The sequence below is a fragment of the Paenibacillus sp. J22R232 genome (genome assembly GCF_056269165.1).
In genome coordinates this window covers 115,343-171,824 of sequence record NZ_JBWDNK010000013.1, presented here as the reverse complement: position 1 = coordinate 171,824, position 56,482 = coordinate 115,343, and the positions used below count along the sequence as shown (strand labels likewise).

Here is a 56,482-nt window from a genome sequence, read left to right as displayed (position 1 = left end):
CGGGTCATTCGCCTTGACAACGTCCCACATTTCCGCCGGAATTGCTTCCCATACGTTCGGCGCATACTCCGGCAGCAATTCCGTCAGGTCTGCAATGGCTCCGTTTTTGGCTAGGCTGTCTTCAATGCCTTGCTGGGGAGTGAACATGTCTGGCATTTCATTGGCCGCGATCTTTAAGTTCAGCTGATTCAGGTAGTTGGTGCCTCCGTTCCATTCCACATAGGGATGGATGACGCCGACACCGAGCTTTTCCTTGTAGAATTCATACAAGGGGCTGCCCTTGGTTATGGGTTTGTAGCCGATATTGGTTCCCCAAACTTCGATATCGACCACACCATCTACGCTATCTGTTTGGTTCTGGTTTGTGTTTTTGGATTGGTTTGCATTCTCGCTGCAGCCCGTTAAGGCTGTGGCCGCTAAAATGACAGCCGCTAGTAGCAGCGCCGTTTTTTTTGGAATCATATGATTTCCTCCGTGTAGTCATGTTGTTTTACAATATACATTTATTTGAATTGCAAGCATTAACCTTTTACAGAACCGATCATCGCCCCTTTGACGAAATACTTCTGCAAGAAAGGGTATACCATAATAATCGGGACGATGGCAAAAATAACTGTCGCGGCTCTTAAGGTCCGCTCATTGTAATTCTGATCGATCATGGAGGTCACACCGGCTAAGATGACGTTATCGTCCGTAATAAACTGCCGAATTTTAATTTGCAGCGGGAACCAATCCGGATTCTGCAAGAAAAAGAGCGGATGCTGGAACTGATTCCACAACACCACGCCGTAAAACAAAGCCAATGTCGCAAGTACGGCCTTGGAGAGCGGCAGCACCATCTGAAACAGCATCCGGAAATATCCGCAGCCTTCAAGGAAGGCGGCCTCTTCCAACTCTTTGGAAAATTGCTTGAAAAACGTTCTCATGATGATTAGGTTAAATGGATTCAGTATATGCGGTATGATCAGCACCAATGGATTGTCATAAAGTCCTATAGCACGTACCGTCAGAAAGTAAGGAACTATAGGCGCTTTGAATATCATGGCAACCACAACGCCAATCATGATTACCGATCCCCACCGGAATTCCGGCTTCGATAGCGGATACGCAAGCAGCGCGGTCATTAAAAGAGCCAATGCCGTTCCGATCAACGTAGTAACCAAGGTCAGGAAAAACGATTTCCACAAATCGGGACGATCAATGATATACCCCCAAGAATCTAAAGTAAACTGCTTGGGCCATAAGGTAACCAGATTCATATCCACGGCGCTCTTTGAACTGAAAGAGGTTGCGATTACGGATAGGAGCGGTACCAAAGCTATTATGGAGAACAAGATAAGAACAACTGTTATGCCAAATACGAATATTTTCTCTCTTCTCGCTTCAAACATGTCTACCAAAGCCCCCCATCCGAAACTTTCTTCGACATTCTATTAAAGATATATACCATGACAAGTCCGATAATTGACTGGAACAAACCAACGGCCGTAGCGAAACTGTACTGTGCTTGCTGAATGCCTGTCCGGAATACATACGTATCTAATATATCTCCTACGCTATAGGTCATAGGGGTAATTAAATTGTAGACCTGATCGAAACCGAGATCCAGGAAGTTACCGATTTCAAGAAGGAACAAGACTAGAACAGTTGGCAACAGAAGCGGGAAAGTAATGTGCCGCATCTGCCTGAACTTGGATGCTCCGTCCATCATCGCTGACTCATACAACTGAGGGTCGATTGCACTGATGGCGGCAATATATACCACGGTTCCCCAACCGGCATCGCGCCAGATGGAGGATAAGACGTAAATCGGCCTAAAGTACCCGCTTTCTTGCATCGCCAGCAGCCGCTCGTTACCCAACCATCCCAAGACGATGTTAAAAAGTCCGTTTAAGGAAAAAAAGTCAAATACGATACCGGAAACGATTACCCAAGACAAAAAGTGCGGGATATACAATGCGGTCTGAATCCCTTTCTTGAGCGCCGTTTTTCGGATTTCATTAATCATCAGCGCGAGCAGCACGGGCACCGGAAACACCAAGGCCAACTTGAGAAACCCAAGCATCAGCGTGTTCCCGAACACACGGGCAAAGTCGGGATGCTGCATCAATGTCTCGAAGTGCTTCAATCCTACCCATGGGCTATCGAGAATCCCTTTAAATACTGAATAGTCTTTGAAGGCGATTACGGCTCCGGCCAGCGGAATGTATTTAAATACAATGAGGAACGCGATCCCCGGAATGGCCATTACATAAAGCGGCCAGTAAACCTTCAATCGAAGGTTTGCAAATGCTTTCAAATTTATCCCCCCACTATCTAGTTGTTGTATTCGCTTACAGTGATACTATACAACCAAGGATAGTGTCGCTCAATTAGGCATTTTTAAGGATAAACAAGGTCATTTTTAAGTAAAACAAAACCACTCCCTCATGGAGTGGTCTGATAAAATTATTCATTAGGCAAGTTCTTCCGGTATTCCCTTGGTTTGCAGCCAACTAGCTTCTCAAACACGCGCGCAAAGTGCTGGGTATCAGAATAACCTACCCTTTGGCAAATTTCATATACCTTTAAATCTGACTTCTCAAGAAGCTCTTTCGCTTTACCCATGCGAATCTGCGTCAAAAAACTCACATAGGTCTCTCCCGTCTTTTGCTTAAAAAACTGGCTTAAATAATAGGGACTGATAAAAAAACGTGCGGACAAATCCGTAAGAGTAATCGGTTCGCTGAAGTGTGCTTTCACGTATTCTTTTACCTCTGCAATAATGTCCTTTTTTTGGGGAATATTGTGCTCCAGCTTGAACTGAATGATTCTTCTTATGACCTCAGTCATCCATTCCTCCAGAAACTCCATCGTTCGGAACTTGGACATTCCCTCCAGCGATAGAATATGGCGGCCTAAGAAATCATTGTGCTGAAGCTGTTGAAATGACATCTTTCGAATGCTCGCTAACAGGATGTTCAGGCACTGTAGCTGGATGTCTGCGGGATTCATGCTGGACTCGGCTTCCATCATCCGGAAAATTTCGCGTATGATGCCTAAGCACTCCTTTTCGTTCACATTGTCGAGCGCAGTTTCCAGCTTAGCGATCATCTCGCCCGAAACCGGTTGACTCCGTCCAGATTGATTGGAGATCTCAGGATACTCGATGATAGCGTTCGCTCCCTTGACCACTTTATAACTTAATGCATATCGGGCTTCCTCAAAGGATTGACTGATTCCAGCAGCCCTTTTCTGCACCGTTCCGATGCCGACGGTCATGGTCCATTCCGCTAGTAGATATACTTCTTCCTTTAACCGATGCATCGAACGAACCAAATCCGCGTATCCGATGGGGCTTCCTTGTGAAACCACCATCGCAATTTGAGTGGCTGAGTATCGGAACCGATGTACCGCTCGAAATTGGCCAAGTGTCTGATCGATTACGGCATACACCTGCTGAAGGCCTGACTCCTTCAATGCATCATTATTGCTATCGAATTCCAATATGATGCAAGCAAACCATGATCCCTCGGTCTGGAATTGAGCAATCTCAAGCGATTCCTCCATCAGTTCAATATTATCGCTACCGAAATCAAGAATATCCCTAAGGGCACGCTCTTGCATTCGGCTATGGATATTCTGTTTCAAGTCGTCTACTTCCCGCGACTTCGCTTTTTCGTCTCGAATCGCCTTCATGGCTTGGTACACGCATGCCTGAAGCTCATCTTCTTCTACCGGTTTATTGATATAGGACAGGACCCCTAGATTCAAGCCTCTACGAGCATACTCAAATTCAGTATATCCGCTTAAGAGAATGAATTTCGTCTGGCTGCCTTTCTCTTTTAACCTACTAATCATCTCGAGTCCGTCAGCTTGTGGCATTCGAATATCCGTAATTACAATATCCGGTTTCAATTTGTGAATGAGTTTAGCGCCTTCCAAGCCATTGTACGCTGCGCCTACAACCGTGCATTCCGGAATATATCGGTTTATGATGAATTTGATCCCTTCCACAATAACTTTTTCGTCATCCACTAGAACGATTTTCAATTCATTGCCTCCCTTTTTTCTAATACAGTCCTATCGCTTAGGAATTAATAGTTCGACCGTAGTGCCATGCCCTAATCTACTTTGTATCGACAAATAGTACCTGTCTCCATATTGGATTTTGATTCGTTCGGCGATGTTTTTAAGACCGATTCCGTTACTCTCAGTTGAATCCGTTTGTTCGAGCTTATATTTATCCGTTTCTGCGTCCTCCAGCAACGCACGCAATTCCTCTTGCTTCTGCAACGAAAAGCCTCCTCCGTCATCGGTCACACGGATAAGAATATCTCCTTTTTCCGTCCAAATGCCCTCCAATTCGATATTCAAGGGATGGCCATAATCTTTAAAGCCATGGTTGATGCTATTTTCTACAATTGGCTGGAAAATAAGCGGTATGATGCTGCAATGCAACATTTCTTCTGGAATTCTGGTATGGAGTCTAAACATGTCTTCAAACCGGATGTTTTGAAGCTTTAAATAGTTGATGGTATATTCCAATTCATGATTTATCGAATGATGTTTGCCTTCTTTATTTAAGGCTAACCGGAACATACGCGACAATATCTTAATCATGTCGGCCGTTTCCTCGTCACCCTTTACCAACGTCTTCATTCGGATCGATTCCAACGTGTTATACAACATGTGCGGGTTGATTTGATTCTGCAGCGCGATAAATTTGGCTTGCCGCTGTTTGATTTCCGCAATGTAGACGTCTTTAATTAATGTGCGAATTGTAATGATCATTTTATTGTAGCTATGCACCAAGCTTCCGATTTCATCATTGGCCTGTTTTCTCTCAATCGGTAAATATTGCCCTGCCTCCGCCTGTTTCATGCTTCTGCGCAGAGATTTAATCGGCCTCGTAATCGTATAGCTCAAGCCTACCGAGATCAGGGTTATAACCACACAACTCATCACGATAACCGTCACCGTCACACCTTTGATTTGGTTGATTTTGTGCAGCAGCTTCGAACGGGGAATCTCGGTTTTCACGAACAAATTACCTTGCGCAGTGCTTCCCGATAATATAATTTTGCCCTTGCTGCTATCGTCCGCCCTATACTGATCTCCCGATTCAAGGACATGCTGCCAAGATAATCGGCCGCTTGCCGCATCGGAATGGTAGACGATTTCTCCTTTGTTATTGCTAATGATTACGCTAATGCCGTATTTGTCGCGAGCCAGAACGAATTCATGATCAAGCCGAAGCAATGCGAACGGATCTAGATCCATGAGCAGAATGCCTGCATATGCCCCGTCGTAATTGAATAACACTCTTCCTACCGTTACCATGGCACCTGCTGCTTTATCTTCGTAATAAGAGCGATCATGCAGCCCAGTTATGAAAAACGTATCATCAGAGCTCCGGATCTGCTTGTACCAATCGCGAGATAATAAGATTTGCTCATTTACTCTGCTTGCCGTGGTCGAATATTGATACACGCTGTTTTCGCGACTGATGAGCATGGCGGAGCCGATCTCCGGTTTAAGCAGCGCCACCCTCATTAATAGCCGCTGTACTGCGACTTTTTGAATGATCAACTCGTCTATGGGCATATTCCCCTCTTCTCCAATGCTATTGATCAAATCGTTGTCTACTAGAACCGACTTTGTAACGGTGTCGTATTCCTGTATGAATTCGCTCAATGTTGTCCTGATTTGCGAAGTATACAATGAGGCAAACTCCTCAGAGGAATCCTCAAGCCCTTCAGCCGATTCATGAAATATGATTGCGCTTACAAATAGTAAGGGAACAACGCAAGCGAGCAAATACCCCATTAATAATTTATATTGGAACCTCATGTTTTTAATCGACGATACTGCTTTTTGCAACCAGCTTTTACGCTCCATATACATGCCCTTCCATCTTGAATATTTGTCCTTGTACTCGGTTACACGAAAGTATACTTTAAGATATTTTAGTTTTCTACGGGGGATTTAAAGTTTTTACATAGTCATTTTAATGAATATATTTAAACATTGTACCATCTCAAATGTCTTCAAGACCATTGGGACAGCCTACCAACCTAAACCAAACTGAATTTACTCAGTCCATTTATCACCTTGTCTAGCCAAGCGTTCTTCTGCAACTAGATCGAAATAGAAAGGAACACAGCCCCCTCACCCTTAACAACCACTCCCCGTGCAGTGACAGGCTCCAACCAAACGTTTGCAAATTTGTCTTGACATGGTCTTTCGTTGGCGATATATTGTGCATATACAACATACACAATTCGGAGGTGGATGAATCGATATGCTGGCGTTGGATTTAAAAAAGGTAAATAAAAAATACGAGCACTTTCAATTAAAAGATGTATCTTTTCAACTGGAAAAAGGTTTTATTATGGGGTTTATCGGAGCGAATGGAGCAGGTAAAACAACCACCATTAAAGCCATTTTGAACCTAGTCCGTATGGATAGCGGCGAAATCAGTATATTGGGCAAAAACATGGCCGAGCACGAACTCGAATTGAAACAAGATATTGGCTCCGCATTTGGCGACATCAATTTTTATACCCGCAGCACAATCAAAACGTTAACGAATGTGATCAAAACGTTTTATCGCAATTGGGATGATGACACGTATTACAAATATATGAAAAAATTCAAATTGATCGAAGATAAAAAAATAGCCGAGTTATCGACCGGGATGAAGGTCAAATACAGCTTGACCCTTGCTTTGTCACATGGCGCAAAGCTTCTTATTCTGGATGAACCAACGAGCGGTCTTGATCCGGCCGCCCGTGACAATCTGCTCGATATATTCCAAGAGCTGGTGCAAAACGGCGAAATTAGCATCCTTTTTTCAACCCATATCACTTCCGACTTGGAGAAATGCGCCGATTATATTACCTACATCCATAACGGGCAAATTATCAACAGTGCCGAAAAAGAGGAATTTGTTAATGCGTATCGCCTATTGAATGGTAAAAAAGAGCAGTTGGACTTGATTAAGGACCGGTTGATTTCCTATAAAATCAATTCTTTCGGCTTTACGGGCCTCATTCATACCAGAGACTTTGATCCTTCTTTAACGATCAAATCATCCATTCCCAACCTTGAGGAGATTATGATTTATTTCTCGAGAAAGGAGGATCAGGATGTATAACTTATTGATCAAAGAATTAAAGCTAGGCATAAGTCCCTTCTTTTATGTATTGCCCTTTTTGACAGGCGCGTTAATGTTGATTCCGGGATGGCTTTATTTCCTTGTTACCCTATACTTTTGTTTTCTTACAATACCGAATTTGTTCGGAGGATACAAAAGCCAGAACGATTTAATGTTTACGAGCATGCTGCCTGTCAAGAAAACTGATATGGTAAAAGCAAAGATATCCTTTATTGTCATTCTGGAATTGTTGCATATCGTTACCGCCGTTATATATGGGCTGATTAGCATTCGTTTATATCCAAATATGACCTACTATTTCTTTGCGCCATCCTTTGGTTTCTGGGGATTATCGTTCGTCATGCTGGCGATTTTCAATATCATCTTTATCCCTATCTATTACAAGACGGCTTATAAATACGGCGCAGCATCGGTTGCGTCTATCACAGCCGCTATCCTGTTTGCCGGGGGCGCAGAGTGGCTTGGCATACAGAACTCGTTCGTTAATGATCTGTTCAAGGGAGCCGGTGCTGAAAGTTTGCCCATACAAATGGCTCTCTTGCTCTCTGGTATTGCAATCTTTGCAATATTTACGATAATCGCTTATTATATTGCCAACAAACGATTTGAGAAAGTGGAAATGTAATGAACATTGCAATTTCGAATACCTCCGAGAAGCCCATTTATCAACAGCTATTCGAACAAATCAGCGCTCAAATCCTCAAGGGCGAGCTGGAAAACGGGTATAGCTTGCCGCCTATCCGACTAGCAGCCACGGAGCTTCGTGTAAGTATCATTACCGTCAAAAAAGCCTGGGAAGAGCTCGAACGATGCGGTTTAATTTATACGGTTACCGGCAAAGGCTGTTTTGTCACCGATCTCTCATCCGATGAAATGCTTCAAAAACGCAATGAAATGATTCTGAAGCAGATGGTGATTGACGCTTCCTATTACAAATCCTTTGGGCTTGGGATAGAAGAGGTTTTCGAGCTTCTGAAGAAAATTTATTGATGGGGTATGAATGTGTATCCCGCTCGGTTTTCACGTTAAACATACAAAGTCTTATATTTTGACAAAAAATCGCCGCTGCGCAATGTGGAGGCCAGTGAAGAAAGAAAGATCTTCACCGGCCTCCGTTATGCGGTGGCGTTTTTTTGTATGGAGCCGAGAGGAATATTCCCCGCACAAGCTCGTCTTTCCACTCAAACGCTATTAGGCAAATTACGGATCTCATTCTTTTGTTGCTCTCGTCCGTACAAACCAGCCATCGAGGCGGCAATTGCCATAAAGATTGCGCTGGATGCCACTCCGAATTGCAAGCCGTACCTTGCGACCACCACGCCTCCAACGATGGGGCCGATAATCTGTCCGCAGGCAAAAAAAGCAGTGGCTGCGCTAAGACATGCCGCATACGCGTGGTGAGGGACATGGCGACGCAATAGTACAGTCGTCATTAGCGGCGGGGTAATAAAGGAAACCAGCCCAATCGTGGCGGCTCCGAGCACGGTAAATAACATATTATCGGTGGTTACCCCGCTCACGCCGACCGTCCCCAAAGTTAACCCCGTCGCAAGCGTATAGCCGCTCGGCCATCGGTCTATGGCTCTGCCTCCAATCCAACCGTTAAACAAACCCGCAAATCCGATTCCGGACCATATCAACCCGGCATAGAGGGACGGAATGCCATTGCTCACCAGATAGGGAATCAAATACGTGAAATAGATAATGTATCCTGAGCCGAAGAAGAAATAAGAAGCGATTAGGAACAAGAGCCGATTCGGGTTCAAGAGAAGACGATATACATTCTCGCTTTCTTTGTCCCGTGGCTTCGATTCGGTCCGCGAGGGTAATCTTTCGACTCCCCTTTTTCTGGTGGCATACTCGAAACCGAACGCGGCAATTACCCCGAATACGCCCATGGCCACCCAAGCATACCGCCACCCCTGCAAGTGTGAAGAATCTATGGTAAAGGGGGCAAATAAACCCGTCACTAGAATGCCAGCAGATCCGCCCATCCATATGAGACCGGATGCCATTCCTCGTTCCGCCGGTCGAACGGCATCCATTGCAATGGACAAGACTAATACGGTGGCAAAGGCCGATAACAATCCAATAGCGAACCGCCAAAACCCAAGTTGGGCAAAATGATCGCTGAATGCCGAGCCGATCAAAGTCAATCCGAGCAATAAGCACGTCATTCGGTTAATGATAGGTTTACGGTCTGGAAACCGCGCAATCAGAGGAGAAAGACATAATGTCCCGGCCAAATAACCGATAAAGTTGACCGTGCCCAGCATACCCAACTGCGCGTAGCTCCCCCCGATCACCCTCTGGATTCCCGGCAAAAACATGCCGTAGGAGAGCCGGGAGAAACCGAGTATGACGACAAACAAAAACGATGCCCACAGAGTAATCCAATTAAATGCGGGTTTTGTACCCATTTCCCCCATCTTCCCCCCATTTATATAGCTGACTAGGCAAGCGTTCTATTTATATAGCTCACCTGCCCTTTACGCGATACTCTGTTGAACCTGGGCCATAGCATTGCCTTATGGATGCGCGCTATACGGGATATATGTCTTCTCGGCCTCTATCCTTCTTGCAATATAATCTCCGCTTCGAATCCCAGCTGTTCGCACATCTTGTGAATGCGCCGCATGTCCCGTGTGCTGACAACCCAATCGCAGCCCAGGGCCGCTGCCTCGTTAGCCGCCCATTGCAGGATATAAACCAAGGCATCCGCATGGGTTTCCTTTGTAGCAAAGTCCTCCAGCACCAACGCGCCGCCGCGGACCGAAGCACACACGTATGCCCAGTTCTGGTCGGCAAAGCTGCGGGCGAATAAGCGCGTTTCGCTATCCGTCTGGGCCAACATGGAAAGCATTTGCAGCCATTTGCTATAGGCTCCTGACCCTGCAGGGGTTTTCGGATTCCCCCATTCAAGTGAATCGGCGGCCAGCTTCCGCAATTCATCATCCCCTGCTACGCGCTTCCACTGCTCGCTATGGAAATAATGGCGAAGAGCCGGTTTGAAGCGGACTTGCCAGCTGCGTTCGCCTACCCGGATACCATCAGCTTGAAGCAGTTCGGATACGGGAACTACGGCAAGACCTTTGGCGTGCGTATGTTGCACGAGCGATTTAATGGCCTGCGACGTCTCTTTGGCAATTTCATTGGCATGGAACATAAGAATCGACCCATTAACCAGCTTTGGCAACACCCGCTCCACAAGCTGCGCGCTTGGCGGGCCCGACCAATCGATGGTATCCTCCCCCTCGACGAGCAAATAGCTCCACTCCCGAAGCCATTCCAAATTCTCCTCCCGATAAGAAGCGTAAGGAAAACGCATGAAGGTCGGTGACGGCCTTCCCGTCGCTTCCTGATAAGCGAGCTCAGCCAGCTTCAGCTCTTCAAAGAATACGGATTTGGTCACATCCGCCATTCTCCGGTGATGGTAGGTATGCGTTGTGAGTTCATGCCCCCTGGCTAGCATTTCTCTTGCTTTGGCCGGGTACCGATCAAACCACTCGCCAGTTAAAAAAAACGTCCCGCACGCGCCTCCCTGCTCCAAGGCATCCAGCCATGCGTCAATAGGAATACGCATCGGACCGTCATCGAACGTAAAGGCACAGTGAGAAACCGCTGCATTGCCGTGAGTAATGACCAGGTTTGTCATTGTTAATCCTCCTTCTGTGGTATCCTTCCAGCATGATACCGTTATCCCTATTGTAAAATCACATAATTGTTTTGTAAAATTGAATAATATGAACAAATGGTTTAAATAACTTAAACAAAGGTGATGACTATGGATCTTCGAGCTTTAAAAACCTTCGAGGCTTGCGTGCGTCTTGGACATTTTCTGAAAGCCGCCGAGGAACTCCAATATGCACCTTCTACGGTAACCCTCCAGATTCAGCGTCTCGAAGCTGATCTTGGCGTTTCTTTATTCGTACGCGACGGAAAACGCATGATCGTAACCGAAGCCGGCCGCTGGCTCTGCCAGGAAGCCTCTACTTTACTGAAGTCAATTGATGCTATGAGGCAGACCGTCTCGGATATTGCCGAGGGAGATAACGGCTCGGTTCGTTTTGCCGCTATCGAGCCCATCGCAAGCCAGCAGCTAGCGACCATCATAGCTGACTTTTGCAAGGCTCGACCGAAAGTGGAATTAACCATGGAAGTAGGCGGCAGCAGATCGATTGCGGAGAGGGTTCGGGCCGGTCAACTGGATTTCGGCGTGTGCTCGGCGCCGCCTACGAAGCTCATGCTGGAGTTTGAGCCGCTGATTGAAGAAAGATTAGGGGTCATGCTGCACATGAATCACTTATTAGCCGGTAGGGATAGCATCACGGCGAACGACCTCGCGGGGCTAACCGTTCTAGTCAAAGAACCGACTTGTATCTATCGGGAGCTTTGGGAAACGGCGATTTATCCAACGGAGCGAAACCTGTTCTCTTATAGGGAGGTTGGAAGTTTCTTTGTCATACAACAAATGGTTAAGGCAGAGTTCGGCATCGGGATTGTTCCCATTTACAGCGGGTTGGAACAGGAAGGCTCCTTGGTCATAAGGCCTATAGCCGATTTGAATCCTGTCGTCACGATTGGCATCGCCTATCCAAACAAAAACTCCCTAGGCAAAGCAGCATTATTTTTAATGAATGAAATCAGGAGCATTCGCGAACCCAATACTACGCTGCCAAGCGCATGAATTCCATGCCACCATCAAAGCAAGTTAAGAGATACAATCGTAAAGTCTATCAAAATTGTTCATGACAAGTACGCACTGCCATTGCAATCGCGCTTCAATGCCTAACCAAACAAAGCCAAATAAAAAGGATGCCAGCCTTGGCTAACCGCCGCTGACATCCTTACTAATTAAGACTCTACGATCCGCTTGCTGCAATTCTGCTGACTGATCTTCTTAATTCTCATCCAGCTCCAAAATACGGAGTAGAATTGTAATGACTTCCGCTCTGGTTGCCACTGCATGGAAGTCAAACTTGCCGCCTTCCTTGCCCTGCATAAACCCTTCTGCAGCTACTGCGCCAATCGCGCCTTTTGCCCACTCTGGCAATTTATCGTTGTCAGTGAAGATTGCTGCATTGTCCTTTTGGTCTTCCAGCTTCAAAGCACGAGCAATCATAACCGCAAGCTCAGCGCGTGTCAAACCGCTATTTGGACGCAGCGTCCCATCCGAATAGCCGCTTAAAACGCCCGCTGCTACTGCCTGCTCAAGCGCTTCTTTTGACCATGAAGCAATGTTAGCTTCATCTTTGAAGGCATGCTGCTTTTCAGCGCCTTCCACAGTCAAAGCGCGGGTTAACATCACTGCAAATTCCGCACGGGTTACTGCCGCATTTGGCTTGAAGCTTTGATCCTTATAGCCTACCACAAAGCCTTTTGCCACTGCCTTACGAATCGCGGCTTCTGCCCAGTGTCCGGCAATATCCTTCAATTCAATCTGGTTCTCTTCATTTCCGCCGGTGCTACCCCCGTTATTTCCGCCAGCGTTACCTCCATTGTTGCCACCATTGTTACCACCGTTGTTACCGCCGTTGTTGCCAGGCGTTGTATCAACTACTGTAATCGTCAGCACCTGCGGCTGGCCTGCGCTGAACTCAAACGTTAGCTGCGCAGTGCCTTTTTGTAATTTCGCCAAGTAAGCCGTCGTAATCGTGACCTGATCGCTAATCACAATATAGTCGGTTCCGGCCTGTAGCAGTGCACTGCCGTTCTTAATGGCTGCCAGTGTATTCCCTTTAAGCTCCAGCTTTATTGCAGCTGCTTGCTGCTTGCTCGGGTTCAAATCAAATTCAGCAGCAGTTGGGGTGATTTCGCTATTCTGATCGGTATCTTTGATTTGGTTAAGAAGATCCGTCTTAGCTTCGCCGTCTGCCATAATAATGACAAAGTTGCGAGCCATAGCGATATCGGCAGCTGATCCAGACGCGAGAGCCTTTGATACGGCAGCCCTTGCCGAAGCTTCAACCCGTTCATTGTATTCGCCTGCGTTTAACAAGTATAAACCTGTAAATAGCTCTGAGTTCTTTAATTGTCCGCTTTCAACTTCAAATGTGGCCCTAGTGCTGTCTGATTCACGCGAGCCGTCAGATTCGTTGAGCATGATCGAAACTCCGATTCTTCCGTCCGCTAGTTCCGATGCAGGATTATTATAAACCGTATTAAACGGAATCTTTAAATCGTAAATCGTCGTTTTCGTATCTTCATCTCTCGTAATCTTTGCCACGATATCGGTTGTCGGGGCAATCGGGGCATTGACGCCTGTAGGACGGGTCCAAGGGAATACGATTACTTGGTTGTCATTGGTGAGCGTGAATCCCAATTCATTCCGCATAGTACTGTTGGTTGCAGGGTTGCGTAAATCAATGCCTAACTGCAAATTGTCCTCCCTCCATATATTTCCCCCGGTCTGGCTATTGAAGTGCACATCGTCCGCAACGACAATGTACGCGTATAAATGGCCGTCGTCCCATGCGAAATGCGAGCCTACGCTGAGATCTTGCGGACCATCCCACGTACCCGAAGTTACATAATCTTTTGTGTCCATAACAAATGCCGGGGTTGCGGCACTTTTTGCCGGATTTTCAGCACCTGCAGAACTTACCTTTTCAGCGTAAGCCTCATCGAATTTCGACGTATAGGTGTAGGCTTTTCCGTCTTCGAGCTGAATCTCGAATGTAACCAGACCTGCGACATAATACGGTAGATCAACGGTTACGGATTCGCCCGCCGCAAGCGCGTTAAATGCAATGGGAGTAAAATCTTCAGCATAGGCAGCCGGTGAAACCATTTTCAATGTCCCGGGTGCAGAGGCTCTTCCTCCGACATTATACTTCACGTCGAATTGTTGTTTATCTCCGTTTTTGGTTAGGTTAAATACAAACGGTTCAGCAATTAAATCCGAGCCGTAAATGCCGTACGGATTGCTTGCTGGGGTGCTGTTCCTCAACCCGGATGCGTAATAATTGTTGCTAAGCTCTATCGATGTGCCTCCCTCGCGCAGCATGGCATACACATTATTATTCTGCCCGTTCTTGGACGGCTGGAAGTAAGAAGTGTATACATGCGCCTTACCGCCGTGGACATCTATACCCGGATTGTTGCCAGGTAGTTGAGTGAAGTTCGCTTGCTGTAAACGAACGTTACCGTTATTTACGATCGCTCCCGCTACGCTCGGACTTCCCCAGAACGCGCTGTTGTACAGAACAAGTTCGGAATCTGGATGGATTTTTGCAGTATTAGCTGCCTCGCCCATTCTGACATACGCTCTGTTCGGCTCCGTCACGATGTTTGTATTAACCAATTCCGAGTTGATCGCGATTATTTTGGTATGTTCGTCCGCGTCTTCCACATAGAGAGCATACGTGGTTCCGTCCGAACCGTGACCAATCATCGTCATTTTTCCAGGATATGCGAATTCGCCGTTCCCCAAATCTCTTTTCAGGAAGTGTATGCCGTATACCGAACCGAAAACGAAATTGTTGAAAATCGTCTGGTCTTCCACATCAGCGAATTTGAGCGCACTCATGTACCTTTGCACGAATCCGTACAAATCGCCGGTAGGCGCTGAATAGCCTTGACCTCCCGGAAGTCTCAAAGCGTAATGCGGATTGAATTGCATATTTCTGATAAATCCGCCTTCCGCGCCTCCTCCGACCCAAATGCCTGCTCTGAGGAGCGTGCCGCCTAAATAATCTACATAGTGGCCATCGGTTTTATACGAAGCCAAGTCTATTCCTTTATCCCCTATCGGGATGGTTAAATTGATTGCATATACGCCTGCGCCTTGCCCCTGTACCAAAAACGGCGTTTTTAGCGTTTGGTCGGGATTGTCGAGGTTGACGCTGGTTATATTCGATTGCGTAATGTTAAGCCCTCTGACACCTGCATTGGCCTTAAGCTGTATGAGAGAAGCTCCGTTTTCTCCCTGAGCCCCGCCGGTGTAAGCTGTAAATATCGCCGTACCTCCGCCTTGCGTATGATGCTGCACGTCCCATGTTCCTCTTAGTTCAGCGCCTTCGGGAACGATGACGGGACTATTCAATCTGTATCTTCCACCCGGTAAATAGATCGTACCGCCGCCGTGATTAGCTTTAATATAATCGAGTGCTTCCTGCAATTTGGCAGCTATATCCACAGTTGGTGCGTTGCCTGTCAACGAGCGCGGGAAGTCAAGTCTAAGCACTGCGCTTGATGTCGGTCTCGGGTGTACGTCAATATCTGTTTTTACGTCTTTCGGAATAGGCTCAAATAGATAGTCAACGTCATTCACGATTTGTACCGTGGTGTCATTACCGCCACCCTTAACATCAAGCTCGAGGCTATCGATATGAGCGTCAAGGTTTGCGCTCTCGATGTTAAGATTGTATCCGGAATTCACCGATTTAAATGTTCCGAAGTTTGTTCCAAGATTTACATGGTTGTCAGCCTGTTTGAAGTTGCTCTGACTGACTAATGCGTTGCCTCGGCTTAGGAAGTTCAGTGCAACATTGTCATATTCGTCGAACGTACAATCCTCGAATGATATCACTCCGCCTCTAGCGTTGCTTACAATCGGGCCTTTGAAGTCAACTCCGTTGAATTGAACGGATGTGTCGAAACGTTCGTTGAAATATACTGCAGTGTCGCCTCCGAATTCCGAGTTCGAGATAAGCAGGCCGAAACCGTTAACGTTGTCAATATATATACCCGTTTGACTGTCTTCGATTTTCAATCCGTAGAACTGCGCGTTCGGGGCTTCGTCGCCGCCTGGTTCTCTTCCGATCCACATCCCCGTCTTATACCCGGAAATATGCAATCCGGATACATATTCCCAGTCCGAACGGTGCATCATGAATCCGGTAGCGTTCGCTCTTGTATACGCTCTCGTGTCCGAAAGCGAAGGTGCGCCGTCAAGTCCGGAATTCGCCCAGTATTTTGGGTTAATATCAACGTTTTCGATACGGCCGATGTCTGTACAGGTGTGAACCACGATGCCCTTGTAGAGTGCCGTCATATTGCTGTTCACAACATAATGCATCTCGCTCGGCAGGGAAATGAATCCTCCCCAAGCGTTTACCAGAGTAACGTTGTCAAGCGTCACGCTGTTTCCGGTTCTCTGATAGAACGTCCACGGATACGGAATTCCTTTTATGTCCTCGAATTCCCCTGTCTTCTGACCATCTTCGTTTCTCTTTTCAACAGTGGTTGTAGCATTAATATCTTGATTCGGATACCACACCGAAAGGTTCGTTACGCCTGTGCCTTGTTCCATGTCTATGAATCTATCGGACACGTTAGCTACTTTTTTGCCGCCTGTCTGATTTTCTCTCTCGTCAGAGTCAACATATGTGTCATAATTGGCGGAATTATGTCCGGCATAGACGGCTAGAATGGTTCCGTCGATTTTACCATCGTAATCATCCGCATCCGGGTTATCCCATTCGCCGCGTAGCTGTACGCCTGCCCGCAAATTTAAAACTTGTTTATATTCGTAGTTTGTACTGCCAGTCGTGCTTTGAACGCTTATTGTGCCGGTAGTTTCCGAATAGAACGCATAGGTTCCCGCCGGAATGTATACGACGCCGCCGCCGTCATTATAAGCCGCATCAATTGCCGCCTGGAAAGCTTCTCTGTTATCGAAATTAACTAAACCTTCCGTTGCTGCCATCTCAGCTGTTTTCGCGCCGAAAGCGAGCACGTTAAAGTCAGAAATCGCCCAATCTTTCGCATCATTTTCCTGAACGATTGCCGTTCTGATATGTTTTGCGTAATCATATCTATTCGGAACCGTGAGTACAAAGGTTTTAGTCTCGGTTACTGGAGCGGCTACCGGACCTCTTTTTATCGTCGCCGTGAGCGTTACCTCACCGCCGCCATCCGGACGGTTAGTCGGTATTACGCCTGCAGCTGTTATAAGGGTAGCAGCGGATGTCGCCCATGTAATATCCGTCATATTCTCACCCATTGACGGAAGTACTAAGTTCGTCGTCACATTAGCCTCAGAAACATTCACGCCTTTGATTAAGTCCCATGTCAATTTATTCAACATATCATTTACCGCATCCTCGTCCGTTCCGGTACCTGTGCCGCGAACGACTATATTAAATGATTTCACAACCGGTGTTGCCGTACCTTTGCTTACTGTCGCCGTGAGGGTTACGGCTGTGCTCGCTTCTTGACGATCCACTGCGCCGGTGTTGCTGTTGATTACCGTGTTATTGCTAGATGTCCACGCAATCTCCGTATTCGCTGAACCCACCTTAGCAAGTGTCAAACCTGTTTCAACCAGATCCTGTCTCGTGTTCGTGCCCTTGATAGCGTCCCAAGTCAGCGCGTCCGAAACAAGCTTTACCGCTTCTTCATCCGTTGGGGGAATTTCGGTTATTCGTATGCTCTGAATGATTTCTCCGGATGTACCGATTCGGAAGTGTGCTCCTTGATTTTGTGCGCCTACTGCAAAGTTAATTCCGTTAAGCACAACTTGTGAAGTCACCCAAGAGTTTCCGCTTCCTATCGCTGGAATGCTCGCAGATCTATACGCCTCAAACCCAGAGAAATTGCCGGGATATATCGTGTTGTACTGTAACGAAATACCGCCCGTTGCGCTCGGTCTCCAGTATGTGACCGCTAATTCAACCTTGTTTGCTTGCTTAAGTTTAAGGTCGTCTACAATTACGTACATAAAGTTGCCAACCTTTACAGCGTCCACGCCGCTTTGAGTGACTGCTTCAACAGCGGTACCGCCGTCTCCGATGAGGCTGACGCCTATGCCGTTGCCTTGAAGTCCTTCAAACGGTCCGGCTGGATCCCCACCGTCGCTGAGTCCGCTCCCTATTGTATCGACTGCTTCAAATGATTCAGGATCATTGAAATCAATGAACACTTCAGCCAGTTCGTTTGTCGTACTCGCTACTGTTAAATTAAAAACCACATGAACAGGTGCTGCATTACCTTTGGATATTGTCGCCGTAAGGGTCACGGGTTTTCCTACGTCAGGGTCGCGGGTTACGCTTCCGGTTGCGGTATTTATGATACCTGCCGGTTCAGCCGACCACACTATAGCCGTATCATTCGCACCCGTTGCGTTAAGCGCCAACTCCGTTCTTACTTCGGATTGAAGCGCATTCGATTTCCTAATCGTATCCCAGGTCAGCTTCGTTTTCGCGTCCGCTACTGCCTGATTGTCGTCAAGATGCTCCACCTTCACTCTTGTATGCGTTCCTGCGAAAGGATATTGCGTATTTTGAGCCGTACGTGCGAAAGTATAATAGGTGTTGCCTGCTGGTTTTGCAAGTTCCGCAGTATAAACGCCTGATTGAAGAGTCCCCAATGTCCAATCGCCCTCTGCAGGAGCGCTACCGGTGGTGTTTATCGCGAACTGCACAGCCTGGCCATTTGTCGGCGCTGCTGACGATAACGTAACGACGTCGGCTGTTTCAACAGCTGCAGGAGTCGCTTTCGGCGAATCCACGGAATTCTGGAAACGCGGGTTCTTGATATAGATGTCGCCTTGTGGCACGGAAGACCACTGCATTTGCAATCTCACTGCCTGTACCGTGTCCAAATTAACGGGATTGAAGCCATTTGGAGAGTTTGCAGATGATAATTGCGCATAAACGGTAATCCATTCATTAACCTTTCCATTTTTGATTTCGTTAACATTAAGGTTAAGTCGCGAATTGGTGTCAACATTGTTGCTGCCAGAAGCCATCGCAACCCAGTTATTCCCGTTTAATTTCAAAAGATCCGTATGCGTAACATACATATCAAAAACAAAATATTGATTCGCGTATGCTAATAAGTTCTGATTGCCGCTGCCATTAATAAAGCGGGCATCCCAAAGCCGTTCAGCGCCGGCGCCTATTTTCCCAGCGCCTAGCTTAACCGCGTTATTTCCGTCCGGCGCAACCGCATTATCCGTTCCCTCTTCTATATTTGGAAAATACGTCGCAGCTAGAGCGTTTACCGCCGCCGGTACGGATTTCACCGTCACCGTAATCGTTCGCGTAGCACTTGCATTACCCTTGGTTACTGTCGCCGTGAGTACTACGGTTTTATCTTCTTCTCTATTAAATAACCGATTTACGCTTCCGGTGTTGCTTATTGCCGAATTGTCCGAAGTCCATGCTACGTTAGTTGTTCCTATTGTTGTCGGAAGACTAAGTTGTGATTTCACATCGTTATTCGAAGTATTGCTACCTTTAATCGAATCCCATGTCAGGGACGACGACGCCTCATCTACCAATGTTTGTTCGTTAATTGAAGTTACGGTAATTCTTGTAGATGCGCCGATGAAATTATAATTGGTTTCTGCTTTCGCTCGCGCGAATACATAGTAGGTGTCTGCCAAAGGTAATGTGGCAAATTGATGCGTATAAACATTACCGTTTTTGCTTCCATCCACCCAGCCGGATGCGGGAGCGATACCATCTTCGCTTGTTGCGAATTCCACGGCTTGCCCGCTAGCCGGTGCGTTCGCAGTTACTGTTTTTGTTGCAACATCAAGTGCGGGAGCCGTTGACGGTGAAGCAGGAACGCCTAACGAACTTTTCTGGAAACGCGGGTTTTTTATGAAAACGTCGGTGCCAGGGACACTAGTATCCCATTGCAGATGCATGGCCAGCCTGGTTACTTTGTCTAGCCAGGCGTCATTGAAATTACCGGCTACTGCACTTGACGTCGATAACTTTGCATAGACCGTCGCCCATGTGCCCACCGCTCCATTTGCAACTCCGCTTACATCTAGCTGGAGACGAGAGTCGGCGTTAAACTTATCCGCGGCAGGATTACTGTCGCTTACGATGACGAGCCAGTTATTTCCTTGCATATTTTTAAAGCTGGCACTCGGAATATACATCTCAAAAGCGAAATAGCCGTCTTTGTAAGCGGATACATCTTTCAGAGGCGCCACGCTCGGTGTAAAGAGGTTATCCCAAGGACCACCGCCCTTTGAGGTTCCGGTATTTAAACTCCACGCTTTCTGCCCGTCCGGCGCATCGGCGTATGTCGCCGTATTGCCATCCGCACCTGCATTTACGGTCAAAAGAGATACGGCATCTCCCCACGCCGCGCTGACTGACGCTAGCGGAGAAGCCAAAGTAAATAGCATCGACGCCATAAGTAAATAGGCTAATAGCCGTCTTTTTATCATTCTCACATTTCCTCCAAAGTTAATATTTTTAGGTTTTCATCTGGATATGACCCACTCATGCGTGGCCTGACAACACATTTCCGCTTTTCTGCCCGCCGCCTCATCCCCCTTACTATTCCAGATGTCCAATCTTGTAAAGTCGCATCCGTCCACAACCGACTCGATGTTAGCGTTTTCACAAGCTCAAAAAAATAACAGGACTCAAAAAGCGATAAGCGTACGTGCAAAAAAACGTAATCTCACTACTTCTTTTCACCCTGCAATCATTTCCCGGAACACATTCTGTATGTGGACTTATCTTATCATACGAGTGTTGCAATAAAGTTCCAATGAGGCAGTCTTATCCTTTACGGGGGCAATATTAATTTGATGAAAACGATGTCCTTGTCATCCGCGGGTCGAAATGAAAACTGTCCAAAACTGGCTGTAGCCGGAAGTGGGCAGTTTTTGTGTTTAAGCGTGCAAGCGGCATGGACTTGGATGGTTGCTAGATCAGAATTTGGTGAATCTAACGGCTGCTATATTATACTATAAACAAGTATGCAAGCCGCTGTTACATAGAGGTTTATATTGACGAACTGGAATATTTTATGTTATATTCACGCGAGTAAAAGCGTCGAAATATGTAGGGGAGTTGGAAATTTTGAGAATTATGTCGAAGAAATCTAGTTCTAGGAGATTAAAATTAATTGTTTTAAGTTTATGTTTATTTGTACTTATTCTACCTACTACCGCAATAGGCAAATCAAACTTTGAAGGAGCGGAGAACATCGGATTAGGCGCTCAGCCTAATGCGATGGCTGTTGGTGATTTTAATAAGGATGGACTACCTGATCTAGCAACTGCGAATTCATATGAGAACCAGGTTTCCATTCTACTTAATGATCGTTCTGGTCTTTATCAAGAGAAACATTATCCGGTTGGTATGAAGCCTAGTGATGTAGCTGTTGGCGATCTGAATGGGGATAACATCGCAGATATTGTAACGGCTAACAGCGGGAATGGAGCTAGTGATATTCATTCTAGCACGGTTTCTGTACTGATAGGTCAAGCAGATGGGGAGTTTAAGTCCACGGTAAATTATAATGTCTATATCGACAGCTTCGACTACAGCACATTTACGCCTAGTTCAGTTACGATAGGGGATTTCAACAAAGATTCGTTTATCGATTTGGCTGTATCTAACCGTGACTCGCTTACAAATGAGCATCAGATTGTATTGTTGCTCGGTGAATCTCCACAATCGGATGGGACGCTCACATTTAGTGAGCCGTTCCCGATTCGAGTAGATTATGAGCCTAGCTCTATTACTGCCGGTGACATTAACGGGGATGGCAATTTAGATTTTATTATTACCCATAGTAATGAAGGGAAAGTTTCTATTTTAACTAATAATGGGAACTTATCGTCGATGTCAACTACTGAATATTCAATTGGGAACAACCCAAGAACATCTATTATTGGAGATATGAATGGGGATGGTCATGCGGATATCGTAGCGGTTACTACTGGAGATTCGGCTGGGATCTCTATTCTTCAAGGTGACGGACAAGGTTCATTTGCATCTGCCGCGAAATTTAAGGCTAGCTGTCCAAGTTCATACGTACCCGCTCTCGATGATCCATACTCGCTTGCTCTCGCTGATCTAGACGGTGATGGTGATCTTGATTTGGCCGTTGGTTGTTCGGAGGCAACTCAAGTATCCATTTTATTAAATGATAGTGCAGGATCCGTGCTATCCTTGCAAGCCGCAGATCGATATGCTGTACAAGGTTCTTACTCGCAGGTCGTTATTGCTGATTTCAATTCGGATCTTAAATTGGACGTGGTCGCCGCGAATTATGATGAATTTGGTAATAATATTAATTTTTCTTCCGTTTTATTAGGTAGAGGAGACGGAACGCTGCTTGCATCCGTTAATTATGAGGTTAACGGCAGTCAACCCTCGTCAGTTACAAGTTTCGACTTTGACGGAGATGGGAAGTTGGATATCGCAACGGCAAATTTTAATTCTAATAATGTGTCCATCATGCGTGGTAATGGAAAAGGTCAGTTTGCAGCCGCTATTCATTATGAGGTTGGGAGCAAGCCCGTTCAACTGTTGTCAGTTGACCTTAACCTCGATGGCAAACAAGATCTGGTCATTGCTAATTCCGGTGATAATACCATAACAAGGTTATTAAACGATGGGACAGGATCATTTATTAGCAAAAGTGTTGTATCCAGCACCGTAGCCGGTTCTAATGCTAGAACAATTGCTGTTGCTGATTTTAATGGAGACAATACTCCCGATCTAGCTGTAGCCCATACAGGATCAAACCATCTAAGCGTGTTGCTTGGAGACGGCAATGGGGAATTTCAGCTAGAAGATCATCCCGTTGATAATCGAATCGCTTCACCCAATTCCATCGTTTCCGGTCATTTTAATGATGATGGCATGATCGATCTGGCTATAGCTAACAAGGGAACGAAGAACGTATATATTCTGAATGGACAAGGGGATGGGACGTTTACCGCTGGTGACGAATATGGGGGCATCTACGAACCAAGCGCGCTTGCTTCAGGTGATTTTAACCGTGATGGATGGGCTGATATAGCGGTTGCTATTAATGGTCCATCAGAATATTCACTTCATATTCTCTTTGGGGATCAAACGGGCACATTTCGCGAGGAAACGATTTCGACATTTTCGAATCAGGTTTTTTCGCTAGCAGTTGGTGATTTTAACGGTGATGGGAAGTTGGATATTGCAGTTCCTGCTTTATTACGGTCACTGTCTGTATTTATGGGCGATGGCACGGGCACTTTTAGCTTGGAAAATAGTTATAATACCGATGTCATGCCTCGGTCGGTTGCGGCTGGCGATTTCAATAACGATGGTAAAGATGATCTAGCTACGGCAAACTACTATGCCGACAATGTCACGATTATCAAAAGCTTCGTTCCTAAAGTTACGGAAAGTGGACCACCAGCCACACAACCAGTTAATACAAATCCAGATACCTCCATTATATTGGATGGTGTAAAGCTAGATAAAATAGCGACGTTAAAAGAAATTGTTGTAGGTGGACAATCGACGACGATTGTATCCCTTGATACCGAGAAATTGATTGCCGTGCTGGAAGGTAAGAACAGTCAAACACTCATTATTCCAGTCACTTCCAAATCAGATGTAATCCAGACAGAATTGAACGGTAAAATCATTAAATCATTGGATAAAACAGATACCGTTATTAAAATTGACACCAAAGATGCTATTTATACCATTCAATCGAATCAGCTATTGATTGATCAAATCGCGTCTCAGTTTGGCAATAACGTAAAGCCAGAAGAGATTACGCTAAGCATTCGTATGGGAAAAGCTTCTGCCGAAAGTAAACAGTTGGTTGCAACTGCCGCTGCAAACCAAGATGTGAGTTTGGCTGCTCCAGCGATTAATTTTGAAATTATTGCTACGTATGGAGACCGTACCCTTAAGATCGATCGATTCGATCGTTATGTGTCACGTGAGATTGTACTGCCGAATTTAACCGATCCGACTCAAATAACAACTGGCGTCGTATTAAATGAAGATGGAACGATATCCCACATTCCAACGAATATCTTTACAAAAGACGGCAAACTACATGCCGTCATGAATAGCTTAACGAATAGTACCTATTCGATTATCTGGAATTCGAAGAAATTCGCCGACGTACAAGGACATTGGAGTCAAAATGATGTCAATAACATGGCTTCGCGCCTCATTATCAATGGTGTTACAGCAACAACCTTTCAACCTGATCAAGATATCACCCGTGCAGAGTTTCTCGCGATTGTGGTTAGAGCATTGGGCTTGAAGCCAGTTGGGCAAATCAACTTGCCACTAGATGTAAAGTCCTCGGATTGGTATGCATCTGTTGTACAAGCGGCTTTAACGTATCAACTTGTTCAAGGTTTTGAGGATCATACAATTAGGCCTAATCAGACGATCACAAGGCAAGAAGCCGCTGTCATCTTATCTAGAGCGATGGCGATCACTTCGCTTGCGTCGACCGTGACGGATTCCGAAGCGGATCAAGCATTAATTTCGTTTGAGGACAGTCAACAAGTTGCTGGTTGGGCGAAGAAAGCCGTCGCACTTATGGTCATGAACAATATCATGCAAGGCGATAATCAACATCTAACAGCAGCAACTCACCTATCACGTGCGCAAACTGCTGCTATTGTAACAAGATTCTTACAGCAAGCAGATTTGATTAATAAGTAATCGCATAATGATAGACGCGGACTATTCCCCGGCTTTTATTGGAACGGCGAAACGCCTTCTGAAGACATTCAACTAACAAAGAGAATCTGCCCAAACCTGGCTGTGACAGGGATGGGCAGTTTTTCTTTGTTATGGCTGAAACGGCTGATCTCATCTGCACTAGAGATCGTCATACTCTCATTGTTCCGTACTCTATGCACGTAACGGCAGGCTACCCGTAAGAATTTGCCATGCTTGTCCGCTTCCGATTTCCTGCGAGCGGAACGCCTTAATTTGGTTCGATCTCGGCCAAGCCAACAATAAAAAAGCAACCCTGCCGGGTTGCTTGAGTGTTTAATTTGGTGGAGACTAGCGGGATCGAACCGCTGACCTCTTGCATGCCATGCAAGCGCTCTCCCAGCTGAGCTAAGCCCCCAGAATCAATCTAATGCTGGTATTTTCATCTTCTGAGCAGTAAAGCATTTCCTCTTATTTGCGCAAATGACGACAAGATTGATCTTAGCATATGGTGCTAAGATCTGTCAATCTTTATCTATCATGCTGTTGAGCGGATGCTTGGATAACAGGTTATTAAGCTCCTTCATGAACATATCGATATCCTTGAATTGACGATAAACGGACGCAAAGCGGACGTAAGCTACCTCATCCACCGGATACAGCTCATTCATGACGATGGCTCCTATGTCGCTGCTGTCGACCTCAGCATGTGCCGTGGTGCGAAGCTCCTTCTCTACCTCAGATACGATAACCTCGAGACGCTCAACAGGTACGGGCCGCTTCTCGCAGGCTCGGATGAGACCGCGCAAAATTTTGTCGCGGCTGAACTCTTCACGGCTACCATCCTTCTTGATGACAATAAGAGGCGTTTCTTCAATCATTTCGAAAGTTGTGAATCGGCGGCTGCACTTCTCACACTCGCGTCGACGGCGGATTGATTTGTTCTCGTTGGCTGGCCTGGAGTCTAATACTTTCGTTCCGGCATAGTCGCAGTATGGGCATTTCATAACGGATATTGCCTCCTTTCCTGTTCGCGGAATGCCTTATAAATCGGCTATTCAAAAAAAATTTTAATTTCCATGTAATTCCTGTAATGAAGTTTCGATTTTTGCACATAATACTTTTACCAACCGCAAGGAGGTGAACATACATGAGCGCATCCCGCAGCAGTAACCAATTGGTAGTGCCACAAGCGACAGCTGCCCTTGATCAAATGAAATATGAAGTTGCTCAAGAGCTAGGCATCGCAATTCCGCAAGACGGATACTACGGCAACATGGCTACAAAAGACGCAGGCTCCATCGGGGGATACATTACCCGCCGCCTAGTGCAAATTGCCGAGCAATCCCTTGCTGGTCAATACAAATAATGATTCATTAAAAGTTGTATGAATAACGGAAGCTTTGGCTGGGCCCGTCCATGAAGAGGCGGGCCACCAAGGCTTCATTGTATTTTCGATTTGGCAATTGCTCGATTGGATTAAAAGCTAGGATATAAATCCTTATACTTATTATAATAATAAATAACCCGCTGTACATAGTACCTCGTCTCGCCGAATGGGATTTCCTTTACCTTTTCCATCGATCCATCCCACACGCCCGTATCCAGCCATTTCCGAACATTGCCCGGCCCAGCATTATACGCAGCGACGGTAGCGACCATATTCTCATCAAACTGCTGGTTCAACGACTTCAAATACCAAGATCCAACCTCAATGCTGACATCCGCGCGATGCCGAAGCGTATCCTCCGTAACATCCTGAAAGCCAGCCTTTTTCACGACCCACTCTGCCGTATCCGGCATAATTTGCATCAAGCCCAAAGCGCCTTTTTTTGAATCCTTGCCTGTCTGGTAATTCGTTTCACTGCGTATAATCGCGGCAACCAAATGAGGTTCAACCTCGTAATTGGATGCGCTGGCCCGAATATCGTCTTTGTATTTCACCGGATACATCAACGTGGCCAGCCAGTCCGATTTCAAAAACATAATCGTCAGCAGCCCCAGCAACAATACCAGAAGCACTCTTTTCTTCAGCAGCACTCTCATAGCAAGCACTGACTTTCCCAGAATGCATCCAGCTGGCGTTTCGTTTCGTCAAGCGATCCGCTGTTGTCAATGACAAAGTCAGCTAGCGCACGTTTCTGTTCAATATCCATCTGCAGCGCTATCCGGCGAACGGCTTCTTCTTCCGTTACTTGATTCCGCGCCATTAATCGAACCTTCTGCAGCTCAGCAGGCACGTAGACGACCATTATGCCATCATACAGCTCTTCCTGCTTGGTTTCGTACAACAGCGGCACGTCAGCTATGATCAGCCGGTTCGGAAATTGTTCCGCGTAGGTATGTATAGTCGCCTGCATGCTTGCGCGAATCGCCGGGTGCGTAATGGCTTCAAGCTTCTTCAGCATGCTTTTATCCTGAAAAACGATAGCTCCAAGCTCCTTGCGGTTAAGAGAGCCGTCGCTTTCAATAACAGCTTGTCCAAACGTAGAGGCAATTGCCTCCAGTGCCGGCTGGCCCGGAAGCACGACCTCTCTTGCGACTTGATCGGCATCGACCAGCAGCGCACCGCGTTCCACCAGCATGTTGGCGATAGTGCTCTTACCGCTGGCAATACCGCCGGTTAATCCGATTCTCATCCATTTCACCTCTAATTATAACAGCTTCATGATTCCCATCATGATCAATAATATGCCTGGAAGCAAAGATAATGTTTGCATGCCTCTCCAGCCCGAGAAGCGAAAGCCGAAACGCATGCCCCCTATCAAGAAGATGGCACTTGCAGCCGCGATCGTCAAAGCCGTCAGCAAGGAAGGCAAACCGATCAATGCTGCTCCAAGACCGGCACCGAATGCATCAAGCGACAACGCCACGCCAAGCATGACCGCTTCCGATGCGGAGATCGTTCCGGATTTGTCGACATCGGCAGCTTGCGGCGTTCTTAGAATCTGAATGACCAGACCCAGCCGCTTCAGCTCAACCATGACAACTAGGGCAGCGCTCGCGATCTCGCCCGCATGGGCATGCGGACTGCCTTCAGCCGCCGCTGCACTCTCAAGCCGCGAAGCATCCTCGGAATCGCCCGGCTCGTCAGCATGCTTTCCTTTTCTAAGCTGCAGCAGCGCCCAGCCTCCGATGAGAATGAGCACGCAGGCACCAATGAGCCGCGCAGCGAATTCGGACAGAAAACTGGTCAGCAGGCCGCCAACCTGCATGGATAAATAAATAATCAAACCCGAGCAGCAAGCAATGATAAGTACCGACAGCATTGGGATGCGAATTCTCCGCAAGCCGTACGTAACGCCAACACCGAATCCATCCAAGCTAACGGCAAAAGCAAGCACTAACAATGAAGCAACATGCGCGAACAATCGTAAAGTCCCTCCCCGCACGGCGAATATCCGGCTCACTCAGATGCTGTGAGTAGTCATTCGCCTATTGTTCGTAACACATCTATCATATGCGGGGAGTATTTGTCTGTGCTTGTCGATCCAAAAAGCTACTTTGCCTTGGCCTGTCCTGCTTCCTCCAATGTCTGGCATTTACTGCAAATATGCGTGCCTCTTCCGCCAACGACGAATTTATGAATCGGTCTCGAGCAGTTCGGGCATGGCTCATCCTTCTTGCCGTAGACGAGCAGTTGATGCTGGAACATCCCCATCTCACCTTGCCCGTTCACGTAAGACTTGATCGATGAACCGCCTGCTTCTACCGCATGCGCAAGCGTCGACCTTATTGCCTCGTACAACCGTTTCCACTCTGCCGGCTTCAGTGAACCGGGGGAACGCTCTGGATGAATGCGAGCCTGAAACAGCGCTTCATCCACATAAATGTTGCCAAGTCCGACAATATGCTCTTGATTGAGCAGCAGAGGCTTAATTTTCGTTGCCCGCTTCTCCAGCTTGCTTCGCAGCAATTCAACGGTAAAGTCCGGCTCAAGCGGCTCTATCCCCAGCTTGTTCAGCGGCGGCAGCTCCAGCTCCTGCCCTGCTGCGAACAGATGCATCGTGCCGAATTGTCGCACGTCCTTGTAGCGGAGATCCGTACCGTCCTCGAAATGGAATATCACATGCGTATGCAGCTCGATCGGCTCATCCGAAGGGAACACGCCATAGCGGCCTTCCATGCGCAAATGCGAGACCAGGACGAGACCGTCCAGGATGATCCGCAGAAATTTGCCGCGGCGCTCAACGGTTTGGATCGTATGTCCGGCCAAAGCATCTGCGAACTGCTCGGGCTCAGCAGGGCGCTGTATAATACGCGGGAGTTTAACCGTAACGGACTGGATTCGTTTTCCCGCGACAAGTTCGATCAATGTTCTTCTAACGGTTTCTACCTCTGGCAATTCAGGCATTTTCTCCTCACCTCAACAACCATTATACCCGAAACAGCGCGCCAGCGGGTTACTTTGCTTCATACCAATTGTCACCGAAACTCATATCGGCCTTAAGCGGAACGTCCAGCTTAAGCGCGCCAGCCATGACTTCCGGCACCAGCGTCTTCATCAGCTCCAGCTCCTCCTGCGGCACTTCGAATACGAGCTCATCGTGTACCTGCAGCAGCATGCGGCTCTTCAGCTTGCGCTCGCGCAGTGTCGCGTCCATATGCACCATCGCCAGCTTGATAATATCGGCTGCCGTACCCTGAATAGGCGTATTCATCGCCGTCCGCTCCGCAAAGGAACGAAGGTTGAAATTGGAAGCGTTAATGTCGTTCAGATAACGCCTGCGCTCCAGCAGCGTCGCCACGTAGCCGTCGCGCTTAGCTTGCTGCACGATATCATGCATATATTGGCGAACGCCTTTGAATACTTCTTTGTAATCCGCGATAAACTTTCCTGCCTCATTACGCGTAATGCCCAGATTCTGCGACAAGCCAAAATCGCTGATGCCATAGACGATACCGAAGTTAACCGCCTTCGCCGAGCGGCGCATATTGGAGTCCACCTCTTCCGCGGTTACGCCGAACACATCCATCGCCGTCTTCGTATGGATATCCATATCGTGTATGAAAGCTTCCTTCATGTTCTCGTCATCTGCAATGTGGGCAAGCACGCGTAGCTCAATCTGCGAATAGTCGGCTGCGACAATGGACCAGCCAGGCTCAGACGGGACGAATGCCTTGCGGATTTGGCGTCCTTCTTCCAAGCGGATCGGAATATTCTGCAGGTTCGGGAACTGGCTGCTTAGTCGGCCCGTAGCTGCAATCGTCTGGCGGTAATAGGTATGGATCTTGCCCGTTTCCTTGCGTACCTCCTTCAGCAGCCCTTCTACATAAGTGGACTGCAGCTTGGAGAGCTGGCGGTAATGCAGGATGAGCGGAATAATGTCATGATAAGGAGCAAGCTCCTCAAGCACCTCTGCATCCGTTGAATAGCCTGTTTTCGTCTTTTTCTTGGCGGGCAGTCCCAGCTTCTCGAACAAAACCTCGCCTAACTGCTTAGGTGAACCAATGTTGAATTCCATCCCGGCGAGCTTGTACACGTTGCTAATGATCGTCGTAAGCTGCCCCTCCAGGTTCCGGCCAAGCGCCTCCAGCTCCTCGGATTTCACCTTGATGCCCTGGAACTCCATACCGGCGAGTATACGGGACAAGGGATGCTCCATGTCAAAATAAAGCTTGCTCATTCCCGTATTGCCGAGCTCCTCGGTTAACAGCGGCACCAGCTTCCGAACCGCTTCCGCCTTCAGAGCCAAATGCCGGTATAACGTATCCGCATCCGGCACTTTGAACTTCGCGCCCTTCCCGTATACCGCTTCATCCGGCGGCAGCAGGGACAGTCCTTGCTTCTCGTTGATGCCGCTCAGCGTCTGGCTCGCTTCGGTTGGGTCAAGCAGGTATGCGGCGAGCTGGACGTCGAAGGCTGAGCCCTCGAAGACAATTCCGCTCCATTTGAGCGCAAGCTCCACCTTATGCAGGTCAAAGCCGTATTTGGGCTTGTCCGCTTGTTCCAGCCAGTCGCGCAGCTTAGCTGCAAAAGGTTGCTTTAACACCGAGTAAGGCATTGCGAATACGGCATCTTCCGCAGCAATTGCGAGACCGATCAGCTCAGCATGATGCGGGTTTTCGCCAATCGCTTCGATGTAGAGGCCGTTTTTATCTGTTTTGCCGAGTATGCCTACCAGTCGGTCAAGCGCGTCCTTATGCTCCTCGGATTCAATCACATGGATCGACAGGTCTGCCGCTGCGGCCTGCGCTTCTTCTTCCATATCGCCTGCTTCCGCCCCAAGCTGCAGCCGCTCAATCAATGACTTGAATTCGAGTTTGCGGAAAGCTTCGGCCAGCTTGGGCCCGTCATAACCCGCATAGCTGAGCTCGTCTATGCTTTTCTCGAACGGCACCTCGCGGAAGATCGTCGCCAGCTTCTTGCTCATCTCCGCATCGTCCTTATGCGTCTCGATGTTTTCCTTCAGTTTCCCCTTCAGCTTGTCCAGGTTGGCAAGGACATTCTCTACTGTGCCGTGCTCATGCAGCAGCTTCAGCGCCGTCTTCTCTCCAACGCCGGGTACGCCCGGGATATTATCGGAGACATCGCCCATCAGGCCCTTCAGATCGATAATCTGCATCGGCACCAGTCCGTATTTTTCTTGGATAGCTTCAGGCGTATACAGGTCAACCTCGCTGACACCTTTGCGCGTAACCGCGATCGTCACCTTATCGGAGGCAAGCTGCAGCATATCCTTGTCCCCGGTTACGACGAATGTCTCGACGCCTTTGTCGTCGGCAGCCTTCGTTAGCGTGCCGATAATGTCATCCGCCTCATATCCGGCCAGCTCGTACTGCGAAATATTAAAAGCGCCCAGCAGCTCTTTGAGCACGGGGAATTGCTCCGACAGCTCAGGCGGCGTCTTCTGCCTTCCGCCTTTGTATTCCGCATAGCCTTCGTGGCGGAACGTAACCTTTCCGGCATCGAACGCGACCAGCACATGCGTCGGTTTTTCCTGCTCCAGCAGCTTGAGCAGCATGGTCGTAAATCCGAATATCGCGTTCGTATGGCTGCCGGACGAATTCGTGAGCGGCGGAATCGCAAAAAACGCGCGGTATATGATACTATTTCCATCAATGAGCATCCATTTTTCCATAAGGAATCACACCTTCTTTATGTAGCTTTCATACGTTCCATTATAGCACAAAAACGGCTTTCCCCAAGCATCGCTGCCTAAGGAAAGCCTATCCTTAACGATTATAGCTTATTCGAATCGAACGGTGCTGGCCGTCCCAGCAAATAGCCCTGGGCATATTGGACACCCATTTCGCGAACCTTCGCCAGCTCCTCCTCCAGCTCGATTCCTTCGGCAATGACCGAAATGTCCATTTTGAGCGCAAGCTGAATCAATGTATTCAAGATATGCTCCTTCATCTCGTCGAGATGGATGTTCTGAACGATGGAGCGGTCGACCTTCAAATAGTCCGGACGCAGCTCCACGATTGACTGCAAAGAGGAATAACCCGCGCCAACGTCATCTATCGCGATTTGATAGCCCTGGCTTCGGTAATGCTCCAGCGCTTTTTTGACCGTTCCGAAATCCGCAATCGAATTCCGCTCCGTTATTTCGAATACGACATGATGCGGCGAAAGTTTATGCTGCTCGAGCAAGCTTAACGTTTGGCCCGGCGAGAAGCTGGGATCTTCCATAATTTGCGCCATCACATTGATGAACAGCTTCTGATCGGGCGCAAGCGGGATGCAGCCGTCTATCGCCTTCTCTCTAGCTAGCCGGTCCAAGCTGTACGTCAACCCTTCTTTCTCCGCGAACAGGAACAAATCCATCGGTCCTGCGAACCAAGAGCGGTCCTCCGTTCTCGTTAACGACTCATATCCGAATATTTTCCCTTGCTGCTGAAGCGATACGATCGGCTGATACACCGGATAAATCATCCGATCGTGAATGATCCGGTCGATTGCGCGCCGCTTCATGCTGCGCTCCATCGCATCCGCTGCTTGGCCGTGCAGGATCGCTTTTTTCATCACCTCATACCAGACCAATCCGTCAGCCGTATTCGTATCATTCGACGCAACGGCGACGCCGACATGCAGCCGTGCTTCCATGCTGTCCGAGGCTATTCTGTCCAACCCGTCGATAAAACGCTGCTCCCACTCCGTCGTATGCTTATGGGCAAGCTCAAGCAGCCAGCCCTCCAGCAGCTTCGCTTGGCCTGCCGGCAATCGCATATGTATGAAGAGATCCTCCTTCACCCATTGAAGCCCCTCATACAACAATGAACTGTTAAAAGCTTCCTCCGCCAAGCGCTCCGCGAATTCGCGCCACCGCTCATGCAACGAGGCAATGCTGTCCTTCTGATCGTCGGAGGAAAGCTGCCATGACAAATAGATTATGCCAAGATGGCCGGTGCTTTCGTTGTCCGCTCCGTTTAGCCGCCATATGTCCCGTACTTGTCTCAATTTCGGTTCCGTTCCTCTCCATGATGCATTCCTGAAATGTGATCCTTGACGCAGATGCTGCCCTTCAGCGCCTTCGCCTGCTTCTTCAGCATGGCCGCCCGTCTTGGAATTTCCTCCGTCGCTAGCGGCACCATGCCGTCCCACAGCATAAGTGACAAAGAGAGCGTCACTCCCTCCTGTTCAACGGGGTTTCCGTGACGGTCCTCTACGCTCGTGACCTCAACGCCGCCATAAAATGCTTTTATACCTTGATCGAATCGCTTAATCAGCGCCTCGCACAAGCTTTCGGCTAGTGATGACTTGGTTACCGCAATGAAATCATCCCCGCCGATATGACCGATAAAATCATCGCTTCCGCCGAGGAGATCAAGCTCCCTGCGCAATAACTCGCCCAAATAGCGTATTAAATTATCGCCCATCCCGAAGCCAAAACAATCGTTATACCATTTGAAATAATCCAAATCCGCATAAATGACTGCGAATGGCTCCTTTTCGCCGATTCGCCGGCTCAGCTCCAGCTGAATTTCTTCATTGCCTGGCAGGCCTGTGAGCGGATTAGCAGTGCGTGCCGCTTCCGTGCGGAGCGTTGTCATGCATTCCAGAATGGAACGGATGGAGGCCGCCCCTGCCATTTGACCGTCCTTCGTAATGAGCACGACATCGTACAGCTGCGAGAATTCACGCGCCATTGCAAGCTGCGATACATGCTCGACGGACAGCTGTTCATCCACGATAAGCGGCTGGTTATTCATGATTCGCTCTACAGGACGGTTCCAGTAAAGCGGAAGACCGAATTGACCGGCAAGCATCTGATGCAGCTTTTCCTTCATGAGTATGCCGATCGGCCTTCCTTGATCCACAATAACCGCGCCTTGCGCTTTCGCATTCGTATCAAATAAATAGGCGACCTCGGACACTCTGGCCCTGGCAGGAAAAACCGGGAACGGGACCGCCAACGTGCCGATCCGAACCGATCTTCCATGGCTACCCGTCAAATCCTGCTGGATGACCGTTTCACTTGCCGCAGCTGATAATCCGTAACCAGCTTGGCTCAGCACGCCAGCCGTGCCTGCTTCCTTGCGCTCCCTGCCAAGCGATACGTTATAAGCGCTGTGCTCCATCGCATCGAGCAGCATCCGGTATACAACCGCCTCCGAGGAGCGGCCTGTTGCAGGGGGGAATGCGGTAGACATGCCGATGCTCACCTCTACCTCATGCTCTGCTCCATGCTCCTTCTCCGGATTGGACACGGCTTTGCGAAGCTTCCCATACAGACGCTCAAGCGCCTTTTCGATCACCTTGATGATCGGCTCGTCCTTCTGCTTGCGGTCGATCAGAAAAAAGTAATCCCATTCCAGCCTTTGCCGCCAAAATAAAGCCGTTTCTTCGCTTTCCCACATCTGCAAAGCGTTCTCCGCCGCCGCGTTCCCTAGCCGAAACCGAACATAAATGACTCCTATGCCGCCTTCATGCCAGCGCTCTTTAATGCTACGGAGCATATCCCGATTGAATAACCCAACCCCGACTCCATTCATGCCATTCCCCTCGATCGAATTTCGTCTATTTCAATACCTTTGACCCTTACTTTACCAGTCGATTGTGAATAGAGATGCATAGATATGTTAATTTTCGGTAAAATTCGACACGATATAGTTCGAATGGCCTGAAAATATAAAAACCGTCCAAGCATGATTGCTTCGACGGTTTTTATAGAGGAACATTTTGCTACACGTTCAAATCCGGTCTATTGCCCGTAACGAGATATACGACGCTCTCGCCGATGTTCGTTGCATGGTCGCCGAACCGCTCCAAATAACGGCCAACGAAGCTCAGCAGCGAAGATTGCGTAATGTTTCGAGGATTCTCCATCATAAGGGAATATAGCTCGCGCGTAATTTGACCGTAAAGGGCATCGACCTGATCGTCGTCCTTCGCCATTTTGTACGCCAAATCCACGTTCTCCTGTATAAAGGACTGAATGGATTCATAGGTCATAAGCTGAACGATTTCCGCCATTCGGGGCAAATCAATCAATGGCTTAATGAGCTCCTGGCCCTCCAGACGAAGAACAACTTTGGCGATATCCACAGACAGATCACCCATCCGCTCCAAATCGCTTGCAATCTTGAACGCGGACAAAATACGGCGAAGGTCCTTAGCAACCGGCTGCTGCGTCGCGATAAGCTTCGAGCCGATTTCTGTAATCTTCTCTTCCATTTGGTTCAGCGACGGATCCTTCGCAATGACCTGCTTGGCACGGGAAACGTCAACCGATTTCAGCGCTTCCATTGACTCAACGAGCGCTTTTTCCACGAACGTACCCATGTCGATCAACAGGTTATGAAGATGCTCCAATCCCTGGTCAAACTCTTTGCGTGTGGTCATCACAACGGCATTCCTCCTACAAATTATGTTGCATTTATGGCTAACTACGGCTTAGCCGAAGCGACCGCTGATATAATCTTCCGTGCGCTGGTCCGTCGGATTGGAGAACAGCTTCTCCGTGTCCGAATATTCAATGACTTCCCCGTTCAGGAAGAACACGGTTTGGTTGGATACGCGGGCTGCCTGATGCATGTTGTGAGTAACCATCACGATCGTATATTTATCCTTCAGCTCCTGGGCAAGCTCCTCGATCTTGAGCGTGGAGATCGGGTCAAGCGCAGAAGTTGCCTCATCCATGAGCAGGATGTTCGGATTGACGGCAAGGGCGCGTGCGATGCAGAGACGCTGCTGCTGTCCGCCGGACAGACCGAAGGCTGAACGCTTCAAATGATCCTTGACTTCTTCCCAAAGCACGGCTGATTTCAAGCTCGTTTCCACGATTTCATCGAGCTCGCGCTTGCTTGTGATGCCGTGCAGGCGCGGTCCGTATGCCACGTTGTCGTAGATGGATTTCGGAAAAGGATTCGGCTGTTGGAACACCATTCCGACTTTTTTGCGAAGTGTCTCAACATCTACCTCATTCGAGTAGATCTCGGTCCCGCCGATAGCTATCCCGCCTTCGATGCGCGTGCCCGGGATCATGTCGTTCATCCGGTTGAGCGTACGAAGCAGCGTCGATTTGCCGCAGCCGGACGGTCCGATGAAAGCCGTAATGGCTTTCTCGGGAATCGTAAGCGATACATCCTTCAAAGCGTGGAAAGCGCCGTAAAATAAATTCAGCTTGTTAATGTTAATAAGTGCTTCCATGTCGTTTTCCTCCTAAAATGGTGTGCTTGTGCCGGCAGCGCCTTACACGTTCTTCTGGTATTTGTTGCGGAGCAGGATAGCCGAGAAGTTCATCAGCAGCAAGAGCGCGAGCAGCACGATAATACCGCTTGCCGCAAGCTCCTTGAATTCGAGCTGAGGCTTCGACAGCCAGTTATACACTTGAATCGGAATAACGGTAAAGGAATCCTTGAGACCGTCCGGCAAAAAGGCAACGTACGTAAGCGCGCCAATCATAACGAGCGGTGCCGTCTCGCCGATTGCCCGCGACATGGCAAGAATGACGCCAGTGAGCACGCCTGGAAGAGCCGATGGCATAACCGAACGGGAAACGGTTTGCCATTTGGTCGCGCCGAGCGCAAACGATGCATCGCGGCGCGATTTCGGAACGGCGCGAATCGCCTCCTGCGCCGAAACGATAATAATGGGAAGCACCAGCAGCGTCATCGTAAGCGCGCCAGCGATGAGGCTGCGGTCAAGCGACAGAAGCCGTACGAACAGGGTCAAGCCGAGAATGCCGTAGACAATGGATGGAACGCCCGCAAGCGTACTGATATTTAGCTGAATCATCCTTGTGATACGGCCTTTTTTTGCGTATTCCTCCAGGTAGATAGCCGCGCCAACACCGAAGATGAATGAAATCGGCGCCATGATTAGCAGCATATAGATCGTGCCGACGAGCGCCGACTTCATACCCGATCCTTCCGCTTTGCGGGAAGGGAAATTCGTGAACAGGTCTGGCTGCAGTCTGGAAATACCATCTATGAGTATGTCTACGATAAGTGCGCACAAGGCGAGTACGCCGATTGAGGTCGCTACGACGAATAGGATATGCAGCATCCAGTCCGTCCTCCGACGATTGGCGATTTGCTTGCGGTTCGCATCTTGGAATATGTTCATCTTAGTACTCCTCCCTGAATTTTCTTGCAATGTACTGGGCAAGAATATTGAGCAGGAATGTAATGACGAACAGCGTCATGCCGACCGCGAAGATCGATCCGTACTCAATCGTTCCGTGCGGCGTGTCTCCAAGGCTGACCTGAACAATGTAAGCGGTCATCGTCTGGATGCTGTCGAGCGGATTGGCGGTCATGTTAGGCGTTGAGCCCGCCGCAACCGTAACGATCATCGTCTCGCCGATTGCTCTTGAGAACGCAAGCACTGCAGATGCGACGATTCCTGAGAAAGCAGCTGGCACGACGATTTTCAAAGCAACTTCAAATCTTGTAGCGCCAAGGGCATACGCACCGTCACGCAAAGTACGCGGCACCGAAGACATCGCGTCCTCGCTGAGTGAGCAAACCATTGGAATGATCATGATACCAACTACGATTCCTGCGCTTAACGCGTTGAACACGCCGGCGCTGTTGAAGATGCTTTGAATAAGCGGCGTTATCAGGCTTAGGGCGAAATAACCGTATACGATCGTAGGTACGCCAGCCAGCACCTCTAGGATAGGCTTGACGATTTTACGGACCCGTTTGGGCGCGTATTCCGATAAGTAGATGGCACTGGCAAGGCCAAGCGGAATCGCGACTAAACAGGCAATGAACGTAATCATTAACGTGCCTGACAAGAGCGGCAGAACACCGAAGCTTTTGGGCGGGATTAACGGTGACCATTTGGTCCCAAACAAGAAATCAAAAATCGGTATTTTCTGAAAAAACTGATACGTTTCCGAGATGAGCGTGACGACGATGCCTATTGTAGTTAGAACGGATACGGAAGCACATAGGAACAATAGGATCGGCATCACTTTATTCATGATGCTAACGCGTTTATTTTTGAAGTCATAGGCTTCCTTGCTTAATGTTTGAGCTTTATTGACCGTTTGCAGCCCTTGCCTTGGCATTGCGGCGTCCTCCTTCTTGCCTTTACAATTCGTTTACATATGTGCCGTGAAAAATGTGATGTCCCTCGAGACACCACATTTTCATTTAGACACGTTTAATGATTATTGGATTTTTGCAGCTTCAGTTGCGTATTGTTCATCCGGAAGAGATACATAGCCAACTTCGCCTGCAAATTTCCCGATGTTGTTAATGTAGTATTTCGCGAACTCTTTCACTTCTGGACGCTCAAGCTCTTTGTTGCTTACATAGATGAAGAGTGGACGGGACAATGGAGCGTAGCTTCCATCTTTGATCGTGTCGTAAGTCGGTGCAATTGCGCCGCTGCCGCCGTCAACCGGAACGACTTTCAATTTGTCTTGGTTTTCTTCGAAGTAAGCGAAGCCGAAGTAGCCAATGCCGTATTTGCTGCCTGCTACGCCTTGAACTAGCGCGTTGTCATCTTCAGAGAAGCTGATTGCTTTATCGTTGCGAATGCCGGCTTTATCAAGAATGGCTTCATTGAAATAATCATAAGTACCGGAATCAGCGCCTGGGGAGAACATAACGATCGGCTCGGCAGGGAATGTGTCGCGAACGTCTTTCCAAGTAGCTACCGTGCTGCCTGTAACGAAAATTTTGTTAAGCTCTTCAACCGTCAAGTGGTCGATAAAATCATTGTCTTTGCTTACGACTACGGACAAGCCGTCAAATGCTACGGAAAGCTCGGTGTACTCGATGCCTGCATCTTTACAAGCCGTTGCTTCTTCTTCTTTGATTGTGCGGGAAGCATCTGCAATTGCGATTTCGCCTGCACAGAACTGTTTAAAGCCGCCGCCCGTACCGGATACGCCAACAGGTACGCGTACGTCTGTGTGCTCTTTGTTGAATTCTTCGGCTGCTGCTTCCGTAAGTGGGAACACGGTGCTTGATCCGTCGATTTTGATTTCGCCTGACAATTTCACTGCTTCTTCGGTTGGTGCGTTTGTAGCTGCATTGTTCGAAGCGCCTGTATTTTCTGAACCTGTATTTGCACCGTTTGTATTATTACCGCATGCAGCCGCAAATGCGAGCAGCACCACCATCGACAACATCAAGATCCCCTTAAAGCCTTTTTTCTTTAACAACTCTACCACTCCTCTTATTTTGTCTCTCAGGGTCATCCCCCGTGCCTCTTATACTACTAGCCGTTTGTAAACCTCGTATTCTGTTTTTGTAAACTCCATGTTAAAAATAAGATTGCTGCAGTTTTTCCATTTCGTCAGCTACATGAATCGCTTGCTGATGCGCCTGCTCGGACAATAAGCCGATTTGTTCGCTGCTTTTCCGGTTATCGGCAGCGGCGCGAAACAAGCGATTAAAGGCTTCGACCGCCTCGTTAACATGCGATTCGCTCGCTATCGTCTCGCTCCGTCCCGCATGTGCCAGCGCCGTCGTTTGCGAGATTGCTTCTACGACGGTTTTCGTTAAGGTCGTGATTTCATTCGCGAACTGCTTCGTTTGGCTGGCCAGCTTCATGACCTCGCCCGCGACTACCGCAAAGCCAAGCCCATGCTGGCCTGCCCGCGCTGCTTCTATAGAAGCATTAAGAGCAAGCAGATTGCTTTGCTCTGCGAGCTCCTTGATCTGAGAGGAAACCTTGCTGATCGAGCCGGCTTCCGACTGCAGGTCATTCATGCGTTTTTCCTGCTGCTGTGAATGGGTGGCAATCGCTCCAAAGGCTTGCGTCACCTTATCCAGCTCATTCTTCCCGGTAAGCGTCAGATCGACCATTTCTACCGAGAGCGACTCGCCTTGCGCGGTTGACGTACGAACGCTGCTTACCGCATGCTCTATATCCTTCACTCGCTTCTCAGCAGAGCGTATCGTATTTTTCTGGACGTCCACTGCCTCCTGCTGGAGCATTCTGGAGAGCTTCAACATATCGGATACGGTCAATACGCCTGCCAGTCCATTGTTGGCGGTAACGATCACGCAATCGTAGAGTACGCGGTCATCGCGGCTTAGCGCGCTATCGATTAGCTGCTGCGGTTCATCGTCATGATCGACGAACAGCGGCGCTGCGTCCATCAGCTTTGTAATCGGTTTGTCATCATAAAGATCGGCGCTAAAACGATGGCCCAGCTTCAAGAAAAAGTGATTGCGCATCATTAACCCGATCGGAGCCCCTTGCTCGTTCGTTACAATGATGCATTCGCTTTCCGGATGCTTCTTGAACACCGATATCGTTTCTCGGCAGGTTCGCTCTGCGCTTATCGTCGGTGCTTGGCGCAAGAAATCCGTCAAACGCACCGCTTGCGAGACTGGCTGCTTTGCGGCTGGCCATTCCTTCGCTTCCTTCTTTGTTTTCTTATCCGCCTCTTGCTTCTCTGCTTCATTGTGCTTCTGAGCTTGTCCGGCAACTTTATGTAGCTCCTGTGTTTGCTCGGCAGCCGCTTGCTGCTCCTGATGTCCGTTAAGTGGTGCGTTCGGATCAGTACCTTCATTTTGCTCGTTAACAGAACGGTTTTCTTTCTCCAGAACAGTCGATGTCACTCGCCATCACCCTTCCTTCTATTTCCTTCTGAACTCACTATAGGTCGCAAGCATCAACAGCAATGTGCAGAAATGTTATCGGAATGTTAAATTCGACAGATTTTTAAATAAATTCCGCAAAAATCGATCTGTACTCCGCGCAGGCCCATGCCATATTTACTATTGCCTGGAACATGATATAGCGGCACGAAAAAAAGGCTGTGCGTACTGTACAGAAACCTGTACGGTACACACAGCCTATTTTTTTAATAGTTAATTCGAACTGCGTTTCAAAATACGGACGCTGTAAGCATCTAGCGCCACACGCTCGCCGGCAGCATCGCCAGTAAGCAAATCGGAATAGCTGCGGCTATCCAAGTTAATAGACACTGCATTCGCGCTGAAGTTTGATACGAATACATAATCATTCTGGCCGTCAGTCCGCAATTGCGCGGTTACGCCATCCGGCAAGTCGGTTTCAAGCACGCGTTTAATTCCCTCTTGCTCCACGATTTTCGTGATCAAATCTGTCGTGAAGGCCGCATCATTGCGGGAAGCAATATAATAAGCCTTACCCGCTCCTAGACGATTAACTGTCAAGGCCGGACGTCCAGCGTAGAAATCCTCGCCGTATACCGCAAGCGCTTCTGCTCCCTCCAGATGGATCAGATCGCAAAGTTCCTTCGCAGTGTATTCACCGCTTAGTCCAAGCGCGTTATTTTCATTCAGCACCACTCGGTTCGAGTCATGGTCATGCAAGGCATCAATCTCCTCCGACCAAATGCCAAGCGTCTTGCGAAGCGGCCCAGGGAAGCCCGTTAGGAAGCAAAGGTCGTTCTCATCAACGATCCCGCTCCAATAGGTAGCGATGAAGATGCCGCCATTCTCAACGAAGCGCTCGATGCGTTCGCCAACGCCTTTGCGAACCATATAAAGCATTGGCGCAACAAGCACCTTATAGTTGTCAAAGCTGCATTCGGAATCGATAATATCGACAGGAACGCCCAAATCCCAGAACGGACGATAATGACGTTTCGCCGTTTCCTCGTAGTGCAGGCCGCCGTTGCGCGGACCTTGCGAATCCTTCACTGCCCAGCGGTTTTCCCAATCGTAAATGAGTGCAACCTCCGGCTTAACTGAAGTGCCGACGACTTCATTCAGCTTCTCAAGCGTCGCGCCAAGTTCGGCAACGTCGCGGAACACGCGCGTATGCTCATGGCCGACATGGTCAACGACCGCGCCGTGAAGTTTCTCGCTTGAGCCTCTGCTCTTGCGCCACTGGAAATACTGAACCGTATCCGAGCCATGCGCTACCGCTTGAAGCGAGGACAGCATATGCATCCCTGGACGCTTCACCTTGCTTACCGGCTGCCAGTTCGTCATGCTTGGCGTGCTTTCCATCAGCATGAACGGCTTGCCGCCCCCTAATGAGCGGAACACGTCATGGTTGAAGCCGATCCAAGCTGCCAGCTCGCTGTCGTCGCCGCCATTGTCATGCCAAGTCGGATAAGCATCCCAAGAGATCATATCGAGAAGATCCGTAAATTTCCAATAGTTCAACGGTTCAAAATCGAGCATGAAATTCGTCGTAATCGGTAGCTCGCTGTTCGCTGCGCGCAGCGGTTCGATTTCATTCCGGCAGAAATCAACCGTTTGGTCCGTTACGAATCTTCTCCAGTCGACGTTCTGTGCATGAACGGCCTTCTCTCCGCGCTCTGTTGGAGACTCAATTTGGCCGAAGTCCGTGTACGTATGGCTCCAGAATGTCGTCCACCAAGCATCGTTAAGCGCGTCGATCGTTTCATATTTATTTTTGAGCCAGCCGCGGAATGCGTCCTCGCAAAAATTACAATGGCATTCGCCGCTGTATTCGTTGGATATATGCCAGCCAATCACCGCAGGGTGATCCGAATAACGTTCGGCAAGCTTCGTATTCATGATGGTGACCTTCTCGCGGTATACAGGCGAGCTGAAGCAGTGGTTGTGGCGTGCGCCGTGCAAATTGCGAATGCCATTCGGAGCTACGCGCAGCACCTCTGGATATTTCTGCGACATCCATATCGGACGCGCGCCGCTTGGAGTAGCCAGCAATGCGTAAATGCCGTTAGCAGCGAATGTATCCAGCAGCGTATCAAGCCATTCAAACGTGAAAACGCCTTCCTCAGGCTCAATCGCCATCCATGCGAAAATCCCTACGGACATCACATTGCAGTGAGCTAGCTTCATGAGGCGGATATCTTCGGCCAGCACCTCAGGGTGCTTCTGCCATTGATCGGGGTTATAGTCTGCACCATGCAGCATTTGCGGAATTTTAGAACTAATCGGCGGGAATTTCAAAGTCATTTGAGCGTCCTCCAGTTTCATCTAGTTTGCAGCGGTTATTGGATATACTATAATGATATTCATATTATAACTCGTTCATATAAGTAACTATATAACAGTATTTTCGCATGGCTTTCAAAATATGAAACAGGGGGTCATAAACATCGATACAATGGTTTTTCCCATTTTGACCGAGACAGACACCATGCTACCCGTTTATTTGACAAGTATCGGGCATTGGAGCAACCAAGAGTCGATTGATCGGCCCAATGGATATCCGCATTTTCAATGGCTTCAGGTCATTAGCGGCGCTGGAGAGCTGCATGTGGGCGATCAACGGATGACTGTTCGCGCCGGGCAAGGATTCTGCTTATTTCCGAACGAGCAGCATCAGTATTTCTCCATCCAAGAGCCTTGGGATGTCATTTGGATGAGCTTCCGCGGCGATTTATCCGACAAGCTGTTCCGGCAGGCCGGTATCACGCAATCTGGTGTCTATTCAACCGCTGATCATGATATGATTGTTACCCATATGAAAAATATTTACGCCATGACGCAATCCGGACGTTCCTTCCTTGGGCTCGAATGCTCGAAGCTGGTTTACATGTTTTTGCTTGATTTGATGAAGGTTATTCTAGTGAGCACCAATTCCGTGGAACAAAATTATTTGAAGCTTCGGCCTGTCCTGCAATACATCGAGGCACACTATAGCGAGCTCATTACGATAAAGGATTTGGCAGGCTGCATGGAAGTAACGCCACAATACTTATGTCTGCTGTTCAAAAAATCGCTGAAAATGCGCCCGATGGAGTATGTGAACCGAGAGCGCGTCAATCGGAGCAAGGAGCTCATGTTCCGCGAAAGCGAAATCAAGATGCATGAGATCGCACATCGCGTCGGCTTTGATTCTCCTAGCTATTTCAGCTCCGTCTTTCGGCGGCTAGAGGGACTAAGCCCCGAGCAATTCAAAAAGATACACGGCATGCGCTAGCTGTGGCTCACTATACAAGCATCAACGTTTCGTAAAAACGTATGCATGGCTACAGACGCTCAACACGAATTTAGGCGCTGGCAGTAAGCGCCTATCTGTGGGCTTACTGCCCTATTTAGGCGCTCGTACCTAACGCTAACTTGGACGCTCGTGTACACGCCTGACTGCTCTGTAAGAACGCATACGTTCTGTCAGACGCTCATCTTGGTTACTTTTGACACAGTAAGCACCAATGTATGCTTACTTACGTACTTCGGCGCTCGCACATGAATGACACAACTTGGAGACTTGTGCACACGCCTTGTCTTCCCCGTAAGAACGTATGTGTTCTTACAAACGCTAATCTTGGTTACTTTTAACGCTGTAAGCACCAATGTGTGCTTACGTCCGTACTTCGGCGCTCGCACATGAATGACACTAACTAGGAGGCTTGTGCACACACCTTGTCTGCCCCGTAAGAACGTACACGTTCTTACAGACGCTCATCTTGGATACTCTTGACACTGTAAGCACCAATGTATGCTTACAGCCATTCGTCGGCGCTTGCGCACATGCCTGACAACTCTGTAAGAACGCATACGTTCTTACAAACGCTCATCTTGGTTACTTTTGACACTGTAAGCACCTATGTGTGCTTACAGCCATTCGTCGGCGCTTGCGCAAACGCCTGACAACTCTGTAAGAACGTATACGTTCTTACAAACGCTCATCTTGGTTACTTTTTACGATGTAAGCACCTATGTGTGCTTACAGCCATTCGTCGGCGCTTGTGTACACGCCTGACAACTCTGTAAGAACGCATACGTTCTAACAAACGCTCAACTTGGTTACTTTTAACACTGTAAGCACCTATTTCGGCTTACATCCGTACTTCGGCGATCGCACATGACGCTATCTTGGATGCTCGTACTCGCCCTGTCTGCTCCATAAGAACGCATACGTTCTTACAAACGTTCATCTTGGTTACTTTTGACACTGTAAGCACCAATGTGTGCTTACGTCCGTACTTCAGCGCTTGTGCACACGCCTGTCTACTCCGTAAGAACGCATGCGTTCTTACAAACGCTTAACTTGGTTACTTTTGACACTGTAAGCACCTATGTGGGCTTACGTCCGTACTTCGGCGCTTGCGCACGCGCTTGGCAACTCTGTAAGAACGCATGCGTTCTTACAAACGCTCATCTTGGTTACTTTTAACGCTGTATGCACCTATGTGGGCTTACAGCCCTTCGTCGGCGCTCGCACATGACACTACCCCCGGCGCCTACGCCACCTCCACAACTGCATGCGAAACATAAATAACTGCTTCAATAAAACATAGATGCTTTAACTTACATAAGGAGGGTAAAATCAACGTGACAGACAAAAAACTAGTATTTGATGAGATAGACAAACACGCGGAGGCATTCCGTTCGATTTCAAGATCAGTCGGCAGCCGGCCAGAGCTCGGCCACGAAGAATTTTTTGCAGCCGAGCTGCTGACTACCGAGCTTGCCAAATACGGATTCGAGGTGGAACGCGGTATTTTAGATATTGCAACGTCTTTTATCGCGCTATTCGATACCGGTAAGCCAGGCCCTACCGTCGGTTTCTTATGCGAATATGACGCGCTACCGGAGATCGGGCACGCCTGCGGCCATCATTTGATCTGCGCAATGAGCGTTGCTGCCGGCGTAGGATTAAAAGCCGCATTGCTTGGCAGCGGACTTGGCGGCAAAATCCGTATCTACGGCACGCCAGCCGAAGAAACAAAAGGCGCAAAAGTTCCCATGGCCGCAGCCGGATTGTTCGACGACTGTGATTTTGCACTGATGGCGCATCCTTACCATATTTTTGAGCAGTCGGGTGAATCGCTTGCGATGGATGCCATTCAATTCGAATACACGGGACTTGCGGCTCATGCGGCTGCCAACCCCGATGAGGGCATTAATGCTCTGGATGCGGTGCTTCAGCTGTTCAACAGCATTAACGCGCTCCGTCAGCAAACACGAAGTGATGCTCGCATTCACGGCGTAATCGACAATGGCGGCAAAGCGCCGAACATTATTCCCGCTTACGCCTCAGCCAAATTTTACGTGCGATCTGCAACTCGCGCTTATACGGATGAATTGACGGCCAAAGTGCTGCGCTGCGCAGAAGGAGCCGCTTTGCAAACAGGCTGTACGCTTGCAGCTAACGCATTCGAGTTCTCCTATGATGAGTTGATAACGAATGATGCCTTGTCTGAGCAGTTCAATGCCAACTTAATGGAAGCAGGCATACACCCGGAGCAAATCGAGATTGGCAAAGACCATGGCTCGCTTGATCTCGGCAACGTCTCGCTGCGCTGCCCGGCGATACATCCATACGTCAAGGTCGTTCGGGAGCGGCTGCTGCTTCATACCGAAGCTTTCCGTGATGCCGCAATGACCGAATACGCGCTTGACGGCATGCTCTTTGGCGCCAAAATGCTAGCGGCCACCGCATATGACGTTTTTGACGATCCTGCTCTGCTTGCGCGCATTCGCTCCGAATTCGAAAAAACAAACGTACGCAGCAACTAAATGCCACCGCATATAACCTTTTTGCAGATTCAGTCCTTATGGCGCGCATTCACCCCGAATTCGAGAACCGCTCCGTGCGCAGCAACTAAATAGCAAGCTTAAGGAGGCTGGCCTGATTGAGCCAAAGCATCGTCAACAGTCACGAAATTACCCAAATATGTTTATTGGCGGGCAAAATCATTTTGCAAAACGGCGGAGAAACGTACCGCGTAGAGGATACGATGGTGCGGATAGCTGCCGCTTACGGCATTGACAATTCGCACAGCTTCGTCACTCCAACCGGCATCATATTCGCCATCGACGGCTCCTCCCAAATGACGAAGCTGATTCGCATTAACGAGCGTTCGACCAATCTGCTCAAAGTGTCGCTTGTCAACGATATTTCCAGAAAAATAAGTACAGGCAAGTTGGCGGCTGGCGATGCGCATCGATTGCTGCAAGAAATTGATTCCAACGCATTCGTCTACCCGTCCTGGCTGAAAATCGTAGCGGCCGCGATCGCTAGCGGATGCTTTCTCATTATGTTCCAAGGGAGCTGGCCCGATGCACTGCCAGTCATGCTGACCAGCGGAATAGGCTTTGCTTTTTTCCTTCAGCTTCATCGCATGGTTCCGATCAAGTTTTTCGCTGAGTTTATTACCGCGCTATTAATCGGCACCCTGTCCGTATTTTTTGTACATAAGGGCTTCGGAATGGATTTGGACAAAATCATAATCGGCTCGGTCATGCCGTTAGTGCCCGGCTTGCATATAACGGCAGCCGTACGCGATTTAATGGCCGGCCATCTCGTATCCGGACTGTCGAAGGGCGCTGAAGCGTTTCTCACCGCATTTGCGATCGGGGCAGGCATTGCTGCCGTACTTTCTTTTTACTAATTCGAATGATGGAGGTGCATCGTCATGATGATGCTTGAACAGCTTGTTACAAGCTTCATAGCTACTGCCGCCTTTGGGCTCATCTTCAACGTGCCGAAGCGGACTTTGCTGCACTGCGGCGCCGTCGGCATGGTCGGCTGGCTTATCTACGTTTCTTGTACGCAGCTGAATTTGGATGCCATACCCTCCACCTTAATTGCCGCTTTTATCGTAACCGTCATCAGCCAGCTGTTCGCCAAGCTTTATAAAACCCCTATCATCGTTTTCAGCGTATCGGGAATCATCCCGCTCGTACCCGGGGGCCTGGCGTATGATGCCATGCGCAACGTGGTTGAAGACAATTACGACATCGCGGTACAGCTTGCCGTTAAAGCGTTTATGATCTCGGGGGCTATCGCGATCGGGCTTGTATTCTCGGAGGTTATTAATCAAATCATCAGAAAATCGGAACGGAAACATTAAATGATAACAAGGGAGGGAACGCAGGAATTCATGCATCCGATTATAAAAGCTGACGGCAGTCTGGATGAAACACTCCTAATTAGAAGAGAACCAATCTATCGGGGAATGAACGGAAATACCGTTGAGCGTATTTTCATAAATGAAACTGAATCAATGATTTTCAAGCCTCAGACGAGCCACGCGCAGGCTCAGGCAGAAGCATGGGTGAATGTGCATATTTTATCCGCTTTTCCGCCTGTTTACCCGCGGCTCATTGCATGCTCTGCAGCGAACGCTTCGAGTGAACATTGGATGCTTTTTGAAGATTTAGGCCCATTATCGCATCACTTCGAGGAATCAACTGCGATGGAGGTGCTAACCTATATGGCCCAATGGCAAAACCGCGATATTAGCCATCTGATTGGGCTGTCAGAGCAAGGCCCTAAGCCAGCTGCGGCTGCGATGCAACGCGAAATACTTCATTTTATTGAAAACGCAGAAGCAGGGCAGCCGTGGCCCAGCATTCCTGCAACGCTCCCCTACCGAATCCTCTCCCTGCTTGAAAGCGAGAGCTTCGAGAGCGAAGAGCTAGTCCTATCGCACGGCGATCTCCATCTCGGCAACTATGCCTGCGTGAGCGGCCAGGTTAAAGTGCTGGACTGGGAACATGCGCATCTCAACCATCGGTATTGGGACTTGTATCATGTGATCGATCTATCCCATCCCGTATTCCCCAAAAAAATGACAGCGGACATGCGAGAGCGGCTGCTAGATCATTTCCTTGCTGCTCAACAACATATAGGCGTTTCCGTTAATGCGACTCGCTTCAAGCATCGCTATTACTTGTACGCTTCCCTGCTTTCGTTATGGATGCTCCAGCTAATCGCTAAGGATCTCCGGGCAGATAAAGGCATTTGGCCGCTCGACCAGCTTCGCTCACAGCTGCATGAAACGACTGACAATCTGATGCAATGCGCTGAATATTTGGGCATCAGCTAAATTGCTTCAATTCGATATCATCGATTTAGCTTCTGCACTTCACTTGTATTTCACTGTCATCCTTTCATGACAACCCTTCAATCGCATACCGCGACCGCAGCATTCCGGCCATTTCCCGTACTTGCGCCTTCGTCGGCAGCTCCAGCTTCTCCTCGGCAGCCCTCATACCTTCCGACGTTTGCTGCGAGACGATACACTGTTTAATCGCATCAACAAAAGCTTGTCCTGCTCCTGTCCCAAGCCCCGTCAATTGTTCCAAGCTCGCGGTACTGCTTGCCATGACCTCGGGGTAATCGTTCGAATCGGCTCCAAGCGCTGCCTGGTCGTAGAAGGACCGTACGAATTGCGCGCGTTGTTGACCGGAGCCTTCCGCTACGACGAACGCTTGCACGATATAAGCATGTGTCTGCCGCCGCTGGGCGATTCCACAGAACTTATAGCCGTTAATGCTCAGATCGAATTCCCCTGGGCAGTATGCTCCTGCGATTTCTCCCTTGTCTACTCTGCAGCCCGTTCTCTGAAGCGCCGCTCCAATCAGTCCATACATCCTCTCGAAATCCTCATGGAAATGAAACGAATCAACGGATGGCTTCGGCATGATCAAGGATAAATTAATGACACCTGCATCAAGAGGAACCGCTGCGCCGCCTGAATTGCGAACCGCAGTCGACCAGCCTTTCTCCTGAAGCATGCGCCCCGCTTCGGCAGCCCGCGGCAGCCTGCTATCGCGCAAGCCCATCACGAAGCCTTTGGGATGCCGCCATATATGAAGAATCGATGGACCTCCCTTTCCCGCAGTCCGGCAAAGGAGCTCATCCAGCGCAAAAGCGTACAGCACGTCAGGTTCCCCTAGCTCCTTCGTGCGATCGAGCAGCAATATATTGTCTAGACCCAGCATATCCAGCGGTTTTTGTTCCATATGTCTCTGTTCAGCCCTCTCTAGTCAAGCGCTCCGTGCATTTTCTATCATTCTTATTTTAACGACTTATGAACGCTTGCGCATCAACTCTCAAAAAAACAGACAACATACGGTCAATCATCCACTTACCTTATTGCCAATGGCGAACGCTTTCAATACAATAAGGATATTGTCATGCAGCGCCTAGGGGGAAGCACCAACATGGAAGTAATAAACGAAAAGGTAGCATACGAGAACCCATTGCTGTCGCTGCGAATTTTTCAAACGATGCGCGATCTGGATGGATTTACAAATTGGCATTTCCATAAGCAGCTGGAGCTGCTGCTTATTCTCGAAGGCGATCTGGACGTATATATCGACGAGGAATGCTATCACTTGACCAGCGGTGACGTGATGATTATCGGCGCGTCTGAGCTGCACCGCGACCGTAGCCACAGCCTGCTTGATTACATCGTGCTGCAGTTCGACCTCGAGCCTTTTTTCGATCAAAGCACAATCCCTTATATGCGCTTTTTCTCAGAAACCCAATTGCCTCTGAGCAAAGCTAATTATATTTTTCAGGAGAATCGTGCCGTCAAGGAGCAGACCGCTTCGTATATTCAGCAAATGTTAAATGAAGCTGACCGAAAGGAAACCGGCTACGAGCTGGCTGTCAGTGTGCTCATTAAGCAAATATTGCTTATTCTGCTGCGCCATGACAGCCGCAAGGTACTCATCGAGCAGGACAATTTCGACCGCATTCGCCTGAAGCCCGTGCTCGACTACATCGAGAACCATTTGACGGACCGCATTCAGGTAGATGAGGTTTGCAAAATCGCCAATATGAGCTACTACTATTTCGTCAAATATTTCAAGAAAACCATCGGGCTCTCTTTTACCGAATATGTGAATTATCGAAAAGTGAAATGGGCAGAGCGGATCCTGCTGACCAAGGATTTGAGCATATCGGAGGTGGGCGAGCGCATCGGCATGCCGAATATGGCTCATTTCTACAAAATGTTCAAGAAATACAATGACTGCTCGCCGAAGCAGTTCCAGCGTAAGATGCTCGTGTGGAATAAGCAATAGCAGACATAGAAAAAGCTCGTCCGCCCTATAATTTCGGGGTAACGAGCTTTTTGGGCATCACGAGCTTATAACCTACGCCACGGATCGATTCGATTTGCACGGACTGCTGGCCAAGCTCAAGCTTCTTCCGCAAGGAGCTGACATGAACGTCTACCGTACGCTGACCGCCGATATAATCGAAGCCCCATACTACATTCATCAGGTCGTCCCGCGTAATAACCATTCCCGGGCGCTGCACCAGATAAAGCAAAACCTCGAATTCCTTCGGCCTTAGCGGAATCGTCTCGCCGCCTAGGATAACCTCGTATTTCTCGGGATAAATGGATAATTCCCCCGCCGTAATGACCTTCTCCGTTGATTCGATCGGCTTGCTGTCATCAAGCTGCGTCCTGCGAAGCACCGCTGATACCCGGGCAAGCAGCTCGGCAACGCCAAACGGTTTCGTAATGTAGTCGTCTGCCCCATGCTTCAGGCCTTGCACGACTTCCTCCTCCGCATTGCGTGCTGTCAAAATAATAACAGGCGTTCTAACGCCGTTCTGACGAAGCCGGTTCAGAATTTCAAAACCATTCATGCCTGGTAGCATGATGTCGAGAATGACTAAATCGAAATTACGCTGCAAAGCGGTTTGCAAGCCTTCCCCGCCATGATCAATAACGGTCGTTTCATAGCCCTCTTGGGTCAAATTGTACGACAAAAGCCTAGCTAATGTCGGTTCATCTTCTATTACGAGCACTTTATGCGACATGTTACCTCCAGCTTGGCGTATGGCAGTGCCATAGGCACCGCCTCCGCATATTTAAACCTTTTGCACTTAGTTTATCATGGTTTCATGAAGAATAGGTAAATCTTTTTTCTATTGCAGGACCGGCAGCTCGATTGTAAAAGTAGAGCCGACTCCCACCGCGCTAGTTACGGAGATCGTTCCTTTATGCAGCTCGACCAAATGCTTGACGATGGATAAGCCAAGCCCCGTGCCGCCTGAACTGCGGGAGCGCGCTTTATCTACACGGTAGAACCGTTCGAATATGCGGGGCAAATCCTTCTTCGGAATGCCAATCCCGGAATCGCTTATTTGAATGCGGATATAGTCATCGCCAATACCTTCCACCAACATTGCGACTCTCCCGCCCTCTGGGGTGTAGTTAATGCCATTGGAGAGCAAATTCATAATGATCTGCCTGAGCCGGTCCTCGTCCGCTTCCACGTACAGGCCCGGCTCAACGTTCACGCTCAGCTCAATTCGTTTGCGTGCAGCCTCCGACTCAAGCAGCGTGATCGACTTATCAACAAACGTATCGACCTCTACAGGAGAGAATACGAGGGGAACCCGCCGCGATTCGATTTTGGAAAGCTCCAAAATGTCGCCGATCAAGCGGTTGAGCCTGTCGCTCTCGTCATAGATAATTTGCAGGAAAGACCGCGCCGTTTCCTCGTCATTCACCGCACCGCCGAGCAGCGTCTCTGCAAAGCCTTTTACAGCGGTTATCGGCGTCTTCAGCTCATGGGATACGTTCGCTACGAACTCGCTCCGCATCCGCTCCAGCCTGCGAATCGCCGAGACGTCCTGCAGTACGAGCAGCACGCCGGAGAACTCATTGCCCTCTGGATGAATCGGCACTAAATTAAGCTCAAGCAGGCGCTCCTCCGGAAAGTAGAACGTAATCTCCTCGCGCAGATGCTCCTTGCTCTTCAGGCCCTCTTGAATCATTTGGGATAGCTCATATTGCTGCTTTGCTTCGGCGTAATGCCGTCCAACGAGCTCGCGTGCGGAGAATCCGAGCACTTCCTCGGCGCGCCTGTTCATCAGCACGATTTTCCCGCTGCGGTCAATCATTACGATTCCGTTAATCATGTTGTCGAGCACGCTCTCCAACTGGTTCTCATTCTGCTGGATTCTTGTCATCTGAACTTGCAAGCTGTCTGCCATCGCATTAATAGCGTTGCCAAGCTCGCCAATTTCATCCTGCTTCGTCACTTTTACTCTTGCTTTGTAGTCCATATTTTTTATCCGCTTGGCTACTCTTGTAATCTGCTCAAGCGGGCGAGTCAAACTAAGCGCAAGGCGATAGCTGATTAGAGCGGCAATGAGAAACAACACAAGCAAGCCTGCGAACAAGAGCAACGTCAGTTGGTTAATGCTCTCGTCTACCTCTTTCAAGCTCATCGCCAGCCTAATGACATCCGGCGCCTGATTCGGGACGACTTTTACCGGAATGGCTACGTACATCATATTTTGCTTAATCGTATCGCTTGCCCGAATCGCCCTGCCTGTCCCTTCATTCAGCGCTTCCTTGACCTCGGTACGGTCCAAGTGATTATCCATATCCGCCGGATCACCGTCTGAATCGCCCAACACAGCCCCGTCATTGCGTATAAAAGTAACCCTTGCGCCCGTATACCGCTTAAGCTCCTTCGCTTCGTTCGAGTAAAAATCATGAAGCTGCGACAGCTCGCCGGATTTCCACTCCATTTTGGCCGAAATGATCTGCATCTCGCGCACCATGTTGTCTTCCAGCGCATTAATGTGGTTTTCTTTGAAAGTTTTGACCATGAATAACCCTGCTGCTATGACCGATAAGGCAATCATCGCGATCATAATGAGCGTCAGCCTGGTTCGAAAGCTGTTCATCCGGTTCACTCCCTACGTTTATTCAAGCACGGAACGCTTTCGCTGTGTGCTGCTAACCCTAACATACAACGTTTATCGTACATGGGTCGCCGCGCTTTCGCCACCCTTGCCTTTGTTAAGTTTTTGTAAAACATAATGGTGCAGCGTAGCGAGCGGCTGCTGGATAAGAATCGATAAAACGACAGGAACTGCAGCGAGCGGGCTGAAATAACCAAGCGCGAGCACGATGCCGAGCGAGATATTGCGCATTCCCGTTGCGTAAGAAACCGTTATCTGCTGTTCGTCGTTACGCAGCGAGGCCGTTCCGATATATCCGAAGGCATAGCATAAACCGACAAGCAATATAACCAAAGGCACAAGCACCGCCATATCCTGCTTCAGCTTATCCAAATGCGGCGCGATCGCCGACGCGTTCAAGGACACAACCGCCACGAAGCATAGCTTTGAGAGCGGTGACGTGTACGGCGCAACCGCTTGCTGGATGCGCCCGCGGCTGAACTGGTTAAGCGCGACGCCTATAATAGTAGGAAGCACGATAATAACGAGCAAGTCCAGCACAATCGGCCCAGCTTCCACCTCGACGGCCGATTTGAAAAAGAGCTGAATGCCAGCCGGCACAACAAGAGGACTAAGCGCCGAATCCAGCACGACCATCGCCAGCATAAGCGGAACGCTGCCTCCTGACATTCCGACCCATAGCACCGTGGAGACGCCAATCGGTATGATCGTAAACAGTACGAGTCCAACCACATAAGGAGAGTCTGCCCCGAAAGCCAATAGGCCAAGTCCGTATGCCACTAAAGGCGAGAGGACATGCGCAATTAGGAAGGTCAGCGCCATGATGCCGGGCCGCTTCATGACTACCCGCAATTGGCCTAAGCCGCAGCCGATCGCCATCGTTAGCGTAACGTAAGCAAATAGATACGGAACGGAAGGAATAAAGGACTGAAGCTGATCGGCAAAAATAAAACCAAGCACCAAGGAGCCCGGAATAATAATAAACATCCACTTTTCAAAATGACGGTTAAAAGCCAAACCGAATTCACGCATCATTAATCCCTCGTTTACCTCGTCTAGTCGATTTTGTACATAAGCTATATAATAGCATAGTCAACCCGCAGATGAACGGAATCTCTTGAACTTCACGCGCGAAGGAGCCGATAGATGAAAAACGGAAAATTCACCAATGCGATTATCCGCATGCAATATGTGCCAAGGTGGAGCGAGCATGCGCCTCGATTCGAGGACAATGCATCCGCCCATAGCTTCAGATGCGCCGCTTTATCGATCATGATCGGAATTATCGAGGAGAAAGTATGCAGCAACCCGCTTGATAAGCTCAAGCTGCTCGGCAGATGCCTTTGGGGAGATTTGAATAACACGGGTACCGGCTCCATCAAGCATGTGACCAAAAAGGAATCTCTCGTCATGAATCATATTCGCAGCTTCGAGCAGGAGCTTAGCAAGGAAATCGTTTCCTATTTATCGAAATCTTTGCAGGAGCAAGCATTCGACTATATCGTAAATGCGCAGGATGATACGTACATCGGCCGTCTGGTCGATGCGATCGACACGCTGGATGCCTACCTGTATTGCCACCGGGAATCCCGTTACGATTCCAATCCGTTCTTTCATGCCAAGTACAAGGAGCTGGAGCAGACGCTTGCTGATTCAGGCCTGGCTTCCGTAATTTGGCTGCTGGATGAATATAAAAAACAATCCGGCCTCTATGAGTTTATTCAATATATCGTTGCGCTGGATACCGTTCAAAGATGGAATGGCAGCTATAACCTCGTACCCGACAATGATGCGACGCACTCGTTTCGGGTGGCTTCGCTCGCCTTGTTCAATGGACTGCTCGAGCGTGAGCGTTTCGGCAATAAAAGCATTGATTTGTACAAGCTGCTGGCCAAAGCTACCCTACATGACTTGCCTGAGGCGCTGTCCGGCGATGTCGTCTCGAATTTCAAACATAACAATCCGGATATCAAGCTTGCATTCGAGCAATATGAGAAAGAAACCGCATTGTTCATGATCAATAAGCTGCCCGAGCTGTTTCATGCGGACATGCTCGAATTTATCGCGCACAGCAAATCGGATGACTATGTCGGTGAAATGGTCGATATCGCAGACAAGCTGGATGCCTTGATCAAAGCGAGCCTAGAGATGCGCAACAATCCCCATTATGCAGATACTTATTACAATCAATTGTTAAAAGTCCAGCATCGGTACGAGAATCCATGCGTCATTTTTTTTCTTGCCTACACCCTGCATGACCTCGCGTACTCCAATTTAATTGGACAATAGCGACTATGGCCTTGCTGCAAGTGTGGAGGATAAGCCCACATATTCGGATCACGCAGCCGGTGTGCAGGCGTACAACGTACCGAATACAAATAAAGCAGGCAGCCGAGTTTCCACGGCAGTCTGCTTTTATGCATTCATATCCTTATTCATTACATGCAATTGTAACCGTCAGCTAGCGGCTGCCTTCCGCGCTCCAACCGAACGGGAAAGCCGCCGATATTTCTAGGGGAAGCTTTCCTTTCGGCTGGAGGTCACCGAGCAAGGCCTTGGCCGCCGCTGCAAGCGCCAAAGGCCTGCATTCGTAAACGGCCATATACCCTTTCACTTGAGGGTAAAGCAGCAGATCAAGCGGATTCCTTACCGATACCGCTACTGTACGTTCCGGCGCCAAGCGCACTGCCTCGCGCGCCACATCGCGCTCCACCTGGTGCTTGGATGCGTCATAGGTGACGACAACGATTTGGCTGAACTGGTCCAAATCAGCTAATGGATTCGGTTCGTTCATAAGGCGTTCAACAATGTTCGCGCCAAGCTCTTGCAGAAAGTATCCGAGTGAACCGTCTCCTGACAGCATCTCGTCCGCAACGGAAACGGGCACGATCTCGGGCCATAGCACCAGCGTGCTTTCGCTTCTGCTCAGTGGCAGCAGCCCGTCGTCATTTTTCACCAAAGTTACGGATGCCTCGCTCCATTTTCTTGCTACCGCTTTATTCGCTTCCGTACCGATTATCGATTCAACCTGTGACCAAGGCAGCAGCGCTTCTTCCAGCTTCCGTTTTTCTTTCAGCGCCATAACCCTGTCAAGCGCTTCATTGATGCGAGCCTCGTCAAGCTCTCCGCTCTCCACTGCCGCGGCAACGGCTTCCAGAGCCGACCGCTGCTTCTCGAAGG

Annotated in this window: 40 protein-coding genes, 1 tRNA gene and 1 pseudogene (1 of these 42 only partly in view); 13 read left to right on the top strand and 29 right to left on the bottom strand. The window is 48.8% G+C overall.

The genetic code is table 11. The features are described from left to right. From AC0YN3_RS26855 to AC0YN3_RS26835, 5 genes and pseudogenes are all read right to left on the bottom strand, one after another. A pseudogene (locus AC0YN3_RS26855) lies at nt 1–462 on the bottom strand (ABC transporter substrate-binding protein); the annotation flags it as partial. A 59-nt stretch (nt 463–521) separates the two neighbouring features. After that, on the bottom strand, nt 522–1,391 hold the full coding sequence (locus AC0YN3_RS26850; RefSeq protein ID WP_475777974.1) for a carbohydrate ABC transporter permease: 870 nt from the start codon (nt 1,389–1,391) through the stop codon (nt 522–524). 2 nt (nt 1,392–1,393) lie between these two features. Then, entirely contained in the window at nt 1,394–2,299 is a 906-nt protein-coding gene (locus AC0YN3_RS26845; RefSeq protein WP_475777973.1) for an ABC transporter permease, read from the bottom strand. 149 nt (nt 2,300–2,448) lie between these two features. Next, nucleotides 2,449–4,032, bottom strand: coding sequence for a response regulator (locus tag AC0YN3_RS26840; protein WP_475777972.1), 1,584 nt, complete (start codon nt 4,030–4,032; stop codon nt 2,449–2,451). Nucleotides 4,033–4,062: 30 nt separating this feature from the next. Beyond that, nucleotides 4,063–5,880, bottom strand: a complete 1,818-nt coding sequence (locus AC0YN3_RS26835) for a sensor histidine kinase (RefSeq protein WP_475777971.1) — start codon at nt 5,878–5,880, stop codon at nt 4,063–4,065. Between the two features lie 403 nt (nt 5,881–6,283). Here AC0YN3_RS26835 and AC0YN3_RS26830 point away from each other — a divergent pair, with 403 nt between their 5' ends. From AC0YN3_RS26830 to AC0YN3_RS26820, 3 genes are read left to right on the top strand one after another with little or no spacing between them, the layout of a single operon-like run. Then, nucleotides 6,284–7,138 carry an ABC transporter ATP-binding protein gene (locus tag AC0YN3_RS26830; RefSeq protein WP_475777970.1) on the top strand — a complete coding sequence of 285 codons (855 nt, stop codon included), beginning with the start codon at nt 6,284–6,286 and terminating at the stop codon, nt 7,136–7,138. Beyond that, entirely contained in the window at nt 7,131–7,784 is a 654-nt protein-coding gene (locus AC0YN3_RS26825; protein WP_475777969.1) for an ABC-2 transporter permease, read from the top strand. Before AC0YN3_RS26830 ends, AC0YN3_RS26825 begins: the two co-directional genes overlap by 8 nt. Continuing rightward, on the top strand, nt 7,784–8,149 hold the full coding sequence (locus tag AC0YN3_RS26820) for a GntR family transcriptional regulator (RefSeq protein WP_475777968.1): 366 nt from the start codon (nt 7,784–7,786) through the stop codon (nt 8,147–8,149). Before AC0YN3_RS26825 ends, AC0YN3_RS26820 begins: the two co-directional genes overlap by 1 nt. Before the next feature lie 191 nt (nt 8,150–8,340). Here AC0YN3_RS26820 and AC0YN3_RS26815 read toward each other — a convergent pair whose 3' ends face one another. Then, nucleotides 8,341–9,579: a YbfB/YjiJ family MFS transporter gene (locus AC0YN3_RS26815; protein WP_475777967.1), complete on the bottom strand. Its 1,239-nt coding sequence runs from the start codon at nt 9,577–9,579 to the stop codon at nt 8,341–8,343. A 149-nt stretch (nt 9,580–9,728) separates the two neighbouring features. Further along, the gene (locus AC0YN3_RS26810) at nt 9,729–10,814 is read right to left on the bottom strand and encodes a polysaccharide deacetylase family protein (protein WP_475777966.1); all 1,086 of its coding nucleotides are present in this window, start codon (nt 10,812–10,814) and stop codon (nt 9,729–9,731) included. Between the two features lie 129 nt (nt 10,815–10,943). On the opposite strand from AC0YN3_RS26810, the gene AC0YN3_RS26805 reads away from it, so the two are divergent. Then, nucleotides 10,944–11,846 (top strand): LysR family transcriptional regulator, encoded by a 903-nt coding sequence (locus tag AC0YN3_RS26805; protein WP_475777965.1) that lies wholly within the window; start codon nt 10,944–10,946, stop codon nt 11,844–11,846. Between the two features lie 213 nt (nt 11,847–12,059). Here AC0YN3_RS26805 and AC0YN3_RS26800 read toward each other — a convergent pair whose 3' ends face one another. Next, nucleotides 12,060–20,291: an immunoglobulin-like domain-containing protein gene (locus AC0YN3_RS26800; RefSeq protein ID WP_475777964.1), complete on the bottom strand. Its 8,232-nt coding sequence runs from the start codon at nt 20,289–20,291 to the stop codon at nt 12,060–12,062. A 652-nt stretch (nt 20,292–20,943) separates the two neighbouring features. On the opposite strand from AC0YN3_RS26800, the gene AC0YN3_RS26795 reads away from it, so the two are divergent. Then, complete coding sequence (locus tag AC0YN3_RS26795; protein ID WP_475777980.1) at nt 20,944–24,540, top strand: FG-GAP-like repeat-containing protein; 3,597 nt, start codon at nt 20,944–20,946, stop codon at nt 24,538–24,540. 339 nt (nt 24,541–24,879) lie between these two features. Here AC0YN3_RS26795 and AC0YN3_RS26790 read toward each other — a convergent pair. Further along, nucleotides 24,880–24,955 (bottom strand) — tRNA-Ala (locus tag AC0YN3_RS26790). 106 nt (nt 24,956–25,061) lie between these two features. Beyond that, nucleotides 25,062–25,544, bottom strand: coding sequence for a transcriptional regulator NrdR (gene nrdR / locus AC0YN3_RS26785; protein ID WP_183560458.1), 483 nt, complete (start codon nt 25,542–25,544; stop codon nt 25,062–25,064). Between the two features lie 143 nt (nt 25,545–25,687). On the opposite strand from nrdR, the gene AC0YN3_RS26780 reads away from it, so the two are divergent. Continuing rightward, the gene (locus AC0YN3_RS26780) at nt 25,688–25,906 is read left to right on the top strand and encodes an alpha/beta-type small acid-soluble spore protein (RefSeq protein ID WP_053377233.1); all 219 of its coding nucleotides are present in this window, start codon (nt 25,688–25,690) and stop codon (nt 25,904–25,906) included. A 110-nt stretch (nt 25,907–26,016) separates the two neighbouring features. Here AC0YN3_RS26780 and AC0YN3_RS26775 read toward each other — a convergent pair whose 3' ends face one another. From AC0YN3_RS26775 to AC0YN3_RS26710, 14 genes are all read right to left on the bottom strand, one after another. After that, nucleotides 26,017–26,583 (bottom strand): lytic transglycosylase domain-containing protein, encoded by a 567-nt coding sequence (locus tag AC0YN3_RS26775; RefSeq protein WP_475777979.1) that lies wholly within the window; start codon nt 26,581–26,583, stop codon nt 26,017–26,019. Beyond that, on the bottom strand, nt 26,580–27,176 hold the full coding sequence (gene coaE, locus AC0YN3_RS26770) for a dephospho-CoA kinase (protein WP_475777963.1): 597 nt from the start codon (nt 27,174–27,176) through the stop codon (nt 26,580–26,582). The genes AC0YN3_RS26775 and coaE overlap by 4 nt, the downstream gene beginning before the upstream one ends. A 15-nt stretch (nt 27,177–27,191) precedes the next feature. Next, nucleotides 27,192–27,908, bottom strand: coding sequence for an MntP/YtaF family protein (locus AC0YN3_RS26765; protein WP_475777962.1), 717 nt, complete (start codon nt 27,906–27,908; stop codon nt 27,192–27,194). Nucleotides 27,909–28,036: 128 nt separating this feature from the next. Further along, a complete protein-coding gene (gene mutM, locus AC0YN3_RS26760) occupies nt 28,037–28,891 on the bottom strand; it encodes a DNA-formamidopyrimidine glycosylase (RefSeq protein ID WP_475777961.1) in 855 nt (284 codons plus the stop codon). Nucleotides 28,892–28,940: 49 nt separating this feature from the next. Then, nucleotides 28,941–31,619: a DNA polymerase I gene (gene polA, locus AC0YN3_RS26755; protein WP_475777960.1), complete on the bottom strand. Its 2,679-nt coding sequence runs from the start codon at nt 31,617–31,619 to the stop codon at nt 28,941–28,943. 101 nt (nt 31,620–31,720) lie between these two features. Continuing rightward, nucleotides 31,721–32,941 (bottom strand): EAL domain-containing protein, encoded by a 1,221-nt coding sequence (locus AC0YN3_RS26750; RefSeq protein ID WP_475777959.1) that lies wholly within the window; start codon nt 32,939–32,941, stop codon nt 31,721–31,723. Continuing rightward, nucleotides 32,938–34,476, bottom strand: a complete 1,539-nt coding sequence (locus tag AC0YN3_RS26745) for a GGDEF domain-containing protein (protein WP_475777958.1) — start codon at nt 34,474–34,476, stop codon at nt 32,938–32,940. Before AC0YN3_RS26745 ends, AC0YN3_RS26750 begins: the two co-directional genes overlap by 4 nt. 190 nt (nt 34,477–34,666) lie before the next feature. Continuing rightward, nucleotides 34,667–35,326, bottom strand: coding sequence for a phosphate signaling complex protein PhoU (phoU, locus tag AC0YN3_RS26740; RefSeq protein WP_183560561.1), 660 nt, complete (start codon nt 35,324–35,326; stop codon nt 34,667–34,669). Between the two features lie 51 nt (nt 35,327–35,377). Beyond that, entirely contained in the window at nt 35,378–36,133 is a 756-nt protein-coding gene (gene pstB / locus AC0YN3_RS26735) for a phosphate ABC transporter ATP-binding protein PstB (protein ID WP_138755402.1), read from the bottom strand. 42 nt (nt 36,134–36,175) lie between these two features. Beyond that, nucleotides 36,176–37,051, bottom strand: a complete 876-nt coding sequence (pstA, locus tag AC0YN3_RS26730) for a phosphate ABC transporter permease PstA (RefSeq protein WP_475777957.1) — start codon at nt 37,049–37,051, stop codon at nt 36,176–36,178. Between the two features lies 1 nt (nt 37,052). Continuing rightward, entirely contained in the window at nt 37,053–37,916 is an 864-nt protein-coding gene (gene pstC / locus AC0YN3_RS26725; RefSeq protein ID WP_246431658.1) for a phosphate ABC transporter permease subunit PstC, read from the bottom strand. A gap of 189 nt (nt 37,917–38,105) precedes the next feature. Then, a complete protein-coding gene (locus tag AC0YN3_RS26720; protein WP_475777956.1) occupies nt 38,106–39,107 on the bottom strand; it encodes a PstS family phosphate ABC transporter substrate-binding protein in 1,002 nt (333 codons plus the stop codon). A gap of 100 nt (nt 39,108–39,207) precedes the next feature. Continuing rightward, complete coding sequence (locus AC0YN3_RS26715; protein WP_475777955.1) at nt 39,208–40,515, bottom strand: methyl-accepting chemotaxis protein; 1,308 nt, start codon at nt 40,513–40,515, stop codon at nt 39,208–39,210. Between the two features lie 252 nt (nt 40,516–40,767). Then, complete coding sequence (locus AC0YN3_RS26710; RefSeq protein ID WP_475777954.1) at nt 40,768–42,837, bottom strand: beta-galactosidase; 2,070 nt, start codon at nt 42,835–42,837, stop codon at nt 40,768–40,770. Nucleotides 42,838–43,003: 166 nt separating this feature from the next. Here AC0YN3_RS26710 and AC0YN3_RS26705 point away from each other — a divergent pair, with 166 nt between their 5' ends. From AC0YN3_RS26705 to AC0YN3_RS26685, 5 genes are all read left to right on the top strand, one after another. Next, on the top strand, nt 43,004–43,807 hold the full coding sequence (locus AC0YN3_RS26705) for an AraC family transcriptional regulator (protein WP_475777953.1): 804 nt from the start codon (nt 43,004–43,006) through the stop codon (nt 43,805–43,807). A 1,355-nt stretch (nt 43,808–45,162) separates the two neighbouring features. Beyond that, nucleotides 45,163–46,350 (top strand): M20 family metallopeptidase, encoded by a 1,188-nt coding sequence (locus AC0YN3_RS26700; RefSeq protein ID WP_475777952.1) that lies wholly within the window; start codon nt 45,163–45,165, stop codon nt 46,348–46,350. 116 nt (nt 46,351–46,466) lie between these two features. After that, nucleotides 46,467–47,225, top strand: coding sequence for a threonine/serine exporter family protein (locus AC0YN3_RS26695; RefSeq protein ID WP_475777951.1), 759 nt, complete (start codon nt 46,467–46,469; stop codon nt 47,223–47,225). Between the two features lie 24 nt (nt 47,226–47,249). Further along, the gene (locus AC0YN3_RS26690; RefSeq protein ID WP_475777950.1) at nt 47,250–47,687 is read left to right on the top strand and encodes a threonine/serine exporter family protein; all 438 of its coding nucleotides are present in this window, start codon (nt 47,250–47,252) and stop codon (nt 47,685–47,687) included. A 30-nt stretch (nt 47,688–47,717) separates the two neighbouring features. Continuing rightward, a complete protein-coding gene (locus AC0YN3_RS26685; RefSeq protein ID WP_475777949.1) occupies nt 47,718–48,665 on the top strand; it encodes a phosphotransferase family protein in 948 nt (315 codons plus the stop codon). Nucleotides 48,666–48,729: 64 nt separating this feature from the next. Here the strand turns inward: AC0YN3_RS26685 and AC0YN3_RS26680 are convergent, their stop codons facing one another. Beyond that, the gene (locus tag AC0YN3_RS26680) at nt 48,730–49,584 is read right to left on the bottom strand and encodes a lipoate--protein ligase family protein (RefSeq protein ID WP_475777948.1); all 855 of its coding nucleotides are present in this window, start codon (nt 49,582–49,584) and stop codon (nt 48,730–48,732) included. A gap of 201 nt (nt 49,585–49,785) precedes the next feature. Here AC0YN3_RS26680 and AC0YN3_RS26675 point away from each other — a divergent pair, with 201 nt between their 5' ends. Next, nucleotides 49,786–50,652 carry an AraC family transcriptional regulator gene (locus AC0YN3_RS26675; protein ID WP_475777947.1) on the top strand — a complete coding sequence of 289 codons (867 nt, stop codon included), beginning with the start codon at nt 49,786–49,788 and terminating at the stop codon, nt 50,650–50,652. A gap of 25 nt (nt 50,653–50,677) precedes the next feature. Here the strand turns inward: AC0YN3_RS26675 and AC0YN3_RS26670 are convergent, their stop codons facing one another. The 3 genes from AC0YN3_RS26670 to AC0YN3_RS26660 form a co-directional block, all read right to left on the bottom strand. After that, a complete protein-coding gene (locus AC0YN3_RS26670) occupies nt 50,678–51,400 on the bottom strand; it encodes a response regulator transcription factor (RefSeq protein WP_183569165.1) in 723 nt (240 codons plus the stop codon). Between the two features lie 108 nt (nt 51,401–51,508). Next, entirely contained in the window at nt 51,509–53,284 is a 1,776-nt protein-coding gene (pnpS, locus tag AC0YN3_RS26665) for a two-component system histidine kinase PnpS (protein ID WP_475777946.1), read from the bottom strand. 72 nt (nt 53,285–53,356) lie between these two features. Then, nucleotides 53,357–54,337, bottom strand: a complete 981-nt coding sequence (locus AC0YN3_RS26660) for a bile acid:sodium symporter family protein (protein ID WP_475777945.1) — start codon at nt 54,335–54,337, stop codon at nt 53,357–53,359. Nucleotides 54,338–54,448: 111 nt separating this feature from the next. On the opposite strand from AC0YN3_RS26660, the gene AC0YN3_RS26655 reads away from it, so the two are divergent. Beyond that, nucleotides 54,449–55,591, top strand: a complete 1,143-nt coding sequence (locus AC0YN3_RS26655; protein ID WP_475777944.1) for a YfbR-like 5'-deoxynucleotidase — start codon at nt 54,449–54,451, stop codon at nt 55,589–55,591. Between the two features lie 172 nt (nt 55,592–55,763). Here AC0YN3_RS26655 and AC0YN3_RS26650 read toward each other — a convergent pair whose 3' ends face one another. After that, nucleotides 55,764–56,482 carry the end of a glycoside hydrolase family 3 protein gene (locus tag AC0YN3_RS26650; RefSeq protein ID WP_475777943.1) on the bottom strand. 898 nt of this gene lie beyond the right edge of the window, so only the last 719 of its 1,617 coding nucleotides appear in the window; its start codon lies off the right edge, out of view; it ends in the stop codon at nt 55,764–55,766.

Coding starts and splice junctions, on each gene's coding strand:
- AC0YN3_RS26810 (WP_475777966.1), bottom strand. CDS start 10,814: ATGACAAACCTGGTCATTACTCACGGCAATGCAGCGGTTTCTCACTGT.
- AC0YN3_RS26825 (WP_475777969.1), top strand. CDS start 7,131: ATGTATAACTTATTGATCAAAGAATTAAAGCTAGGCATAAGTCCCTTC.
- AC0YN3_RS26800 (WP_475777964.1), bottom strand. CDS start 20,291: ATGATAAAAAGACGGCTATTAGCCTATTTACTTATGGCGTCGATGCTA.
- AC0YN3_RS26655 (WP_475777944.1), top strand. CDS start 54,449: ATGAAAAACGGAAAATTCACCAATGCGATTATCCGCATGCAATATGTG.
- AC0YN3_RS26805 (WP_475777965.1), top strand. CDS start 10,944: ATGGATCTTCGAGCTTTAAAAACCTTCGAGGCTTGCGTGCGTCTTGGA.
- AC0YN3_RS26660 (WP_475777945.1), bottom strand. CDS start 54,337: ATGATGCGTGAATTCGGTTTGGCTTTTAACCGTCATTTTGAAAAGTGG.
- pnpS (WP_475777946.1), bottom strand. CDS start 53,284: ATGAACAGCTTTCGAACCAGGCTGACGCTCATTATGATCGCGATGATT.
- pstC (WP_246431658.1), bottom strand. CDS start 37,916: ATGAATAAAGTGATGCCGATCCTATTGTTCCTATGTGCTTCCGTATCC.
- AC0YN3_RS26780 (WP_053377233.1), top strand. CDS start 25,688: ATGAGCGCATCCCGCAGCAGTAACCAATTGGTAGTGCCACAAGCGACA.
- AC0YN3_RS26680 (WP_475777948.1), bottom strand. CDS start 49,584: ATGGAACAAAAACCGCTGGATATGCTGGGTCTAGACAATATATTGCTG.
- AC0YN3_RS26775 (WP_475777979.1), bottom strand. CDS start 26,583: ATGAGAGTGCTGCTGAAGAAAAGAGTGCTTCTGGTATTGTTGCTGGGG.
- nrdR (WP_183560458.1), bottom strand. CDS start 25,544: ATGAAATGCCCATACTGCGACTATGCCGGAACGAAAGTATTAGACTCC.
- phoU (WP_183560561.1), bottom strand. CDS start 35,326: ATGACCACACGCAAAGAGTTTGACCAGGGATTGGAGCATCTTCATAAC.
- AC0YN3_RS26795 (WP_475777980.1), top strand. CDS start 20,944: ATGTCGAAGAAATCTAGTTCTAGGAGATTAAAATTAATTGTTTTAAGT.
- AC0YN3_RS26820 (WP_475777968.1), top strand. CDS start 7,784: ATGAACATTGCAATTTCGAATACCTCCGAGAAGCCCATTTATCAACAG.
- AC0YN3_RS26815 (WP_475777967.1), bottom strand. CDS start 9,579: ATGGGTACAAAACCCGCATTTAATTGGATTACTCTGTGGGCATCGTTT.
- AC0YN3_RS26830 (WP_475777970.1), top strand. CDS start 6,284: ATGCTGGCGTTGGATTTAAAAAAGGTAAATAAAAAATACGAGCACTTT.
- AC0YN3_RS26685 (WP_475777949.1), top strand. CDS start 47,718: ATGCATCCGATTATAAAAGCTGACGGCAGTCTGGATGAAACACTCCTA.
- AC0YN3_RS26710 (WP_475777954.1), bottom strand. CDS start 42,837: ATGACTTTGAAATTCCCGCCGATTAGTTCTAAAATTCCGCAAATGCTG.
- mutM (WP_475777961.1), bottom strand. CDS start 28,891: ATGCCTGAATTGCCAGAGGTAGAAACCGTTAGAAGAACATTGATCGAA.
- pstB (WP_138755402.1), bottom strand. CDS start 36,133: ATGGAAGCACTTATTAACATTAACAAGCTGAATTTATTTTACGGCGCT.
- polA (WP_475777960.1), bottom strand. CDS start 31,619: ATGGAAAAATGGATGCTCATTGATGGAAATAGTATCATATACCGCGCG.
- AC0YN3_RS26745 (WP_475777958.1), bottom strand. CDS start 34,476: ATGAATGGAGTCGGGGTTGGGTTATTCAATCGGGATATGCTCCGTAGC.
- pstA (WP_475777957.1), bottom strand. CDS start 37,051: ATGAACATATTCCAAGATGCGAACCGCAAGCAAATCGCCAATCGTCGG.
- AC0YN3_RS26690 (WP_475777950.1), top strand. CDS start 47,250: ATGATGATGCTTGAACAGCTTGTTACAAGCTTCATAGCTACTGCCGCC.
- AC0YN3_RS26835 (WP_475777971.1), bottom strand. CDS start 5,880: ATGGAGCGTAAAAGCTGGTTGCAAAAAGCAGTATCGTCGATTAAAAAC.
- AC0YN3_RS26675 (WP_475777947.1), top strand. CDS start 49,786: ATGGAAGTAATAAACGAAAAGGTAGCATACGAGAACCCATTGCTGTCG.
- AC0YN3_RS26850 (WP_475777974.1), bottom strand. CDS start 1,391: ATGTTTGAAGCGAGAAGAGAGAAAATATTCGTATTTGGCATAACAGTT.
- AC0YN3_RS26670 (WP_183569165.1), bottom strand. CDS start 51,400: ATGTCGCATAAAGTGCTCGTAATAGAAGATGAACCGACATTAGCTAGG.
- coaE (WP_475777963.1), bottom strand. CDS start 27,176: ATGAGAATCGGATTAACCGGCGGTATTGCCAGCGGTAAGAGCACTATC.